Here is a 57,671-nt window from a genome sequence, read left to right as displayed (position 1 = left end):
GCGCCGCTGCGCGGGACCGGTACGCCGGACAAGCCGTTCGGCTATTTCGACGCCACCGTCGATGGCGGCTGGCAGGTCGAGGGCGAACCCTATACGATGACTGAGGGCAGCGACTTCCGCTGGTGGCGCCCGCGGATGCTGGGCGGGCGCACCAACCATTGGGGGCGGCACGTGCCGCGGTTCGGCGCCTATGACTTCAAGCCGTTCTCGCGCGACGGGCTCGGGGTGGACTGGCCGATCGGCTATGACGATGTCGCGCCTTTCTACGACCGCGTCGAGCGGATGATCGGCGTCAACGGCGGACCGATCGGGCTCGAGAACCATCCCGACTCCCCGGCCGGTTGCCTGATGCCGCCGCCCAAGCCGCGCGTGCCCGAAATGCTCATCACCGCGGCGGCCGAAAGCCTCGGGATCCCGGTGCGCGCGGCGCATACCGCGGTGCTGACGCGCGACATGCCCGACAAGGTCGCGCCGCGCAGCGCCTGCTTCAACGCGACGCCGTGCACGCGCGGTTGCACGATCGGCGCGATGTTCCAGACCACCACGTCGTTGCTGCCGATGGCCAAGGCGACCGGCAAGTTGCGCGTCGTCACCGACGCCATGGTGTCGCGCGTCGTGATGGGCGCGCGCGGTCGCGCCGCGGGGGTCGAATATGTCGACCGCAAGACCGGACAGCGTCACCAGGTCACGGCGCGCGCGGTGGTGCTGGCGGCGGGGACCGGCGAGACGACGCGGCTGTTGCTCAATTCGGGCGAGCAGGGACGCGGGCTCGCCAATTCGTCGGGCGAGCTGGGGCGCAACCTGACCGATTCGACCGGTGCGTCGTTCAGTGCCTTCATCCCCGGCCTCGCCGGGCGGCCGCGCTACAACGAGGACGGGATCGGCGGGCAGCATATCTACATTCCGTTCTGGCTGTACGAACAGCAGAAGCGCGGCGAGCTGGACTTCGCGCGCGGCTATCATTTCGAGATCGGCGGGCGGTTCGGCCTGCCGTCGTCGGCGGCATTGCCCCGCGTCTGGGGCAAGGATCTGAAGCAGGCGGTGCGCAACGCCTCCGGCGCGACGATCGGCCTGACGCTGCGCGGCGAGATGATCCCCAACAAGGACACGTTCTGCGAAATCGATCCGACCGTGAAGGACCGGTTCGGCATCCCGGTGCTGCGCTTCGCGTTCCGCTGGTCCAAGCACGAGGTCAATCAGGTCGCGCACGGCCGGCGTGCCGCGCATTCGGTGTTCAAGCGGCTGAACGGCACGATCCTCGACCCCGATCTGCCGCCCGAGCAGATCATGACCGCGGGCGGCGAGATCATCCACGAACTCGGCACCGCGCGGATGGGCGCCGACCCGAAGTCCTCGGTGGTCGACAGCTATGGCCAGACGTGGGATGTCGACAATGTCGTGCTGATGGACGGTGCGACCTTCGCCTCCGGCCCGCACAAGAACCCGACGCTCACCATCCTCGCGCTGGCGCTGCGCGCGTCGGAGCGGCTCGCCACCCGTCTGTCGTCAGGAGCGCTGGCATGACCTTCACCCGCCGTACGACGCTGCAATGGCTCGCCACCGCCACCGCGCTGTCGCTCGCCAATCGGGGCGCGGCTGCTGCCGCCGCGCCGCAGGCAACCGGCGCGCCGCCGCCGTTCAAGGTGGTGGACTGGCCGGCGAGCATCGCACCGATGCCGGCCACCAAGGGCTATGGCCGCGATCCCGACCTGACCGCGCCCAAGGTGCCGTGGCCGCTGACGCTGACCAAGCCGCAACGCGCCACCGTCGACATGCTGGGCGACATGATCCTGCCCGCCGATGCCGCCTCGCCGGGGGCAGGGACGCTGGGCGTCGGCGCGTTCATCGACGAATGGATCAGCGCGCCCTATCCGCAGCAGCAAGCCGATCGCGCGAAGGTGATCGCCGGGCTGACGTGGCTCGATGCGCAGAGCCGGGTGTTGCACGGCGACGCGTTCACCGCGGCGACGGCGGCACAGCGCGCGACGCTGCTCGACGTGCTGACCGTCGAGGTGCCAAGCCCGGCGATGGCGCAACCGGTCGCGTTCATGGACCGGCTGCGCAACCTTTTCGTGCTCGGCTTCTACAGCCTGCCCGAGGGCAAGGCCGACATGGGCTATATCGGCGACCAGCCGACCGAGGGGCCGTATCCGGGGCCCACACCCGAGGCGCAGGCGCATTTCGCGACGCTGCTGGCGTCGTTGAAGTTGTCCATGCCTTCGTCGTCCCGGGCCTAACCCGGCGATCGTCATTGCGAGCGTAGCGAAGCAATCCAGGGTCGGATCAGGACGCCCTGGATTGCTTCGCTACGCTCGAAATGACGGATACGCGTCCGGCCGCGCCGCCCAGGATCAGTCCGGGGACGAGGGCGTTAGCCTTACCGCGCGACGCCGATCACCGCCGTCGCGGTGAAGCCGGTCGACGGGCTGCCGGTGATCGTCGGCGTCATCTGCGCGAGCTGGGCCGTCGTATTGTCGCCGAAGACGTTGTCGCTCGACAAGGCGACGCGCGCGAAGTTCGACTGGCTCGACGGATAGGTCGTCGTGTCGGCATAGGCGGTCGTACAGGTGCCGGCAGGCATCGCGAACTGGCTGGTCAGGATCGCATAGCGTCCGCCGAGCGCGTTCGAGAGCGTCGAGAACACCTCGAAATGCATGTGTGGCCAGCGTCCGTCGTAACAGGCCGGGAAGATCGTGGTGAAAGTGACCTGCCCGTTCGCGTCGGTGACCTGCACGCCGCGCAAATAGCTCTCGCCCGCCGCGCTGCCGTACAGCGAGTAATTGCCGCTGCGATCGCAATGCCACAGATACACCGCATAGCCGGCGAGCGGGGCGCAGGTGGCATTGACGTTCACGACGGTGATCGTGAAGGTCATCGCGATCCCGGTCGCGACGGTGGTGGTCGTGAGGAAGCTGGCGCGGATGTCCGAGCGGACGATGCCGGTGCTGGTCAGCACGTTGCTGGTCGAGCCCGCCGACGTGTTGGTGCCGTCGGCCGGATAGGGGCCGCCGGTTTCCTGCGGATCGGCGATGCAGGTGCCGGTCGCGGTGGTGCTGGTCGGCGTAGGGGTGGGCGTCGGGGTCGGGGTCGGGGTCGGGGTCGGCGTCGCGGTAATGGACGTCGTGGTGTCGGTGCTGGCGGCGTCGCTGCCGCCGCAGCCGGTGAGGAACGCGACCGTGCCGGCCCCCGCGAACCATTTGAGCGCGCGGCGGCGCGCCATCAGCGCGTCGATCCGCTGCAGGTCTTCGGCCAGGCTGTGGCCGTGCGAATGGTCGTGATCGGTCATGGTGGAGTGGCTCCCGCTTTGCTGCTGAGCCGTGTGGAGGCGCTTGCTCACGCCGATATGTCGGGGCGCTGCAAGCTTGTTGCAGCGTGTTGCAATGCCCTCAGTCTCCTATTTTCATCCCGCTCTAAGGAGGGGGGGAAGGGGGGATTTATGCCGACAGGGGCAGCACCACGCGCGCCTGCGCGCCCGTCGCGCCGTTGCCGAGCGTGACCGCGCCGCCGTGCGCGGTGGCGATTGTGCGGACGATCGCGAGCCCGAGCCCGGTGCCGCCGGTCATGCGGTTGCGCGACGGATCGCCGCGCACGAACGGCTGGAACAAGCGCTCGGCGAGCGCCGGATCGATGCCGGGCCCGACATCGTCGATCGTGATCGTCACCCGCCCGTCGTCGACCGTCCAGCCGACCGCCGCGCGCTCGCCGTAGCGCATCGCATTCTCGACCAGATTGGCGAACAGCCGGCGCAGCGCGCCGCTGTCGCCGCGCACGATCGCGCGCGGGCCGCCGGTCGATTCGACCGCGGCGCCGATGTCCTTGAGATCGTAGACGAGGCTGTCGATCAGACTGGCGAGATCGAGCCGCACCATCATCGTGGCGGCGGCGTCATCGCGCGCGAAGACGAGCGTCGCGCCGATCATCGCGCGCATCTCCTCGATGTCGGCGGCGGCCTTGGCGCGCGCCGCCTCGGGCAACCCCTCGACCCGGAAGGCGAGGCGGGCGAGCGGGGTGCCGAGGTCGTGCGCGATCCCGGCCAGCATCGCGGTGCGTGCCTCGGCATGGCTGGCGAGCCGGGCGTGCATCGTCGACACCGAACGCGCGAGGTCGCGGATTTCGCGCGAGCCGCCGGGCAGGTCGGGGAGCGGGGCACCGGTGCCAGCGCGATCGGCCGCCGCGGCGAGCAGGCGCAGCGGGCGGGTGATCGCGCGCGCCAGCCACCAGCCGGGGATCGACAGCAGCAGGATCGCCGCGAGCAGCGCCAGCAAGGTGCGGACGTGCCAGCGTGTCAGCCACGGCGGCTGCTGGCTGCGGACCACCCACCAGCCGCCGTCCTGCCGCCAGCCGAACGTCCAGTCGCCCGAGAACGCCTCGCCCTCGCTGCGTCCCGGCTGGGTGAAGGCGCGCACGTCGGCGACGGGGACGCGCAACGTGGCGGCGAGCCGTGCGGCGGCCTCGGCATTGGCGCGCTCATCCGGGCGTGGACGTGGGGGCGTCGCGAGTCGCTGACGTTGAAGTGGGGCCGGGCCGTGACGGAAGGCCCCGGGCGGCATCGGGCGATCGCCGCTGCCCGGTGGCATCCCGCCGAACCCGAACGGCGGGCGTTCGCCTTTCAGCGCGCGGGCGATGCCGGTCAGGCTGCGCGGCGGCTCGAACGGCGGCGGACCGGAAAAGGTGACCGCGAAGGAGATGACGGCGGTGACGAGCACCGACACCACCACCAGCACGAAGATCGGCCGGGCAAGCGGCCGGCGCCGCTCAACGCTGCGCGACATCGGCCGCGAACATATAGCCTTCGTTGCGGACGGTGCGGATCAGCTCGTCGCCGCCCCGCCCGTCGCTGCGCGCCAGCTTGCGGCGCAGGCGGCTGACCTGCACGTCGATCGCGCGATCGAAATGCTCGGCGAGCGGGCCGCGCGCGTGGTCGAGCAGGAAGTCGCGGGTCAGCACGCGGCGCGGATGGTCGACGAAGGTCATCAGCAGCCGGAACTCGCCGTCCGACAGGTTGATGATCACCTCGTCGGGATCGAGCAACTGTCGCCCGATCGGGTCGAGCCGCCAGCCTTGGAAATGCTGCCACGGGCGCACCACCGCACTCTGGCGGACGCCCGCCTCCGGCGCGGTCGCGGCGGCGCGGCGCAGGACCGAACGGATGCGGGCGAGCAGTTCGCGCGGGTTGGCGGGCTTGGCGATATAATCGTCGGCGCCCATCTCAAGCCCGACGATCCGGTCGACCTCCTCGCCGATCACCGACATGATGATGACCGCGGGCGGCGCGGACCGGTCGAGCCCGCGCAGCAGCGTCAGCCCGTCCTCGCCGGGCATCATGACGTCGAGCACCAGCAGCGCATAGTCGTTCGTCGCCATCGCGCGACGCATCGCCGCACCATCCTGGGCGACATCGACGACATAGCCGTGGCGCGTAAGGAAATCGGCGGTCAGCTCGCGGATGTCGGGGTCGTCGTCGACGATCAACAGGCGCGCGCTACGGTCCATCACGTCACCGGCGTCGAGGCAGGGGAGAAGCATGGATCGCGCATCGCCTGCCGACGTATCGTGCGCGTTTCATGGTTGCAACAAAGCGGGGCGGCGGAAGAAATCGCCGCCCCGTCAGGGGGATCAGAACGAGAAGCGGACGCCCGCGTCGTAACGGGGACCGAAGTTCTGGTAGGTCAGCAGCTGGTTGTCGAAGCGGCCTGTGGTGAAATACTTCGCGTTGAACAGGTTGGTGCCTTCGACGAACACCTGCACCGCCGGCGTGACGTTGACCGCGACGCTGCCGTCGAACTGGCCGTAATCGCGCACGAAGATCGGCTCGTTGCCCGAACCGCCCGCCAGCTGGCGCAGGAAGCGCTCGCGGCGGTTGTAGGCGATGCGCGCCGAGATGCCGTACTTTTCGTAGAACACCGTGCCGTTCTGCGAATTGCCGATGCCTTCCGCCGCGAACGACTGGTTGGTCTGGTTGACGTCGAAGTCGCGGTTGGTGCTGACGAAGGTCGCGTTCGCCTGCACGCCGAAGCCGCTCAGCACGCCGGGCAGCCAGTCGAACGTGTGGACCAGGTTCAGTTCGAGACCCTTGATCTCCAGCGACTCCGCGTTGCGCGGACGCCGCACGCTGAACTCGCCGAAGAATTGCCCACCGACCTGCGTGATCAGACCACCGGCCGGCAGCCGGACGCCCTGCGCGTTGCCGGCGTTGAGGATCGGCAGGCGTTCGATCGCGAAGCTCTGGACGATGAAGTCGCTGATCCTCTTGTAGAAGACCGCGGCGGACAACGTCGTCGTGCGCGTCGGATACCATTCGACCGACAGATCGGCGTTATTGGCGCGATACGGCTTCAGCTCGGTATTGCCGCCGCTGGCGCTCAGCGTCGCCGGGCGCAGCGTCTCGGTGTTGAAGGTCGGCGCCAGATCGCCGATCGCCGGGCGCGTCAGCGTTTGATAGGCCGCCACGCGCGCCTGCAACGTCGGAGTCAGGTTCAGGCGGACGTTCGCGTTGGGCAGGAAGTTGCTGTACGACGACTGACGCGACACCGGCAGACCTGACGTGCTGTTGAACACGCCGACATAGATCGTCGGGTCGGTCGGCGGGTTGCCGCCGGTCGGCGTCAGATCGACCAGCTGGCGCTGCTGCCCGAACGAACTAAGCTCGGTATATTCGTACCGCGCGCCGACGTTGACGAACAACGGCATGCTGCCGATGGTCGATTCAAAGTCCATGTCGGCATAGCTGGCGTAGACCGTTTCCTTGACCCGCGCCGACGGTTGCGGGGTCGCCGCATAGCCGTTGGCCCTTGCATAGCGCGCCGCGGTCGTGCCCGGCGCGAGCTTCTGCGCGGTGTCGAGCGCCGAGGTGGCGGCCGCGCTGGTCAGGAAGTTGAGGTAGGCGCGCGGATCGAAGGTCAGGAAGGTGAGCGGCACCGACCCGCTCTTCGCGCCGAGCGAGTTCATCGTGAACGACGACAGCAACGACGGATCGGCGAGCGTCGGATAGCCGCAATAGATGCAGCCGACGTCGTCCGCCGACGTGATGGGGACGTTGTTCTTGTCACGCGTGGTGCGCGCCAGACCGAAGCGGAACGCCTTGAGCACGCCATCCACCGGCTTGAACTCGTTGTTCCAGCGATATTCCGTCACCTTTTCGGTGATGTCGTTGCCGTTGACCCCCGCGATGTGCGTGCGGCCCAGCGCCGGGTTGGTCAGCACGCCCGCGCCATAGCCGGAGGTCGAGCCGATCCCGCCGTTCTCCGCCTCCTGGAAGCTATAGGTCGACGGCGAGCCGATCACGGCGAAATACGACTTGCCCCCACCGGCATTCTTCGCGCGCGACCACGTGGCGTCGAGCGTCATCTTGAACTGGTCGGACGGCTTCCATTCGACGTTGCCGCCGGCTTCCCATGTCGTCGTCTCGCGGATCGCGCCGGATGAGATGAAGTCGGCGTTGCCGTTCGTGGTGAGCGAGGTGATCGTGCGGTTCGAGTCGATTGTTGCCGCGGTGTAGCTCGACGGCTCGAACCAGCTGCCCAGCGCGCGCGTCGTCGAGTCGCTCTTGAACTTGTTGTACAGGCCGTCGACCGTGAAGGTCAGCGTGTCGCTGGCCTCATATTGCGCGACCAGCGTCGCGCCCAGGCGGGTGCGGGCATCGCGTGCATTGCCGACGTCCTGATTGCGGGGTGCGTAGACGTTGGTGAAGAGCGGGTTGCTGGTCGGTCCGACCGTCGTATTGGGCAAGTAGCCGCCGTTGCTGACCGAATCCACCGAGGCGATACGCTTCTGGTACGAGATCGAGCCGAGCAGGCCGAGCCGGCCGTCCGCGAACGTGTCGCTCAACAGCCCGAACAGCTGCGGCGTGAACTTCTCGCTGTTCTTCTCGTACAGCGCCTTGGCGGTGAAGATCCCCTTGAAGCCTCGCAGGTCGAGCGGGCGCGGCGTCTGGATGTTGATCGTCGCGCCGATACCGCCGCTCTGCAACGGCGCCTGGGCGCTCTTGTAGACCTGCGCGCCGCTGATGAGCTCGGCCGGGATCAGGTCGAACGAGAAGGAGCGGTTAAAGTTGTCCGAGGCAAAGCTGCGGCCGTTGAACAGCACGGTGTTGAACTGCGGACCCAGCCCGCGGACGGTGACCGACTGCCCTTCGCCGTTGTTCCGGTCGATCGCGACGCCGGGAATGCGCTGCAACGATTCGGCGACGTTGGCGTCGGGGAACTTGCCGAGGTCTTCGGACGAGATCGCGTCGAGGATACCCGACGAGTCGCGCTTCTGCGCGGCCGACGATGCGATGCTGGCGCGGATGCCGGTGACCACGATGTCGTCTGCGGCCGGATCGCTCAACGTCGCGATGCCGGTTCCCTGAGGGGGTACGCTTTCCTGCGCCAAGGCCGGCGTCGCGACGATCAACGCGCCGATGGCGCAGCCCATCCCTGTCGTGATATGCCGCAAGCCGCGCACATGCCGGTGCCGTGACATCATCCTCATCCTCCCATCGCCCCGCCTTGCATCTGCGGGTTTCCGGGGAAAATTCTAATAATATTATCAGATACTTGCAACATAGATAACAAACGATTACACGCCTGCGGCGTGAGGGACACGGGCACCATCGTCGTCGGCGCCGAGCGCTTGGTTCAACGAATCATAGTCGTCGGGGGCGGCTCGGCCGGGTGGATCTCGGCCTGTCGGCTGGCGGCGGCGGCACGGCGGAGCGGGAGCGGCGTCAGCGTGACGCTCGTCGAATCAGCGCAGGTGCCGACCGTCGGCGTCGGTGAGGGTACCTGGCCGACGATGCGCAACACGCTCGCCAAGATCGGGCTGTCGGAAACCGCGTTCGTGCGCGGCTGCGATGCCGCGTTCAAACAGGGCGCGCGTTTCGTCGGCTGGGCCGACGGCGGTCCGGACGACGCCTATTACCACCCGCTCAACCCGCCGGCGGGCGCGACCGAGATCGACCTGGCACCTTATTGGCAGCGGCAGCCAGGCGGCGCCGACTTCGCCGAGTGGGTCGATTTCCAGGCGACACTGTGCGACGCCGGGCGCGCGCCCAAGGCGATCACCATGCCCGAATATGCCGGGCAGGCGAATTACGCCTACCACCTCGATGCCGGCAAGTTCGCCACCCTGTTGCACGACCATGCCACCACCGCGCTGGGCGTCACGCATGTCGTCGGCGATATCGTGCGCGCCGAGATGGCGGACAATGGCGACATCGCGGGCGTGGTGCTGGCCGACGGGCGGACGATCGCGGGCGATCTATTCGTCGACTGCTCCGGTTTCGCCGCCTTGCTGATCGGGGGCGTCTATGACGTGCCGTTCCGCTCCTGCCGCGACGTGATGTTCGCCGATCGTGCGGTGGCGATGCAGGTGCCGTATGACGATCCCGACGATCCCGTCACCTGCCACACCGTCGCCACGGCACAGTCCGCAGGCTGGATCTGGGATATCGGATTGTGGACGCGCCGCGGGATCGGCCATGTCTATAGCAGCGCGCACCAGAGCGACGATGCCGCGGAGGCGACGTTGCGTCGCTACATCGGGCCGGCGGCGGAGAAATTGTCGGCGCGCGTATTGCGGATCGAGGCGGGGCATCGCGAACGTTTCTGGCAGAACAATTGCGTCGCGGTCGGGCTGTCGGCGGGGTTCGTCGAGCCGCTGGAGGCGTCGGCATTGATGCTGATCGAGGCGTCGATGGACGCGATCGCCGATCGCCTGCCGCGCACGCGCGGCGCGATCGACACTGCCGCGCGCCAGTTCAACGCCGCCTTCACGCATCATTGGGCGCGGATCGTCGAATTCCTGAAGCTGCATTATGCGATCACGCGGCGCACCGACGGCGCGTTCTGGCGTGACCATGCCGATCCGGCGACCTGGCCCGACGGGCTGGCGGAGCGGCTGGCGCTGTGGCGCGATCATCCGCCCGCGCCGCAGGATTTCGATCATGCGCGTGAGGTGTTCGGCTGGCCGAGCTACCAATATGTGCTGCACGGGATGAATTATCCGACCCGCTATGCGCGCCCGGACGCGGCTCCCGAGACGGCGCTGGTGCAACGCTGGATCTCGCGCAACGAGCGATTGCGCGCCGATGCGATGCAACGGCTGCCCCAGCATCGCGACTTGTTGCGGGCGGTGCGCGAACACGGGATGCAGGCAGTATGATGCGCTTGCGGGCGCTCGACCCTGCGCGCCACGGCGCGTTGCGGCTCGACCGGCGGCGCGGCGCGGCGCAGCGGCGGTTGGTGCCGGTCGGTCGCGGGGAGATCGCGCTGCTGGCGGCGGACATGCCGCTGCTGTTCGCCAAGGACGCACAGACCGGGCGCTTCGAGCTGGTCGCGCTGGTCGGGCTGATCGAGCCCGTCAACCTCTTCGTCTCGACCGCCGGCTATCACGCCACGAGTCAGCCGCGGGCGGCCGGGCTGACCGCGCTGCGGCTCGACGCAGCGGGTGCGGAGGGGCTGGCGGTCGACGAGGCGGACGGGTCGCTGGGCGATGTCGGCGAGCCGCTGTTCGCGGGCGATGGCGCCGCGGCGTGGCGCAGCGCGCTGGAGACGACGCTCGCCGACATCGCCGCAGGGCGAGCGCTGGCGGAAAGCTATGCACGTCGTGCGCTGCTCCGGCCGTTGTCGGTGACGCTGGCGCTGGTGGATGAGCAGGACCATGCGCTGGATGGTCTGTACGGGATCGCGGAGGAGCCGCTGTCCGAGCTGGCAGATGCCGAGGTGGTGGCGATGCACCGCGCCGACGAGCTTGCGCCGGCCGCGGTGATGACCGCTTCCCTCGCGCAGATGGAACGGTTGCGGCAATTGCACAACGCGCGCTTCACGTCGCAGATCGCGGCGATCCGGATGGCGATCATCGACTGAGCGGCTTCGATTGCGACGCGCTGTCCGGTCCCGGCCAGGTGCGAGGTCCTGAAGCCGACGATCTATGCTAGGGCAAGGTCGATGACGCAGGACGATCCGATGACAGCGCCGCGGCGCATTCGACAGGTCGTCATCCTGGGCGGAGGCACCGCCGGATGGATGACCGCCGCCGGGCTGAACGCGGCGTTCGGCGATACGCTGTCGATCCGGCTGCTCGAGTCCGATGCGATCGGGACCGTCGGCGTCGGCGAAGCGACGATCCCGACGATTCATTGGTTCAACCAGTTGATCGGGCTGGACGAAGCAGCGTTCGTCGCCGCGACGCAGGCGAGCTATAAACTCGGGATTGAGTTCGTCGACTGGGCGCGGCCGGGTTCGCGCTATTTCCACCCGTTCGGGCGGTTCGGGGTCGATCTGGGAGCCGTACCCTTCCATCAGCATTGGCTGCGCGCGCGCGCCGAGGGGCTGACGACCCCCTTGTCGGCCTTTTCGCTGGCCGCGCAACTGGCGGCGGCGGGGCGGTTCGCCAAGCCGGTCGACGATGCGCGCTCGATCCTTTCGACGCTCGGGTACGCCTATCATTTCGACGCGTCGCTGTACGCGCGGCATCTGCGGACGATCGCGGAAGCGCGTGGGGTGGTGCGACACGAAGGGATCGCGCGTGATGTCGAGCGCGACGCGGCCACGGGCTTCGTGACCGCCATCGCCACCGATCGCGGCGAGCGGCTGGAGGGGGAGCTGTTCATCGACTGCTCGGGCTTCCGCGCGCTGCTGATCGGCGGCGCGATGGGCGCTCCCTTCGAGGATTGGTCGCACTGGCTGCCATGCGACCGGGCGGTGGCGGTGCCATGCACGCGGGCGGCGACGACGACGCCGTTCACCCGCTCGACGTTGCGCGCCGCCGGATGGCAATGGCGCATCCCGCTCCAGCATCGCACCGGCAACGGCTATGTCTACGCCAGCGCGCATCTGGGCGACGACGAGGCGGCGGCGACGTTGCTCGCTAATCTGGATGGCGACGCACTCGGCGAGCCGCGTTTCCTGCGCTTCACCGCCGGGTTCCGGCGCGAGGCGTGGCGCGGCAACGTGGTCGGCATCGGGCTGGCGGCGGGGTTTCTCGAGCCACTCGAGTCCACCAGCATCCACCTGATCCAGAGCGGGATCGCCAAGCTCATCACGCTGTTTCCCGATGCGGAGTGCGATCCGGCGCTGGCTGCGCGCTTCAATATGTTGTTCGGGCGCGACATGGACGGGATCCGCGACTTCCTGATCCTGCATTATCACGCCACCGCCGGGCATGACGCGCCGCTGTGGCGCGCGGCACGGGCGATGACGCTGCCCGACACGCTGGTCCAGAAAGAAGCGCAGTATCGACGCAGCGGCCGGTTGATGCTGGATGCCGACGAGCTGTTCCGCGAAGCGAGCTGGCTGGCGGTGCTGGAGGGGCAGGGCGTGCACGCGATCGCGCATGCGCCGCTTGCCGACACACTCGACGCCGCGACCAACCGCCGGCAGCTCGATCAGATCGCGGGGGTGATCGCGCGCGCGGTGCCGACGCTGCCGCTCCACGATGCGGTACTGGCGACGCGATGACGCGCCGCGTCAGCGTCCACCGTGTCGGATCGGAGGGCGAGCCGGTCGCGATCATCGACGGGTTCGCGGACGATCCAGCCGCGTGGCGCCGCGATGCGGGTCGGCAGGATTTCGCGCCGGCCGGGCGGCACTATCCGGGCATCGCCGCCGCCGTGCCCGACGACTATCTCCGGCAGCACGGCGCGTTGATCGCGCGGGTGGCGCGGGAGGTGTTCGGTGCCGCGCGCCTGTCGGTGCTGGAGGCGCGGTTCTCGATCGTGACCACGCCGCCGGCCGCGCTGACCATCGAGCAGCGGGTGCCGCACGTCGACGCCTTCGAGCCGGACCGGCTGGCGTTGATCCACTATCTCGTCCCGGAAGGAACCGATGGCACCGGCTTCTACCGCCATCGCACGACCGGGTTCGAGACGGTCGGCCCGGCCCGCCGCGAGGCCTATTTCGCCGCCTTGCGCCGCGACATCGCCACCGCCCCGCCGCCGGCGGCCTATGTCGCGGGCGACACGCCGCTGTTCGAGCAGCTCGCCTGCTGGCCCGGCGGCTACAATCGCGCCTTGCTCTATCGCAGCCGGCTGCTCCATTCCGGCGCGATCCCGGCGGGGGCGGTGCTGCCGGCGGACCCGGCCACCGGACGACTGACGGTTACCGGCTTCTTCGCGGCGGAATGAGGATCGTCGGGGCGCTCTACCGCGCCTTCGGCGGCTGGACCGCGAGATAGACGGTGCTCCACAATTGCGCGGCGTTCGACTCGTCGACGTCGGACTTGCCGGCGCCGAACGCGACGATCCGGTATCCGCCATCCCGGTACGCCCACGACCAAAGCTCGGAACCGCGGATCGTCTTGCCTGCGCCGATCGCGCGCCACAGCGCCGCTTGCGCGTTCCGCAGCCGCGTGCGCGTCGATGGCGGCAGGTCGTCGCGCGCGAGCTGTCGCGCCAGACCGGCCGCCAGCAACGCCTGCTGCCACGACCAGACCACCGCACCATGATAGGCGGCGGGGGTGAAGCGCGCCTGCGCTGCGGCATCGGCAAAGGCCGGGTTGGCGACGAGCAGCCCGATATCGGTCATCAACCCGGCCGGGAACGGTCGCATGATCGCCCCGACATAGGTATCGAGGTCCTCGGCGCCCGGGCGTCCGAACAACAGAGCGAATCCTTCGTCCGAGTTGACGATCTTCACCGGCGTGCCGTCGCGGTCGAGCGACAATGCGTGAAAGACGACCGGCGCGTCCCCGATCGCGGCCAGCGCCGGTGCGGCAGGTACGCCCAGCGTCCCGGCATAGCGGCGCACGTCGTCGATCGCGGTGGCGGCGGGAACGGTGACGCGGAACAGCGGCGGTGCGCGCTTCTGCCACACCTGCGCGATCGTGCCCGCCGCACCGAAGGCACGCCGGTCCGCGGCGGTGAGATACGGATCGAGCAATCCGGCGCGCAGCAAGCGGTCGGTGGCGGCGACCGCGGCGGGGACCAGCGCGGCGTTGACGTCATAGGCGTAGACGCCACGCCCCAGCCCTTCTTCGCTGTCGCGCCACTCGCCGGTCATGCGCCCCGGCTTGATCGCGACGAGATGGCGTGGCGATGGCGCGTCCGCGAAGGGTTTGGCTTGCGAGAGCACGAACCGCAGGTTGCGGACCAGCGCGGCACCGGTCGCCTCCCGCTGCCTGGGAACACTCTCGCTGACGATCGGGGTCGCGAGATAGGCGGTCGCCCGCGGTGCGCCTGCACCGAGCAGATAATCGGCGGCGACCGGCGCGAGCATGTAATCGTCGTCGACCATGCCGTAGTCGAGTTCGGCGGCGTCACCGTCGCGCCCGGCCTTGCGGTTGGCGACGATCGCATATTCGCCGATCCCTTCCTCATGGGCCACCTCGCCCCCCGGCGAGAGGCGCGCGATGACCGCATCGAGACCGGCTTCGATCGCGACCGGACGCAATGCCGGCATCAGCAATCGCACCGACATCAACGTATCGCGCCCGAAATAGGTGTCGAAGCGCCACGAGCCGGCAAGGAACTTCTCGCGATAGCTGAGGAAGGCGAGGGCCTGTCGCGCTGCGGGATCGGCGGCGGCACGATCGTTGAGCAGCTGACCGACCGGGATCGGGGTCAGCGCCCGCTCGCCGGTCAGCGCGGTGATCGCGAGCCGGATGCGTCCGGCGCGATCCGCGACGATCGCCCCGCGCTCGATCCGCCCGGCAAGGACGCGCAACGACAATTCGTACCCCGGCGCACCGTCGAGGCGCTGGCGTCGCCATGTCATCGTGTCGCCGCTGACGATCGGATCGGTCGCCAGCTCGCGCGGGAACGTGCCGACCGCCTGATAGTCGCGGAGGAACCGGATATTCGACAGCACTGCCTGCCGCGGCTCCAGCCGCAGTGCGGTGACGCTCGCGATCGCGGTGACGCCGTTGAACGCGCCGCGCGTCAGCGGCTGCGGCGGCTGGTCGAGCCGCCACGTCACCGCGGTGGCCGTCTGTCCGAACCACAGGCCGACGCCGCTGTTACCGGCGGGGAAGCCGACCAGGATGCGCGGCTGCGTACCGTTGCGCAGCAGCAGGTGCGCGGCGACCGGCCCCGCCCGCACGAAGGCGTTGAGGTTCTCGCCTTCGGTCAGCCGATAGGCGAGTTCGGGGCGCGTGCTCGCCGGGCCTGCCGCGCCGACCAGCAGCGCGGAAGCCACGATCAGTGCCGTACGCGTGCGCTTGTTCATCCTGACTCTCCGTCACGCAAGAGGGGGGCGGGTACCGCTACGCCCGCCGCCCCTGACACCGGTATAGCAGCGGTCAGAACCGGACCGTCAGCGATCCCCCATAGGTCGTGCCCGGAATCCCGCGAGCGTAGAAATAGCCATCGGTGATCGCCTGCGTCTGGCCCTGCCGCGGATTGCCTTCGGTCAGGCCGATGACGTTGAAGATGTTGTCGGCATTGAAATTGGCCTGGATATGGTCGTTGACGTTCACGGTGATGCCCGCGCTGGTCACGCCATAGCTGGGCAGCGCGACGCCGTTGCCCGCATCGGCAAAGATGCGACCGATGTACTTGTAGCGACCGTAGATCTCGCCGAGCCCGTTGGGCAGCTTGATCGCCGGGGTAACGGTGAACAGCCGTGCGGGGGTACGCTCGGGGCGGTTGCCTTCGTAGCCAGCGCCCTGGCTGACACCGTCGAGCTGCAGGTCGAGCAATTTGGGCTGCTGCAGCACGCCCTGCAGATCGACCGAGAACCAGGTGATCGGCCGGATAGCGAGATCCAGCTCGATCCCGCGCGTGCGCAGGTCGGCGTTGATGTTCTGCTGCTGTGACGGATTTTGCGGATTGGCGAAATTGTAGTTCTGATTGCGGAAGTTGGTCTGGAACACCGTCGCCGAGCCGCTGATGACATTGCCCTGTTGGTAGCGGATGCCGGCCTCGTACAGCTCGATCGTCGTGATCGGATCGATGTTGTTGGTCTGGAAGCCGTCGGCGTAGCGCGCATAGACCGCGAAATGCGGCGTGAATTGATAGTTCGCGCCGACCGTATAGGCCGCCTTCGACTGCGTACGCCGCCCGAAGCGATCGGTCCGGCTGGGGTTGGCGGGCGCATAGAGGCCGTTGAACGACGAGCCGACGTCACGCACGACGCCGACGACGCCTGGCTGCACCGCCTGATTGACGGCGAGCGACTGCCCGTCGAGCGCGGTCGCGGTGTCGCTTTCCCAGCGGATGCCGCCGTCGATGCGCAGGTCGCCGATCGCCAGCTCATCGTTGAGGTAGAGCGAGACCGCAGAATCCTTGCGCTTGCGGATTCCCGCGCCCCAATCGCCATAAGAGACGAGGCCGTTGTCCGTCAGCGTGCCGATCACCCCGTTGGCGCTATCGAGCGCGACGATATCGTAGATGTCGCTGTTGCTGCGGACGTCGTTGACGACGCTGGCGGTCGCCGACTGGTCCTGGTTGCGCGTGACGTCGTAATACATCGCACCGACGGTCAGCGAGTTCTTGAACCCCCCGCCCTCGTAATCCCACGTGCCGCCGACGTTGATGCCGTAATCCTTGCCGTCGACGCGGTCGTGGTTGAGCGTCGTGCGTTGCAGGAAGCCGTTGCCGTTGAGCGCGTTGAGTTCGGCGGTCTGGTTGGCGCCCAGTACCGTGCCCGTGCGCAGGTTGCGGATGCCGAAGCGCGCCGCGGTCGGGAAGGCCGCGCTGCCGAGCGTCAGCAGCCCGTTGATCGGTGAATTGTTGCCCGGCGTAAGGTAGTTGACCGCGCTGGTCAGCCCGGCGTTGCCCGTCCCCGAGCCGGGGAACAGGCCGTTGAAGTCGTACGAATATTTGATGTAGCGGCTGTGCAGGAACAGGCGCACGCTGTCACTGACCGGCGCCTCCATGTCGATGCGCGCCTCGGCATTCTTCGAGGTGATGCCGTCCTCGTAGCGGAACGGGCGGAAGCCGCGCGGGTGGGCGAAGGTCGAAACCGGCACCTGGATGTTACGGAACGCATCGCCACCGACGTTGCCGAACTGCGTGTCGAGGCTCGGAACGCCGCCGGGCTTGCCGTTCGAATAGCGATATGGCTGGTCGGCATAATAAGCATTCTCCAGATTGCCGTATTTGGCCGACAAGCGGATGTAGCCCCCGGCGTCCGGCCGATATTCCAGCATCCCCTTCACACGTCCGCCCTTATAGTCGAACGGATTGTCGCGAATGCCGGGGCTGGACTGATAATAGCCGCCGACGCTGAAAGCGAGCCTGTCGGTGAGCGGGGCGGACAGATAGAGATCGCCGCGCTTCATGCCGTAGTTATAATAGGTCGCGCGGCCGATCGCTTCGATGCGGTCAAAGTTCGGCTTCTTCGACACGAAGTTGATCGTCGCGCCGGCACCGTTTACGGTCAGCACGCCCGACGAACCGCCCTTCACCGCCTCCAGTCGATCGATGGTCAGATCCTGGTCGAAGAAGAAGTCCGCGCCGCCGCCGCCGTACAGGATCGGCATCCCGTCTTCCTGCAACTGCACGAAGCGCTGACCGCCGCCCTGCAAGCCGCGCACCGAGTAATTGTTCGAGACCGCGCCGGCAGTGCCTTCGACGAAGATGCCGGGCACCAGTTCGAGCATTTCGGCGGTCGACCGCGGCGCCTTGCGGTCGATCAGGTCGCGCGAGGCGAGCGTGATGTCGGCGGAGGCGGTAATCAGCGGACGGTTGCGGGTGGTCTGCCCGGTGACGATGATATCGGGGCCGGGTTCGTCGCCGGTGACGCCGTTGCCTTGCTGCGGATCGCCCTGTTGCTGCTCGGGGGCAGTGGCGGTTTGTGCATAGGCGGGTAGTGACAGGGTTGCGCAACCAGCCAACAGCAAAGCGCGGAGCGCGCGGCGATCAGACATAATACTCTCCCCAGTCACGCCGCCCGTTGCAAGGACGACATGGGGGTAGTTACTATAGATTGTCCGCGTCGGGGCCAATGGGCCGACGCTGTCGTCCTTCAAATTGAACGGCAGAGTGATAAAATGGCAACTGCTCACGCGGCCTGAAAGAGACAGGGTCGATGACGTATGGGCTTATGTCGATGAATCGTAAGCTGTTTTTATCGGCTTGGCCGACGATATCGAGGAAACGCGGGCGTGCTGCTTGTAACGATCTGCCGCCATGGCCACTGCTTCTTCGGCCAGTATTCGGTGTGAGCGTTATGATGGACGTTTGTTCTGCCGAGGCGCGCTTCGCGCCCTTATCACTCGAGACTCCATGACGGTCGTAGCGGCCTGATTGTCAGAGCGACCGGCAGCGAGGATCGGTTGCGCGCCTTGAGGGCGGGGTGCCGTCTTCCGCGTTATTTTCATGCCCCGGATGCAAGTATCCGCGCCGATCCAGGCAGGGTGCGACGGTGCGCGGTGCGTTCGATCGGCTCTCCATGAACAAAGCGCCCGCACGCGACGTTTCTGCCCGATGCCGTCTCTATCAAGGGACGATATTCGCGTGAAAGGATGTCGCTGGTCGGATCAAATGCTCAAGGAACACCGTCGAACGTCCACCAAGCCGATGATGCTGGCGGATGATTCTTGGCGGCATGTTCGAGCGGGCGGTGCGCGTGTCGCAGGCTGGGAGGTGTTGGCAGCCAGTTATCGGCGGTGCGGCTTCGCGGGGCGCTCGCGTGTTGGATCACTCCGCTCTTGACTCAGCGCGGGCAGCGCACGACCCAAGCGGCGGCTGGGCGCTCGCACAGGAAAGTTGCCGATGGGCTTGTTACGAATATTCTGTCTGATGTCGGTGGCCGCAACAATAGTCGTTGGCGTTTCGGCGTATATCAACGACTTGCCGATTGCTGCGCTTGTCCCGATGTGCTTCGGCGTGCTGGCGCTGATCGTGGTCTTGCCGTTCCCGGCACTCGAGCGCGTCAGAAGAAGCCGGGTCATGGTCGCCTGTATCTTCTACACCGCGGCGACGGCGCTTTCGTGTGTGATCGCCAACATGATGGAGCTGAGCGTCGGCAATCTCCTGCTGTCGATCGCTCCGTTGAGCGGGATCGTCCTGTCGATCTGGGCGCTCAGGACGTGGAACCGGCGCCGGAAAATCGGCTTTTCCGATTATTATGACACCTGAGCGGCTGCTCGTCGGGGCTCGGTATTACCACTGACGTCGCAGGGCGCGGATCGCCGCCACGCTGTCGCGCCTGGTTTGCGCCGCCTGCAATGTCGCGCCCTCGTCCTCGATCGCGGCCGGTGCGATGACGGCGTCGGCGCGCACGGGGGGAAGCGTCGGCGCAACGGCCTGCGCGAGGTCCGTCACTCGCTCGCCATCGCTTTTCCTTCTGGCTTCGAGAACGACCGGGGGCATCACCAACGTGTCCGCCTCGAAGGGCGCGATGGCTCGTGACGACGGGGATGAGGATCGAGACTTTCCGCGTTTGGCGGGACGGCTGGCATAGACCGCGGGCGTTTGCGGGCGCGGCGTCACAATGCGTGCAGCCTCGGGTGGCGCTTCGGGCGCCGCGACTTCGGCAACGGAGGGAGCGGGCGCGGTTTCGTGCGCGATCATCGCGGGCGAGCGCGGTGCCTCGATCGTCGTCGGACTGCGCGGGGTATACATCAGATAGGCGGTGGTTCCCAGCATCGCGAGGAAGAAGGACACGCCGAGCGTCGCCGATGCGGCTGGCGATCCGAGCATCCTCGCCAGACCAACGCGCCGCCCGGTGTCCGGCCGCGTTTCCCTGTCGTCTCGCCACCGCAATATCGCCGCGAGATCGGCGTTCAGCCGCTCGTCGGCAAAGGCATGGAGCGGATCCATCATCGTTCACCAGGAGCGGTAAAGGTCGACAGCGGCATGGCATTCTCGTGTTCGGCTGTATCCATAAACCAGACATGGCCGTTCTCGATCCCTATCGCGGTCAGGCGGTCGGTGCGAAATGCCCCGGTGTCGATCCCGATGCGGTTCGCGCGCACGTCCGGTCCGTCCTCCACGACGGAATGACCGTGCACGACCGTCAGGCCGTGATCCGCGTCGGACATGAGGAAGTCATCGGTGATCCAGAGCAGGTCGCCGGGATCCTGCTGCCCGAGCGGAACCGCGGGCCGGATGCCGGCATGGACGAAGAGGAAGTCGTCGTACCGATGATGCAGCGGCAATCGATCGAGCCACATCAGCACCTCCGGGCCGACGGTCTGGGCGGCGTGGCGCAGGTCCGATCGTGTCGCGTCGGCGGTGACGGCCGCCGGATCGACGCCCCAGCCGAGCAGCGTCTCGCGCCCACCGAATGCCAGCCAGGCGCGATAGGTCTTCAGGTCGCCATCCAGCGCCTGCACCATCATCTCCTCGTGATTGCCCTTCAGGACCACGAAGCGGTCACTCGCGGCGGTGAGCTTCATGCAGCCGCGCACCATGCCGGCTCCATCGCCGCCGCGATCGACGATATCGCCGAGCAGGATGATCTTCGTTGCGGCCGGCGGCCGGGCTTCCTGATCGCGCCCGATGCGCGCGATCAGCTCGCCGAACAGGTCGAGGCGACCGTGGACGTCGCCGATCGCGTAGATCCGCTCGGGCCCGTCGTCGTAAGGGTCTGCATGCATGGCCGTCTACCGCGCTCCCGGGTCCCGCCCGCGCGCTACATGCCGGCGCGCGGGCCGAGCCCGACCGACAGCGCCGCCCCGGCCGAAAGCGCGGCGGCCCCGCGCGACAGGCCGGTGGTGACGAAGCCGGTAAGGCGCAGCGGCGTTCCCGCCAGCCGTTGCGACGCGCCCGCGAACAGCTCGTGCGCGGCGGCCACCTGCCGGGTGGCGGCGCTCGAATAATGATAGGAGGCGACGAGGAACGCCTCGCGCCCCAAAGCGATCGACGCGCCCGCCGAAGCGGCCGGGCCGTCGCGCAGCACATAGGCGCTCGTGTCGCCAAGGAAGCGGTACGTGACCGAGGCGAAAGGCGTCACCGTGCCCAAGGGGACGGAAACGTCGGCACCGACCGCATAATCGTTCGCGCCGCTGGAAAGGCCGCTCCTGCGGCTTGCGGTGTTGATCTTGGCGCGTGCGGACAGTTCGACCTCTACCGGCGACCCCGCGGGCGCGATCGTATAGGCCGCCCCGAGCGTCAGGTCGCCGAACCCGTCGACCGTCCGCTTCGTCGCCGACGTATCGGCCGCGACCAGCACCGGCGTCGCATCGATGCCGGTGAAGATCGTCGAGCGGCTGCGAATCTGCATCCACGGCAAGGAGGCCGAGAGCGTCAGATTCTTGATATGCGCGCGTGCGCTGGCCGCCGAACTCCAGATGGTCGTCGTCGAACTCGTGCCGAACTTGCCGGCACCGTATAGCGTCCCCAGCGAGAGGTCGACGCGCGTGTCGTCACCGGCAAGCCGTTCCATTGCCTGCGGAACGCTGCTCGCCGAGACGGTCGCGGTGGCGCTCGACGGTGAGATCGCACTTCCTTCGAAGCTCGCGCGTTGCAGCGCGGGGCGATCGTCCGGGGCACGATCCTGCGCAAACGCCGGGACCGCGGTAAGGGTGGTCAGGGCCGCTGCCCCGAGTAACGTCGTGTTCCTCATGCCACCTCCACGTTGCTACGGCAGCATGACCATCGCGACAGCCCGCGTGCCTCGTCGCAGCAGGATACACCTAAACGTCCGTTTTCGCTTGCGTATCCGTGACAGCGTCGGCGAGCGCGAGGCACGATCCGCCGTTCTGGATGCTGCGCCGGCGCCGATGCGGCGATCTCCCGCCCTCCTGCCCCAATATTGGACAGCCAGCGAGGAGAGGCGCAAAATGCTGCGAAATCAGCATGGTAAACGCTATTCTACGACATGGGCCGTTCATCTAGCCAGGAACGATGAAGGTGACATATTGCCAGGATTGGCCGAAGAAGTTCCTGTGTGAACGCGACGAGCATCAGATGCCGACCGAGGGAGGGTATATCGAGTTGCAGGGCGGACGATATCTCGTCCGCCGTATCGAGCGCATCGCGCAGGAGGCGCTGGCCTTCGTCAGCCCGGACTGACGTGCTACGCGCGGGGTTTCCACGCGATGACATGGTCGATCCACAAAGCTTGCGGATAGTCGATTACGCCGGTCTTCGGCAACGCGGTGGTGAGATTGACCAGATAATAGAAAGGGGTGGTGAAGTAATCGGCACTGGCCACCAGCCGGTCGACTTCCTTGCCGTCCATGTAGATCACGATCGCGGGCTTGCCGTCGATCTTCGCCATGCCGCGCAGGTCGATGCCATAGGTGTGCCAGTCGCCGTTGCCGATCTCGTCCGACAGGCTGTAGCCGTTGTTACCGGTCGACTTGCCCCCTGACCAGCGATGGGTGGCGTGGTGGTGGCCGCGCTTGTTGCCGAGGCTGTAATATTCGATGCCATCGACCTCCAAGTGTCCGCGGTTCTTGGGATCGTCCGGGCTGAGCAGCCAGAAACCTGCCCAGGTCCCGTAAGCGACCGGCATCTTCATCCGGGCTTCCCAATAGCAGCCCGCACAGGTGTAGCCGGTCTGGTTGGGCTGAATGGCGACGCCGTTATAGGCCTGCCCCGGGCTCACCGACTGGATCAACCCGCCGTGCGCACCGGCTGCGTCCTTATAGGCCTTGAGCACCAGATTGCCGTTGTAGAATTTGTAGGCGGCGCCACCGGCTGCGTCGAAGCTCGCGAGGCCGAAATTTTCGCGTCCGCGTGCGTAAAGCATTGGTCCGACGAGGCTGACGTTCGCGTCGAAGGTCTGGCAATGATCGACGCTGGCGTTGAGCAGGCTGAGCGGGCGGCCCTTGTAGCGCTCGTCCCAGCCGTTGATCCCGCCGCTTTTGACGGTGATCTCGGGTAGCGCGGCGGTGCTGATCTGCGCGTAATTGCCGGTGCAAGGCGAGGCCGGGCTGACGACGGTGGTCGCCGCGACCGCGAGGCTGCCGGAAAGCGCGCCGGTGCGGCTCGTCGGTGCGGCGATGGACGGCGCCTGGCTTGAGGCTTTTCCGTTGTTCGTCAGCGGGCTGGCGACGACAGTCACCGGCGTGACGGTCGTGGCGGGCGCATCGCTCGACCGGCTGGCAGCCAAGGCAGCCAGGCTGGTGAGCATCAACGAGGAGAGCGCAGCATGACGGTAATTCATGCTCCGGCTTCTCGCACCGGGCGCTTGACCGCGGATTAATGGATACGGTGTCTGTCGGTTAACCCGATTGATTTTCAAGGCCAATTCCGGCGCCCATCGCCCCGCCTGCCGGTGCGTGGGTGCGTGAGCTTCTCCAGCGATGACGAGGCGCGCACGAGATCGAAAAATCCGGAACGATCGCAGGACCTTCGGGCGCGACGTCGTCAGAAAATGGTGCTGCCGGTGAGGATTGAACTCACGACCTCAGCCTTACCAAGAGCCAGCGGACTTCTCCCATACAATCCGAGCACATCCGAAAACCCTAGCTTTTCCGCCGCCTCCAGCTAAATCCGGTTCCGAGAGATCACTATTTGTTCTCACCCAAACCGGACCGCTCTGCTACCCCGGAGCTACCCCGGGTAGCGAGGAGGATTGGCATGGCGACGGCAGCGGGGACGGTCAAGGTTGGGCATCAGTCGGCCCGGGAACGGCTGACGGACAAGCGGGTCGAGAAGCTCACCGCCCCGGCGGGCAAGCGCGTCGAGATAGGTGACACCATCGTCCGCGAGCTCCGTATCCGGGTCAGCGACAAGGGCGCGAAGAGCTGGTCGCTGCTCTACCGCGTCGCCGGGGCGGGCGACGGCGAGACCCGGGGGGCCATGAAGCGCATGACGCTCGGCGCCTACCCACTGGTGAGCCTTGAGAAGGCACGGGAGAAGGCCCGCGCGGCACTCGACGCGGCGGACCGGGGCGTCGACCCGGCTGCGCAGCGCGGCGAGGAGCTCGCCCAGCGCAAGGTGCGGACGTTCGCGGCCGTCTTCGAGCGGTTCGTCGACCTACACGTCAAGCAGAACACGAAGGAGGGGCGCTTCGCGAAGGACCGGGCGGCCGCGCTCGCCGCCGCCCATGAAGGCAAGGCGAAGCCGAAGGGACCCAACGGCAAGCTCGGACGGGTCGCGGCCGAGCGCATCATCGCCGACAACGCGCTGCCGCTGTGGCGAGACCGGCTGATCGAGACGATCACTCGCGCCGAGGTTCACGATCTGCTCGACGACCTCGTCACCGACAAGGGCGAGGCGCTCGTCTTCCTCCACGTCGACGTCGACCCGCGCAAGGGCGAGGACGTGGCGAGCGAACAGGCCCGCATCCTCAAGTCGCTGAACGACTTCTCGCCCTCGCCGTCGGTCGTGGTGTTCTCGGGCGGCGGTTATCAGGCGCTATGGCGGCTCGACGAGCCGCTCTACATCGGCGGGACGGCCGAGCGCTGGACCGACGTCGAGGCGCATCCCCCTCAGCGCCGAGCGCAAGGCGGCCTTCATCGCCGAGCTCGCCCGCCACGGCATAGCGAACCGCGCCGCCCGCGCGGCATCGCCGCACACCGACAGCCCGACGGGTTGCCTTTCGACCTTCGCCGACGAGCGCCAGCGCGACCCCGAGTTCGCCTTGGCGTGGGGCGCGGCCGTCGAGACCGCGCGGGCCGAGGTCGAGTACGAGATTTACCGCCGGTCGACCGAGGGCGTCGACGAGCCCGTGTTCGGAGGCCGTTACAAAGAGCAGATCGTCGGCACCGTCCGCCGGTACAGCGACCGCCTCCTCGAATTGCGCGCCCGCGCCCTGCTGCCCGCTTACCGCGACGCCGCCGCTCTCAACGTCAACAAGCGCGTCACCCACGACGTTGACGTCGGCCTGCTAGGCGATGCCGTCACGTCCGTCGCCATGCGGCTGGTCGGCACCTTCCGCCCGCCCGAGCTCAAGATAGTCGAGGGGACCCCGGCTGATGACGCCTGACGCCGCCCTCGACCACTTCGCCTTCCTCGTCGGGCTCCGCCTGATGGGCGCCGACGCCCGCCGCCGGTTGCGGCTCGCGCTGCTGCGCCACCCGGACCTCGACACCCGCAACCGCGCCGACGGTACCGCCGAGCGCCTTGAGCGCCTCGACGCGCTGCTCGACGGCGGCCGCGAGCCCGAGACGATGCAGGACCGGCTCGACGTCGCCCGCGCCGAGCGGGAGCGCATCGCCGCACCATTCGACCCCGCCTTCTGGCTCGCCCGCACCGCCGAGCTGATGGGCGCGGGCTTCGACCCGCAACAGGCCGCCCGGCTGGTGCAGGAGGTCCGCGACCGCGTGGATCCATCGCACGGCGCCGCGCCGCAATTCGAGGAGGAGTCAGCATGATCGGTTCATTGAAGCGCCGCCGGACCGAGAGGGATCGCGTCGACGCCGTGCCGCAACGCGAGCGCGCCGCCCGCGACTTCGTCGCCGCCATCCGCGAGGCCGAGGCCGCGCTCGACGCACTCAAGGCCGCCAACGACCGATTCTACAAGTCGGACGTCCAGCACGAGCAGGCCGAGCTGAACGAGCTTCGCCGGTCGCGCGACCGCATGTTCCAGTTCACCGCGGCGAAGGAGGTCGCAGCCGAGGCGCCGCACCTCGCCCGCCTGCTGGGCGTGAAGGTCGCGCCGACGCAGGCCATGCCCTTCATTGACTTCGTGATCCACACCTCCGGGCTCGACCTGCACGCCGCGGCCTCGGGCAACGTCACCTCGATCAAGGAGGCCAGCCAATGACCATCCCGAAGAAGCGCCACCGCGTCCGCAACCTCAGCCTCAGGGAGATCAGCTCGGTCGACCGCCCGGCGCAAGTCGGCGCGGTCTCGGTCCTCATGAAGCGAGCAGGAGAAGAAGACGTGACCTACGAGACCATCCTCAAGAGCGCCTCGGCCGTGACCCGCGGCGAGCAGCCGACGCACAGCCGCGACGACTACGAGACCGCGCTGCTCAAGCGCGCCGACGCGCTGGCGAAGGAGCAGGGCGTGACGCCCGAGCAGGCCCTCGCCCGCAACCTCACGACCGACGCCGAGATGCGCGACCTGACCAACGGCTACGAGGCGGCGAACGCCGCGGCTTACGGCTCGTCGGTCCGCAAGCGGCACGGCGCCGCGGCGTGAGGCTCGACGCCGAGACGCTGACGGCTGGGTACGGCGCGCTGTTCGGGCCAGTTGAGCGCGCCGCGCACCGGGCCTGCCTCGAACACGCCCGGCTGACCCGCGACAACGGCTGGCCGACGGTCGAGACCTGCCTCGCCTTCGCCAGCCTGTACGGCCTCCCTGGCGCCGAGCTCGCCGCGTTCTTCGGCTTTCTCGGCGCCAGCGAGCGCGGCCGCACGGTGTGGGTCGACGCCCTGCGTGGGCCAGCGTCCAGTCACGCCGCCCGGCGGCGCGCGACCCGGGGGCAGGCGCTCGCGCTGGGCTTCGCGCAGGCCGTCGCGGAGCTGCCGCCCGCGGGCAGCGCGTGAGCGACGAGCGGGCGGAGCGCGAGGCGGCCGCGCAGGCCATCCTCGCCGATGCCCGCGCCCGGGCGGGGGCCCTCGCTCACCCGGGGGTGCGCGTGAACATGCTGAGCGCGGCCGAGCGCAGGGCCGAGCGCGTCCGCGCGGGGCTCGCCCCGGTCTCCTCGGGCTGCTGGGCCGGGGCCGCTCGGGCAGCCCGCCCGGGCAAGCGCTCGGCGCTGGTGTCGCGCGACCTCCGCGACACAGATGGGGCACCCCGGCCCACGACGCGGCGGTCCTGCATCCGCTGCCGCCGCGTCTTCGACAGTCACGGCCCCGGCAACCGCATGTGCGAGCCGTGCCGGGCGAGATCGGCGGACGCGAGCCCCTACGCCGTTTAGCTGCGGTGGGCTGTTCCACTTTAGTTCTGACGCTCGCTCGGCTAGACGCGGATCATTAAACATACCGGTCGCGGGCGAGTGAATGAATCTTGAAGCGTTGACATCAGCTTTGGGGAAGCCGGACCGAGCTGGTCCCGGTTGGGCCATTTATCAGGGCGACTGCGTCGACCTCCTATCCAGCCTGCCGCGGGGAACAGTCCCGCTGACCGTGACCTCGCCTCCTTACAATATCGGCAAGTCATACGAGCAGGTGCGGGCGGTCGACGAGTACCTCGACTGGTGCGAGAAGTGGGTGGAGCTGATCCACAACGCTACGGCGCCCGGTGGTGCGTTCTGGCTCAACCTCGGCTACCTCGCCCTTCCGGATCGCGCCAAGGCTATCCCAATCCCCTACCTGCTTTGGGACAGGGTCCCCTTCTTCCTCATCCAAGAGGTTATCTGGAATTACGGAGCCGGAGTCTCGGCCAAGCGCTCGTTCTCGCCTCGTAACGAGAAGTTCCTGTGGTACGTGAAGGACCCGGAGAACTACACCTTCAACCTAGACGACGTCCGTGACCCCGACGTCAAATACCCCAACCAGCGGAAGAACGGGAAGCTCCGGTGCAACCCACTCGGGAAGAATCCATCGGACGTATGGCAGATACCGAAGGTCACTTCCGGCCGCGACCGCTCCTCGAAGGAGCGAACGGCTCACCCGGCGCAATTCCCGACGGCGGTTGTCAACCGTATCATACGAGCGTCGAGCAACCCGGGTGACGTGGTGCTGGACCCGTTCCTCGGCTCCGGCTCCCTTGCGGAGGCAGCGGTCCGCGCGGGTCGGACGGCAGTCGGTTTCGAGCTCAACGGCGAGTACGTCGACATGGCCGCGGCGCGCCTCCACGCCGCGATGGCTCAGGCGGCATTGCTGTAGAGCCTGAGCAGCTTCGCGCGGTCGCTCTCCGGACGCACTCGCGCCTGTTGGCCCGTGGCCGCCGCTTGTCCGATCCAATCCGTGTGGTCGAGCCAACCGAACCTTATGAGCGTGAGGCGCGGCAAGCCCGAGGCACCGAACTTCTCGAAGTTGACCGTCAGGTAGTACCCATCTTTGCTCTTGCCCGCGCCGGTTTGCGGCTGAGCGTAGCTCCGGTTGCCGAATATCTGAGATGGGTGGGACGAGGTCTTCAGCTCGACGGAAAGTGAGGGGTCAGGCACGTAGACTAGGTCCTTGTCATCCTTCGCCTTCTCGGGCCTCCACTCGCCCGCGTGGCGCGACTGTAGCTCCAGCGGAATGAGCTCGTGGAGCAGAAAGCCCATGATCTGCGGCTTAGGCTCGATGTCGTGCCCGATGCGGAACTTGCCGCCCAGACGGGATTCGAAGATGTCGGCCCAGCAGGTCTGAACCACATCGACTATCTCGCCGGTGTCCAGCGGGTGAGCCGCGATTAAGTCGCGGGTTCGCTGTTCCCAAAGCTCCGGGGCGATCCCCGCGTACGGACTCGGCACTGTCGCGACCTCCACGTTTAGGGGAGGTGCATGGCACGTCGAGCGTGAAGTGTGAAGCTACCCGGGGCGCTACCCCGGGGAGAGCCGCCCGGCGTGGCGGCTCCACAAACTGACTGATCTTCTGGAAGAAAATGGTGCTGCCGGTGAGGATTGAACTCACGACCTCAGCCTTACCAAAAAAAGAAACAGCGTTTCTCTGCATGTCCCTATGTTACTTTGGTTGGGTTTTCCTGCGGTTTTCGGTCATTTAGATGGATGTCCTGTTTCCCTCGGTAGGTGCCGGTTTCGACCCGGCTGCTTGCCAGAAGATTGCCAGGACGAACCATGAAAACAGCGATACGCAGCCCGGCCGCCGGGCCGGTTGCAATCAGCAAGAGGCTGATCAACGAGCTTGATTTCCCTTCACCAAAGGAGGGGCGGCGGGTGCTCTGGGACCGCCAGTTGAAGGGGTTCGGGATCCGCGTCAACCCGAACGGCACAGTCGTCTTCGTTGTGCAGTACCGGATGAAGGTGGCGGGTGCGAAGACGCAGACCTACACCATCGGGAAGTACGGCTCGCCGTGGTCTCCGGACGCTGCCCGAGAGGAGGCGCGGACGCTTCTCGAGCGCGTCCATCGCGGCGAGGATCCGATCGCCGCCAAGCGGGAGGCGGCTGCCGCTGGGGAAAGGGCGGCGCTGGCGGAGAAGCACTACGAGTTCGATGTCTTCGTCGACCGCTACCTTGATCGGCACGTGAGGGCCAACGCTCTGCGAAGCCTCAAGGACATCGAAGGAACGTTCGACCGTGACCTGCGGCCGTTCTTCAAAGGACGGTCAATGCGCGAAATCACGAAGCAGGACTGCAAGGACATGCGCTCGGCGATCGGTCTGCGCAGCAAGGCCGCCGCCAACAAAGCGCACAAGTGGCTGAACGCCGCGATCATGTGGGGCATCGAGCATGACGGCCTGGACACCTCGCCCATGTTCGGTCTGAAGAAGCCGTTCAGGGAGGAGAGGCGCACACGTGTTCTCGCCGAGTGGGAGCTCGCGCTGCTCTGGTCGATCCTCCCTAGCCTCGCTTGGCAGTTTGCCATGCTGATGCGCATCCTGATCCTTACCGGGCAGCGGCTCCGCGAGGTCGCCGGCATACGTTGGGAGGAGGTTGACCTGGTCCGCAAGGAGTGGATCATTCCGGGCGGACGGACGAAGAACAAGCTCGAACACCTCGTGCCGATCGCACCCGTCCTGGAGGCGTTGCTCACGACCATCGAGCCTGATCCGAGTCGGCGGCATGGTCTGCTTCTCACCTCCAACGGGCGCACGCCGATTTCAGGGTTCAGCAAGTCGAAGGTTGAGACCGACACCCTGATCGCCACCGCATTACGCTCTGACGAGTGGCGTGAGTTCGGCGTGTTCTCTCCATGGGTGCGACACGACGCAAGGCGCACCTTCTCGACCATGTGCGGCGAGATGGAACTGCCCATAGCCTACGCAGAGGCCGTGCTGAATCACGTGTCCGGGACGCTCTCCGGGGTGGCTGGTACGTACTGGCTTTACAAATACGCCAAGGAGAAGCGTCAGGCGCTGACCAAATGGGAGAAGCGCCTCGATCGTATAATGAAGGCGCATGGCGTACCTTTTCCGTGACGATCAGAGCTACCACGAGGTCACTGGGCTTCATCTTCAGGTCTACGTGACATCAGCGAGCTGTGGCGCGATTGAACTCCGCCGAAACATGCACAGGGGCCGGATGGCGGATCGGCAACGACCTCGCCCAGGTCAAGACGATCACTCCCGACAAGGGCGCGACGTCATCGTCCCCAATCCCGAACGCATCTCGGCAAGGTGCTGGTCGTCACGGTCAACAGAAACTTCGAGATTCGAGGCAAGTTGATACCTTGCATCGCGCTCCCGAGGGGGTCAGGCAAGAGAGTGGAGCTGAAGTGGAATGAAAATTGAAGCTCCAACCCGCCGACGGCTGCCGATGGCCAAAGGCCTTTGGCACCATAGTCGGAACGACGCTGCGCATCTCACGACATCGTGTCTCGGGATGAGCGATCGACGTCCTTCTGATGTACGGGCGGCAAATGGCTCGTCGATGGCGATTAACGAGGTGCAACAACATGCCCGGAGACAAGGCAGTCGCGAGCGAAGCGGCGGAGATGTCGCCCCGACATCGGATCGGGGGCGGTATGACAGACGGTGAGACGTCAATGCGCAGGCAGGTAACCGCGTACATGCCCGAACAGGAGGCTCAGAACTTCCACACCTATGCCCGCGTCGCGGGGATCGACGCCTCGTCGCTCCTCGTTCTACTGTTGCTCAGAGCCGGCCGAGTCGGCCTGTCCGAGCAGCGGATCCAGGAGATATCCAGACGAACGACGAGCGGACCGGGAAAAATCACGGCACACTTCGTAAGCAATGACGTCTATGAGCGTGCGTCCGGAGTTCTGAGGGATGGGTCCGGCGGGCTCAATCCGTCGGGTTTTTGTCGCGTTCTGGTACGTCTGGAGCTGGAAGAGCGTTGGCTCGCGGGCGAAGTAGGCCTCGACTCACGTTGAGTCGGGAATGCGATTGGATTAGAATGTGGTTCTGGTGGATCGGGGAGAAGGCGCTGTGCAGACCAAGGGCGACGAGCCGCTTCTGACCAAGTTCGTGATCGGCGATCTCGCGCTGCGTTCGGCGCTGCAGCTCGAGAAGGCGCGCAAGAACGGCAGGTTCAGTCCCGAACCTCTGCGGCGTCTGGCAGTTGCGCTACGTCAGACCAGCTTCCCCGCGTCTGCAGAGCGCGCGGCGGCACTTCGTCCCGGTTACTATGAGTCGTTCACACGATTGAGCATCAACGGCGTCGTGACGCACCCGATGCAGGATGCCGAGATCGGAAACATGCTGGAATGGGCTGTCGGCAATCTGAACGACCTTGCCGACGGAAGCGGGGTCGGAGATCGAGCAAGCGCGCTTGTGGATTTCTGCGTCCAGTTGCATGAGGAGTTCGTAGGCCGACCGGCCGCGGAGGCGAGATTTGGACCCCCAGGAACAGTCGAGACTTCGGCTCTCGTCAGCTAAGCGCCGATTGGCGTCATTTCGGGAGCAGATCTCGGAGCTCCAGAACTACGGCTTCCCTCACGAAGACGGTGTCGAAGCCCTCAGCCTGATCGATCAGCATTTCAGAGGGCTGGCGGACGAGATCGAGGATACCGAGGCCGACATGTCCCCTGGCCTGATCGATGGCGTCTGCGTCCACGTCACCGCGCAGGTCGGCAAGGCAATCGTGATACTCGGACTGATCCTCCGCTCGACCAACGTCCGCAATCCCTTCGAACTTCACTATGCCCTCGCTCAGATGGTGAGAAGCGCCATTGGAAGGCACGTGCGCGTTCTGGTGTCCTCGGAGTGGACATACACACCCTTTACATGGCCGATGAACTTCGACCTGCTGCCGGATTTCGTGATCATCGGCACGCCGGCCTCGGAGTCTTCAAACGCTCTCGTCGCCCCGTTGGCCGGGCACGAGATCGGACACAGCGCGTGGCGGCATTTCAAAGAAATCTCAACCGCCGTCGCCAAGGCTCTCAACCCGACGATCGACGCTGCACTCGAGCGACAGCCGGACGTGCGCAGAAAACTCCTCGAGGAACTCAAGCTAGATGAGCTAGGTGGTCGAGTGATCACGGAGCGTTGCGCGGTTTCCACCATGAAGCAAGTCGAGGAGGTATTCTGCGATCTTTTCGGGCTCTACCTCTTCGGCACGGCCTACCTCCACGCCTACGACTATCTGGTTGCGCCGGGAGCGGCCGTCGCCACCCTGGACTATCCATCGGATGAGCGTCGCGTACGGATCCTCTGCGAAGCCGCCCACACATGGGACATCCCGCTGGAGAGGGATTTCACCGATCGATGGAGGAAAACTTCCGCTCATCCAGAACACCCCCGCATGTACGAGATTGTTTCTGAAGTCGTGGACGAACTCGCACCTCAGATCCGTAGCATGCTGTTCGAGAAGATGCAGGCTGACGGCGTGCAGCTTCCGAACGAGCCCATGGTCACCGCGGTCATGGAGGCGTTCAAGCGGAACGAGCCTTACGACGGGCGAGCTTCGGTCGCGGAGATCGTGATCGCGGGGTGGCGAAACCTGCTAAGTGCCGGCGGCTTGGCGAAGGCGGAGGACCGTGATCGGCTTAGGGTGCTCAACGACCTTATGCTGAAGTCGATCGAGGTGGCCGAGTACCGGGAACGGACCCAGACCGATGCTTAGTGCAGAGGAGATCCAGGCGAAGCTCCACTTGGAGCCGGGCAACAGCAATCGGCTGTCGATCGTGCCGAAACCTGATCTCGCCAGCCTGCGCGGACGGGCTGCCACGTCAGTCGACCTGCGGCTCGGCAGATGGTTCAAAAGTTTCAAGCAGAACCAGACGAACAACTTCTCGCTTTGGCATGAAGAAGAGGCGACAGCGCAGGATAGGGCCGGCATAGGCACGAAGCAGCATTTCGTACCCTTCGGACAGCCATTCGTCCTCCACCCGGGCCGTTTCGTACTCGGCGTGACGCTGGAGTGGCTCTCCCTGCCTCCGACGCTGTCCGGCTACGTGACCGGAAAATCCTCTCTAGGGCGGCATGGCCTCATCATAGAGACAGCTGCGGGCATCCACCCCAACTTCACCGGATGCCTAACGCTTGAGCTCGCGAACTGCGGAGAGGTCCCGCTTACCCTGTCGCCGGGCATGACCATCTGTCAGATCTTCCTACATGCCACGCAAGGGGGCGGCCAGCGCAACCTTGGCGACTTCTCCGGTCAACGGAAGCCTTCCATCAAACTTCCGTCCCGCGATCCGATATTCGAGAAGCTACGTGCCGAGTTCGACGGTGGCGGGCGGGACACACGCGAGGAGGATACGGCAGACCTTGCCGAAGCGGATCAAAAGCCCAAGGGTCTTCTGCCTTGAGAGGCAAGGCTTTAAGGGGCGTGCACGAGAGAAATTCAAGCCGCCAATCACGCAGCGCCTTCCACAATCGAGCATCGTAGGCACGGCAAGGTCAAACGCGCCGCCAGCGATCGTGTCTTCTCGCATCGGTGCTGAAAGTGGTGTCGTACATTTGTGACGCTTCGACGATCATAGAAGGATGACGTGCGAAGATCCCTCGGCCACAAGCAGCTCGTACCCCCAAACCTCCGGGGGACGGGAGGCGCGGAACGCATCCAACGATGGCGAAGCATGCGTCACGAGTATCTTCGGTCGACGACCCTGCTCCCTTGAGGCCTCCACCAGCCAAGTCAGGGTCGCCTCATCCGGATTGCCGTGCTTGCCGTTCGCCGAGATCACGTACACGTCGGCCGTGACCTTGTCGAAGAATGTCCGGTCGATGTTCCTGTCGCTGCCGTGATGAGGAAGCTTCAGGACATCGAGGTGTATCGCGCCCTCCGTCAACAGCCCGCCGGCGTCGAGACCCTGCAGAATGTGATCGCCACGCGCATCGCCGGTGAGCAGCATGCGTCTGGAACCCTCCTCGACGAGGAGCACGATGCTGCTCAGGTTCGGCACGCTCCTGTCGGCGTTTGCCAAAGCCTCCATGTCAGCAAGGCGGTCGCCATGCTTTGCGAGCCAAGCCAGCCAGGCCGTCCGAAGCTGATCCAGGTTCTTCGCGGTGGGACCGACGACAGTGACCCTCATCGATCCTACGTTGCGTACGGGGTCGTCGAGCGAACTCGGCGATATCACGGCGCCGCCGAAGGCGGCGTTGATTGGAATGCCGAGCCGTGTGGCACTTCGCCGCAGACGGGCACCTTCGGCGATGCCGAACAAGCTAATGGCCGATTCCGGCATGGAGAACTGCTGAGCCCCGGCGACGTCGAGGATCGCCTGAAGCCCCTTGCCGATGCTTCCGGTGGCATCGTCGACGGTCTCGGAAAATGAATTGTGCCAGAGATCGGCAATCCTCATTGATGCGGCACCGTCAGCGCGATCCCTTTCGACATCGGCCAGCAGATCCAAGATTCCAATGATGTGATCGGCATCTACGTGGCTGACCGCGACAACGTCCAGCGAACCGTCATGGCCGACGATTTCGCGGACGTAGGTTCCCGCAACTGCGTCCCAAGTGCCTGCGGGGCCTCCATCGATCAGCATCCAAACCGGCTCGGCTTCTCCGGACTCCAGCAGCAGGCAGTCACCCTCCTCTGCCTTGATCGCATGAAGTCTCATCGCAACGCCATGCGTGCGATCGGCCCGGTGGCGACGAGCGCGAATGTCTGAGGGGGAAAAAGGATGTTCGACGCGATCACGCTGACGACGTACTCACCGACGAGGAGGTCGGGAACGCGGATCACCTGAACGTTGTTCTTCGGATCGCGGGACACGATCACGCCGGATTTGATCAGTGTCGGGAACCTCACGGCTTGTGGCACGCGCTGGTTCGAGACCCACTTGCGCGGAGTTCCGATTTCGTCGAGGAACAGCAGAATGCCGTTCTGAAGGCCGCTGGCCGGGAAATCGGTCCAAGCGAGGCAGAGGCGGATCTCTCCGGGCTCAGCCATCTGCAACGTCCACGTTCGCCGCTCACCGGTCTCTCGGAAGTCGAGAGCGGACTCGGACAGGGTGTCCACATACTCGAGCCGTCGATGCGGATCGTCGTCGAGTGGAAGGGCTCGTGCCATGTCTAGTTTGCCGAACCCCTGATGGTAGTTCGGATCGCCGTCCGGCGCGGCGGTCGCATCGACATGGGTGAGCCTGGTCGTGCCGTTGATGAGCGTAGCTTTGACCAGAGCGGCCGAAGGTCGATGGTCTCTCCGCTGCTCGTAGTACTGGCGGACGAGTGCCGCCGCCCCTGCGACGAGCGGAGCAGCCATGCTGGTCCCGCCCATGAACGCATATGCGGCGTTGCTTGGATATGCGCCCCAGAAATTCCGAAGCGGCGCGGTCGACGACCGGGTCGAAGCCACGTCCGTCCCCGGCGCGACGAGATCGGGTTTGATCACGTCGTTATCGACCGGACCTCTGCTGCTGAAGCCAGCAAGCGCTTCCGAATTCCCGGACACCGTCTCGCTTCCAATCGGGTCATCCGGGAAATCGGTGCCCCACATCGCTCTCCAGGTCATCCGGGAGTAGCCGCCTTGCTCTCGATCGCTGCGGCTCGCGCCCACGGTGAGCCCGTTCTTCGCGGAGGCAGGTGTCGCAATGGACGGATATTCGACGAAGCCGGCAGTCGAGTTCTTGATTTCGGCATCTGCGCTCGCGCACCGCCCGCTGTTCCCCGCAGCGATCACGGCGAGGAAATCCTGATGTCCATGGATGAAGCGATCGACCTGAACGGCATTGGAGCCGTAGCGGGCCTCGAGGAATGCTCCCCAACTGTTGTTGTGGATGCGGACACCCTTGTCGTAGGCGGTCGAGAAGAGAGTGCCGATGTCCGGAGGAAGACCACCCAACCGACCATTCGCGTCAAGCAGGGACTGGAAGTATATCTTCGCTCCCGGTGCCGCACCGCGCAGTCTACCGCCCGAGGCCGAACCCGAACCAGCGATTGTGCCCGTCACATGCGTGCCGTGGCCGTTCGGATCACTGTGATCCATCCGGCGCCCCAGATCCTCGAAGCCCACCACCACGCCAATCAGGTCGGCGTGGGTTTCGTCCACTCCCGTATCGGCCACCCCGACGATCTGCCCTGCTCCATTCAGGCCCGGGAGCGGGGTAGATGCCGTGCCTGAACTCAAGCCAACGAGCGCCTGGGCCGCGTCGTTCAAAATCCTCGGAGATGACGTCTCCTGCAGTTGCGCCACGTCCGGCAGATCGGCGACCTTGTCCAAGTCAGCCGTTCCAAGCGCGAACCTGACTGAACGGTCGTCGGTCGAAGTGATCTTCGCACCGAGGCTCGCGATCGCCCCAACGACCGTACTCGTGTCCACATCCGCATGGGTCAAAGCTTCGAATTCCCTAAGAGGCTTGGGCAGCGGGCTTTCGAAGGCCGGTCCGACCATGGTCTCGCCGGCACCGTAGGTGCGCACGTCGCTCACGAAATCCAAGGCCTTCAACGTCGCACTAGACAAGGCCTTGATGACGTACGTGTCTCCCTGACGCCGCTCCACGATCTGCACGCCGGCGTCTCTGAGTCGATCCAGTCGGCTTGGGGTGAGGGCTCCGGCTACGCGGGCCAGGAGGTAGTTCTGCCTACCATCAGCACGTTCGATCTCGAAATCCTCAGTCATCGACCCGAAGGGGCCGATTCCTAGGGGGGACAAGGCCTTAGCGGCAAAGTTCCTGACCGTCTGGCCGATTCCGCCCCCACCCGCGATCTCTTCGACCGATAACGCGCTGAGACCGCGCTCCACCAGATAGGCGAGCCCTTTGTCGTTGGTCGTTCCCTGCGTGAAACCGCTAAGCCTCTCGGCGTCTCGGAGCATACCCGACGATACGGCGGCCCCGACCGTCCGCTCTTCGTCCTCGGTGAGCGTATAGACCTTCACGATGTACCGCATGCCATCCCCCGATATCTGCCGAGCGGCTCATCACCTGCGCATGCTCTCGAGTCGGACAAAACCTAGCCGGCTGCCAGTGAGATTAGAAGATTTGCGAGAGATTTTTCCGGTAAAATTGGGTCTTCTTTGCCTTCCATCTGGTCGGGCGTCCCGCATCTTTCAGGACGGATCTCCTGCCTTTGAACACATGGCTCGGCGAAAGGGTTTTCCGCGTGAAAGCACGAACCGCGATGGCGTCATCATCTTCGTCCATCTCGCCCTAGCATTCTTGAACAGGCCAACGCGACATATTCAACCGATAGCATTCGTCGGTCGCCCCGAAGCAAAGCGTCGCCCGCCAAAGTCGGCCTAGGCGCCATCGACGTCGGAAGGTCTACGGCAGACAAGCTCGGTTTCGCGAAGGAAGTCATGCGGTTGGTTCATCAAGCCATCGAGCTTCCGTTGAAAGGCAATTCGCTATCGGGAGTTCGCAGTCGGCCTTATCGCGCTGTTCGAGCAAGGCACGATGCCAAGGCGTATGGCTGCGAAACGGACAGCGACTGGCCATTCAGACGGCTGCGCCTCGGCAGTCGATCTCCGACTGGCGCTCATCGATCATCGGATGCTAACATCGGATTCACGAGGGGGCATGACGCCGCTCCGTCCGGATGCGCCGTGCCTGACAAATTCGAAGACCTGAGCACATATCTCGCCATACTCGACGCCGGCGGGATCAACGCGGCCGCCGTCCGGCTTGGCATAGCCAAATCCGCCGTGAGCCGTCGTCTCACCGATCTCGAGCGGCGCCTTGGGGCATCCCTAGTTGATCGGACGAACCGTCGACTTGAACCAACGATCGTGGGGCTGGAATACGCTCGACGCGCCCGCGTGTTGCTCGCTGCCCTCGACGAACTGGATGCATCGGTGAAGCCTGGAGAGGCCATTGAAAGCGTCACCGTACTCGCGGACCAAGCGGTCATCGCCTATAAACTGGTACCGGCGCTCAGTCGTCTCGGCTCAATCCCCGGAGTGCCTGCCATCCGCATGGTCGACGGTGGCTCTGCGGAGAGCCCGGAGAGGGCGGACATTCACATCGCGGCCATAGAGCAACAAGATGCCAGGGTCATCTTCCGAACGGCGACGGTTCTATGCGCATCGCCAGACTATCTGCGCGAACGTGCCGAGACGGAGAGGCTCGGTAACGTCGATCGACGGATCGTCATCGGGATCAAAGGGGCAGTGCCCGTTCCTACGTTAGAATTGCCAGACTTGAATGCGGTGGCCGTTGCGGCTGCCGCGGGTCTCGGCTTGGCCATGCTGCCCGACTACGTCGTTTCCTCGGCGTGCTATGAAGGAAGGTTGGTTAGAGTGCCGGCCGCCCGGGATCCGGAATACCATGACATGTTCGCCTGGTGCAGCAAGGACGCATCGCCCGCCGCTAGACGACTGCTGGATCTGCTGTTGAGCGTCGTCAATTGAGAACGTCAATTCGACCAAATTCGACTTGCAGGAGCGGCCGGCCGCCTCTGGCCGCTTGATGCATTCCTGCATGGGCCTATCAATCTGGAGCTATCCAGTAGGACGGTCTATGCGTTGATTCTCAGCACCAGTCTGGTGTTTAGCGCCTCGATGACGTTCAGGCCCGCCTGTGGATGCTTCGTCCCCGGACGTGAAGATCGCAGAGCGCCCGTTTCGGTCAAAACGGGCCAACGAGGATGCGCTGCCGTTGTCGTTTGGAGGTGCATATTCGCTGAGTTCGTCATAAAGTCCAAGAAAGTGGTATGCGTTCGGGGTGAACCGCACAGCTTTAAAAGCAGCTCTATCGTTGTCGCCCCTTAGCGGTCACCCGGAGGAATGGACCTCGGGCCCGAAAGCAGACATTCTGCTGACGCCAACTATCGGATGTACCGCCCGGCGGTCACTGGAAAGAACCTTCCGCCAGACTGCCCCTTGCCGCCGCTCCACAAAGCGCTCAATCGTTACCTAGTGCAAGCGACAAACCTTCCTCACTCACTCGCGCGGCTCCCGCCGTTGCTCGCTGGTTGGCAGCTCGTAACGATGGCAGTGCTGCCGGACGGATCTCTCGGCCTAATGGCCACCGATGTCGATCTCTCAGGCGCTTGGGCGCGGGTGCGGCGGCAGGAGACCGAACCGGTTGTGGCTGACTTGACGGAGCGGCCGCAAGCGGTGGCGGCCCGTGGTACCGCCCGCCTATGGCGGTTTGACGGCAAGGCGCTCCATGTCGGCCCGACTGTGCCGCTCGAAAGCCCCTCGCTCGCACTCGCCAGGTTTCCGGACGGTCGCTGGTTGATCGCCGCCACGAATGGGCACGACGAGCCCAACGGTCGGTTTTTCGCGCCTGATGGTACGTTGCTCGCACGCATCCATCTCGGCGACGCTATCGAGTACCTAGCCGTCGATCTTGCGGACCGTATTTGGGTTGGTTGGTTCGACGAGGGCATCCTCGGCAACATGGACCGCTTCCCAGAAACTATCGATCGGACGGCGATGGTTGCGGCCTGCTTTGCCGCAGATGGCGCGACGCTGCCGGTCGGGCCAGTGCCAGAGGATGTCGGGTTCCTGGCCGATGTTTATGCGATGACGGTAACTGAGGATGGGGCGTGGGTGTGCCCCTACACGGAATTTCCGCTCCTTTACCTACGTCCCGGCCAACCAGCCCGATGGTGGCGCAACGAACTGTCTGGAGTGAATGCAATTGCTACGGACGGCCGCTACGCATTGCTAGCGGGCGGTTACGGAGACGACGCCGCGCGGCTTGCGCTGGTTGAGTTGGGTGGCGACGGTCAAGGTGAAGAGGTGGGGATGCTTGCTTCTTGGCGGTTGCCACTCGTCGAGCGTATTTCAACAGGGCATGAGCACTCGACGCTTGTCGAGCATTTCATTTGGGAGCGACCGGCGCTGCTCACGGGTAGGGGCGATGTGCTGCATCTTGTGAGAGATGGCATTTGGTACCGTTGGCGGGTTGCAGATGCTGTCGGGGTTTTTGGCCGAACATAGCGACATGGCCGCTTTCGCCCAACCGCGGACATTCGTCGAGTATGTGATGCATTAACACGATGCGTGCCGCACCGACCGTTGGTTCCCTTGTTCTCTAGATGACCGTCGCTGCCTGATAACCAACGCTGCCCTGCTGCCGAACAACAATGTGGCAGCATCTCTGCAACTGCGCTGTGCAAGCGATCGTCGGTCCCTCAGCGTCGAGACCGTGCGGTCTTGCAGCTACCTGTGTCGTTCGACGACCCGGCCGCGTCCGTATAAAGATTTGGGATCGAGCGATAAAGAATTCGCCGCCGGTCACCCTCGATAATCGCACCGTCTTCGATGTAGTAAACCGATCCATCGTTGCGGAAGTTACGCAAAGGGACTAGTATCGTCTTGGTTCGGATTCCGAGTAATCGGTCGGCGATAAAGTTGCTGCAGTCTGGTGGCGCAGCGTTCGGTGGACGAAGGCCTCCACCGCAATTGAGATGCTCGACCGTTTCAATCCTGCAAATCAGCGTGATCGTTCGCTGGCTTGCTGTCGCATTCTCAGAAAAAGCCAAGCAGATCGTCACCGGCACCAGCGACAATGGGGTCAAGCGCATTATTGGCTCCTTTCCGTCTTCTTACAACACGTTGCCGTCGATGCGCGAGCTGGCTCGGCTGGAATCAGATCATCAAACAAGTTAGTTTTCATCGGCGGAACGACGCGCTTAACGAATGTCAGGCGCATGGATATCGATTTTCGATTAAGCTTATCTCGCAAAGTTCGTAAACGCACGATTTGCAACTGGCAGCTTTTCACCAATCTTGGACTTTTCGGACAGCCAGGCGGAGCAACCCTTCGTTTCTTTCGCCCGGCCTCGAAGTCGATTGAGGTAAACCTAACCCGCTAGGTGGTAGACACGCCGTGCCCTCGCATTGCGAGCTCTTCTGGCGCCATTTCCGCCAGGCGGTGGTCGAAGTCCGCCGCGATGTCCGCCAGGGTCACCTCGGACAGACGTCGGAATAGCAAGGCCTCAGCCTCGCGCAGTGCGCTCTCCAGAGAGCCGTTGACGGCCTGTTCTACTAGGCAGGTTGCGTTAGGATCGGCGGGACCCAGCGCGAAGATGCGGTTCTCGCCCAGCGCTTGATGCACGTCGAGCATGGTAAGATCGTCAAGAGCACGGGTCAGCGACCATCCGCCGCCATGCCCCCTGGTCGAGCTGACGATGCCGACCTCACGCAGCCCTGCCATGGTCCGGCGCACGACCACGGGGTTGGTCCCGAGCATCATTGCCGCAGCCTCCGACGTCAGCGGTCCCTCCATCCTGCCCATGTGGATGAGCAAGTGCAGCATTCTCGATAGGCGCGCGTCCATGACCGCTCATTCTCCGTCATAGCCAAGGTGTCATGTAACCTGCGATGTTGCAATATCGGATACGGGCTTTATGTAACACCCGAGATTACATGAGGATGGTTGATGTACGACGTTATCGTGGTTGGTGGCAGCTTCGCGGGCCTGTCAGCAGCGCTCCAACTCGCGCGTGCACGCCAGCATGTTTTGGTGATCGACGCCGCGTTGCCCCGCAATCGCTTCGCCGACGCAGCGCACGGCTTTCTAGGGCAGGACGGACGCGCTCCTTTTGCAATCATGCGGGATGCCAAGAGCCAGCTCCTCCGCTACCCCACAGTGGAGATCCTGACCGGCGAGGCTGGCAGCGCTTCGGCGATCAAGGATGGCTTTGCGGTCGGGCTTGGCACGGGCGGCGAGCGCCTCGCCCGACGCCTTGTTCTGGCGACCGGTGTGGCCGACGAATTGCCGACAATCGCCGGGATGAGGGAGCGGTGGGGCGCAACCGTGCTTCATTGCCCCTATTGCCACGGATACGAGATGAGCGATCATCCACTCGGCGTCATTGCGTCCCATCCCCTGTCGGCTCATCAAGCCATCCTCGTTCCCGATTGGGGGCCGACCACCTATTTCACGCAGGGCGAGTTCGAGCCGGAGGCAGCTGATCTCCAGGCCCTAACCGCGCGGGGCATCATCGTCGAGCGAACACCCGTCGTCGAGCTGCTTGGCGAGGCACCCGCATTGAGCGGCGTGCGGCTGGCCGATGGACGCTTCGTACAGTTGGCGGCTGTATTTACGGCACCGCACACCAGACCCGCGTCGCCGCTCGCGGACCTACTCGGGTGCGCGCACGAGGGTGGGCCTACCGGCCCCTACGTCAAGGTCGACCAATGGGGCGCCACCACGGTACCCGGCGTCTGGGCGGCGGGTGATGCGGCCATGCCAATGCACAATGCCACGCTTGCCTCTGCCGCTGGCGTCTTGGCCGGCGTCGGGGCACATCAGGCGGCCGTGCGCGCTGCGGCACCATAGGCGCTATCTGTCCAGCGACAGGGTTCCTGAATCTCAGGTCTTCTTGAGGAAGGGGGAAGCTGGTCGCGGCGGCACCAGCCGCCCTCCTTTCGGAGCCTTTGCTCCGCTTCCATCTATGCTGGACATTGAGGCGGAGACATCCTCCGCCCCGGTCCCCGCTCTGCCTCTGCGCCGATCGCCCCACATTCCCCATAATACTCGCGGTGTACCCGCAAGCGCGCGGATAGCTCGACGAGAGGACTATCGAAAGAACGGACACGAAAGCGCCACCTTGGCGCGTCAAGCGCGCGGCATGCGTACTTTCTTGGCCTTCTGCGCCGCCGCCGGCGCCCTTTCGCCCTCCCCCGCCTTTGCGTGGGGGAAAACCGGCCACCGCGTCGTCGGCCAGATCGCCGACGCGCATCTTAGCAGCAAGGCGCGCGCCGCGGTGAAGCGCATCCTCGGCACCGAAACGATGGCCGAGGCGTCGAACTGGCCCGACTTCATGAAGTCTGATCCCGCGCCGTTCTGGCAGAATACCGCCAGCGCATGGCATTACGTGACCATCCCAGCCGGCAAGATCTATGCCGAGGTCGGGGCGCCGGCGGAGGGCGACGCGGTCACCGCGCTGAAGCGGTTCAGCGCCACGCTGCGCGACCGCAAGGAGTCGGCCGAGAATAAGCGCATGGCGTTGCGCTTCATCATCCATATCTGCGGCGATCTCGCGCAGCCGCTCCACAGCGGCAACGGCACCGATCGCGGCGGCAACGGCCGCAAGGTGACGTGGTTCGGGAAGCCGACCAACCTGCACAGCGTCTGGGATTCGCTGCTGGTCGACGACGAGCAGCTGTCATTCTGGGAGCTGTCGACGTGGCTGAACGCGCGCATCACCCCCGCCGACTTGAAGGCGTGGTCGTCGGCCGATCCGGCGGTGTGGCTGGCCGACAATGTCGCGGTCCGCGATCAGATATACCCGCCGGCCGGCGACACGGCGCTCAGCTATCGCTACGTCTACGACAACACACCGCGGCTGGAGCTGCAGCTGGAGAAAGGCGGCGTGCGGCTGGCGACGTACCTTAACAATCTGCTGCGTTGATCGGCTTTCGCCCACAAGCCGACACTTGAGACGATCGATGTTGTTGCCCCCTAAATGCCTGACGGGGCGTCGCGAATTTGGTTGATGGACTCGCGGGGCGACCGGTAGCCCAGCGCCTTGTGCGGGTTGACCTCGTTGTAGTGATCCAGCCAGGCAGGCAGGTGCTCGATGACGGTTCGAGCGTCGGGCGCAGGTTTCCCCGGACATAGTCGCGCTTGAGGGGATGACCCTTTCCGATGCGATCAAGCACGTCGGCAAGCCACTCCTGCCGATTCACCGCGTTGAGCCGGCAGGTTTTCAGCAGCGTGTACATGGCCGCGGCGCGCTCACACCACAGTCGTCACTGGCAAAGGTCCAGTTTGGTCTGCCCAGAGCAAAGGCGCGCAGCGCGTTCATTGCCGACCACAATGCGACGATATGACAGAGCCTATCGACCTGATCGGCGATCTCTTCCTGTCTGTGTTCGTCGCAGCCGCTGGTGCGGTCGGTGCGTTCTTAGCCATAGTACGACTTTCCAAATGAGATCACCGCGCCTCGGCGTGTCTGCTCGCGCATGGGCCGATCGGCTGTTGCCCGGCAGGAGTGCCGCGAGCGACATTGTTAAAGTCTGGGCCAAATTGCAGACGTTAGCGACAGCGGGTTCTGGCACTCCATCGGGCGTTTGAGGTTAAATGACTGCGGAAGGGCTGCTTTTCGGCTGCGATGGCTTAGGCCGGACGCATACCATCATAGCCGATAAGCGCAGCCTCGACGAGCCTACCGAGCCTCTGAGCGAAGTAAACTGCGAGCATGTCCGGCTCAAAGGGATGTTTGCAACGCGTAGCCCAGTGTGCCGCCGCAAACTCCTTCGGTAGCATTTAATGTAGATTCCGCAGCAGCTTCGCGCCGGAGGCGCATCTATTGTCGAAACTCCCAGTCGTTCTTAGCGCCACTCTCACGATCGTAGCGCTAGGCGCAGCTCGTTGCGAAGTCTTCACCAGAGACATGATCATATACGATCGATTGGAATATCGAAGCTTTACCACCGAGCCGCACTGGAGCGATCCAGGAAGATCATGCGACTACGTCCCATCGGCCGGTTTATAAGCATGATGATCGCGTAATCGTTCGAGGTAATCGGTGACGAACGGCAGAAGTTCGATCTCCTGCAGCTCAGCCTCAACCCGGTCCCAGCCGAGCGAAGCTACGAGCTTCATGCCATGCCGTACGTGTTCGGGCCGTATGCGGTGTACCTCCGCGAGCTTCAACAAGAGCTCGCGAAGATTCGAGCCATCTTCAATGGCGACGAGCGCGACAAGAAGCGCTTCCCTGCGTCTCCGGATAGCAGGCATCGCTCCGGAAGATGCGCCAGCAGCATAGTAGATCAGTTGTAGGCGCGCTTCACCGTTAACCGAGTTCGCGATCTCCATCGCCAGTTCGTCCATCGCCTCACGGCCAGAGGAGCGCAATTCCTCCGCGAACAGCAGCCATTCGACCGCCTTGGCCACAAGCACCTCCTGCTCGACCCCCAACAGGCGATATCGGCGAAGGAGGTCGACAATCGCGTCCAATTCGCCATTAGCGAGCGGGCCTGGTGAAAATGGATTCAGAGCCGCTTCGTGCCGTCTCTGATCGTGCGATACGAACATGAAGCGCTCCAAGAGAGCCATTCGTCCCTCTCCAGCGACACGGAACGCTTCCCAGAATTGGGCAGGCGGTACGGCGTCCCAGCGACTGATGAGGTCGCATCTTAAATCGTCGTCCGCCCTCGCCGAAAGCCGCCCGATGAGGAGGATGACCCGCTCGTCATCCCTCCAGGGACCGTCAAGCAGGGCATCCAATGCCTTGACGATTACCGCAGGATCGACGCTGCCTGGTCGCTCCGTTGGCCTGCTGCCCATCGAGAGGAAGTAGGCCCACTCGGCAACATTCCTACGGTTCATGTCTCCGACTTCCTCAAAGGCGAGGAACTCGAGCGCCGGTCCCGGTATCGACATCATGATCTGCTTGAACATGACCGGGCCGAAGCTGCGCGAGTGCGCATATGAGGCGCGAAGCGTCTCCAAGGGTGCTAGCAAAGCGGCTTCGCGGAGGAGGAAAGTTGCCGCTTCGACTTGCAGAGTGCTATCCGACCGGGAACGTTCGAGCAGGAAGGGCAGGGCGGCTGTCGGCGAGCGCTTGACCATGCCCGTCAGGGCCCGCGTCACCGGTGTGATCAAGCGGCCAGGATACTTGGGTTCAAACCAATACAGGCTGCGCCAATCCTTAGCATCCTCACCATCAATGAGAATCCAGATTATCTCAAGGAGGTCGGCTACGGGGGCAGTGCTTTCGCCAAAGAAGTCTTCAATTTCGCATCCGTAAGTCAAATGGTTCGATCTTTTGAATTTTAATAATTCGGACTCCATTATGGATCGAACTGTGGAGAAGTTTCGGAGGTCGGTCGCCAACCTGAAAATTATGTTCAATCGCAAGTTTGTGGATTTTTGTGAATCAAGGATCTGCTTGATCACTGATCTCGCGCCGTCAAGGGAGGCCTCTTCAATGCCTGCCACCATGAGAGACATGGCTCCCATGAGGAGAGGATGCCGACGGCCGGCTGTCAGGTGCGAGATAGCCTTGGACACGTCGAGACCTTTGGCCATCATCGCCTCGATGACGTCGTCGGGCTCGAGACGGATGTCGCAAGCGGTTGTTGAGAGCGACGCCAGATTGCGGCGCAGGAGGTAATCTACTGCTGGCTGAAGGTTGCCGGGTTCGGCGATCAGTCTTTTGAGCTCGATCCATCCCTCACCCGTCTCCGCCAGCTGTTCCTGCAGTCGAGCGAGCAGCAGTGGCACCGCGGATTCGCCGACGTCTGCATCTTCCAGCTCGATTCTCAGCGCCGCCAGTTCCTTCTCCAGAATATCCGCTCGCGAGATGGTCTCGCCTTGCCGACCCGCTTGTAGGTGAGCGAGCTGCCGGATCAGCGATGGAGCGGTGAGTGCACGACCTGGTTGCCGGCTCGGCTCTATGCCGTACGCCTGATAGAGCCCGGCTCTCTCCTTTAAAGTGATCTGCCCCAGTCTGACGCTGACAGGAATAGGTTGCCCCTCACCCGAGTTTAAATAAATCTCTCCGAGCAGTTCGCTTGAGCGCCTGGCGAGCAGATTCCAGCTTTCCGGGCGAGAGGTAAGAACCAGTTTATTCGTCGTTCCCCTGAGCAAATTGATGGTGTTGTCGATCCATTCCGCCAGTTTCGGGCGGACTTTAGCTCCGGCGCGGTCGAGGCCATCGACAACGATGATGCGATTGTCTGCATCGAGCCAATCCAGCACTGACTGCCCGATATCGTAGGTGGGCACCGATCGCATTCGCTCGGCCATGAGCTGCCGGGCCAATGTGGAGCCCACGTGCTGATCGGTTTCAGCAATATCGGAGACGAGGATCACTTCCACTGCGTAGTGGGAGGGGGATCCGTCAGGACTTTGCATGCCCAACTGGACTTGCCTTGGCCGGAGGCACCGATCAGCGAGAAGCCGCGGCATTCAGATTGAAGGAAATCGTCGAACGCTTCCTGCAGGCCCTCTCGCGGCACGTAGGGATCGTTGTGCGCGGCCAACTTCCTCAGAACCCGCTCTCGCCGAGAGGTCAGCAAGGTCTCCACTTCTCTCGTGGTGGCCCGTTGAGGCCCGTCTTCGGGGCTACGGAAGTGAAGCCGACGTACATCCCCATGTCGCGAGAGGAGAAGGTTTATCTGTTCGGCACCTACGTGCACGGGACGAAGGAGGGCCGCCAATTTGAGTGCTTGCTGATTTTCAGCCTCATCGGTTGGCGGCGATCCGGAAGATGACAGCGCTACGTACTTGTTGCGTGTGGCATTTATCAGCGCGCGCCCTCCGCTGCTGAGGGCCTCATGCCATGCATGTTCGGATTCGAAGAGCTTTGCGGCCGCCTTGGAGATGCCTGTTGCAGTCCAAAAGCGGTATTCTGGTTTCTCGCCGATTGGGAAAATACTGCAGTCCCTTACTGCATGCAGGCCGAACTTAATTATCTCGCCGAGGATCTGATCCTTCGAGAGGTTCGTCGCCAACCGCTTGCATTGTACGATCGCGTGAGTGCCGTTCGGGCCCAGCAGCAGAATGTCTCGGCCCTTGTCTGATCCGGAAGGAAGCAGCATGACTTCGTCATAGAGATTGGTTTCCTCTGCCTGGACTTTGAGAAGGTCGCGGCAGAGAATTTCGAAGTGACGATCAGAAAGAAGTCGGAGAGGAAACTCACCCGATTGCGCCCAGATGTGCGGCTTGACGCCGCAGAGTCCGCGTTTTTGATCGATGTCGATAGATTTGGACGTGTCCATTTATTGAGCCTATGTCGGAAACATTGAAGGACATGGGTGGTCTGAGAAGTGAGATTTTGAACGTGATCACCCTACGTATCAGGGGCCCCAGCACGGAGTTCAGAGAGATAGGTGATTTACGATCGCCGTTTTCCTCTTTCGTCGCATCATTGCAGGCTCGGGACTGCGGCGGCGATATAGCTGGATCGCACTCCTAGCGACCAGCGAAACTCTCCTGCGAATCGACTTCCATCCTCAAAACCTCTTCACCTCTTGCACCTCAGAGAGCCCATTGTCGCCCTTGAGAAACGTGTCAGTCAGCAGGATCGCAGTCGAAAGTTTCCTCGACTTGCATCGCGGCTTATCTGCGGGTCGGATCAGTGTGACTGCTCTGGCGTCCACGCCTTCTGCCGTCGCGACGGTGAGCATATCGCGGCCCAACTGCAGCGCGGAGGCCACCATCTCGCGAGCCTGATCCGCGGCATGGCCGATGCTCTGAGCAGCTGCTATAGCGGCGTAGAAGTTGACGGCGAAAATCGTTGAAGCAGCATCGCCAATTGCGTCGCTCGTAGCGATCACTACAGGTGCGACCTCGAGCAGACGCTCGACCCCGCGCACCGTGTCGCAGGCGTTTAATACTACGAGCTTCGGTCTCTGATCCGTAGCCTCCAGCAGGTTTGCCACGGCTTCGTACCGCAGGAGCTGGTCGGCGGCTCCTTGGCAATCGGCCCGGTCGAATAGAAGGCCATCGCCGGCGTGACCGGAAAAGTGGACCACGTGCGGTCGCACGTCGTTGAGCCCATCGGTGAGATCCTGCACCGTGGCGGCGGGACGGTGCTGAAAGTCGATGAGCCTTGCGTGCTTGGCGGAACGCAAAGCTTTCAACACATGATTGACCTCCACATCGACGCGCAAGTGCTCAAGCCCATGGGTGACGGGACTAGCGGTCAGGTAAAGGATCCGGAGCAAATCCGGTTCGGGAGGACGAACGAGGATGTGACGGACGGTTTTGCTTGAAAGTCGACCTATCTCTCGAGCGTGCTCCAAGTCTGTTCGTCGCCTCCGGAGATTCTCGCGATCCTGTCTCCGCTGCAACGCCTTCTCATTGGCCTGTCGCGTTTTCTCGGCCCTTTCGCGAGCCATCTCCGCTGCCTTCTCCTTGCGGGCGAGTGCGTCCGCGTCGCGATCACGTATCTTCTGCTCCGTCCGCTCGGCAATCCGAAGGCTCTCTTCCTTTTGTCCCTGCTTGGTAAGCAATTCTGCGAGATTGGCTGTTAGCGTACCGATGACCCTCTCCACGGCGGCAGCTTTCTTGTCATCCGTATCGGCTTGCCGACGATAGCTGTCCTTGGTTGCCTTCGAGGACGTCCGCTGTTCGGACGCGCGAAGTCTCGCGACTCTGGAGCGAGCAGCGAGAACCTTCTCCTCATGCTTGGCGATCTCGGAACGGAGCTTGCCGATGTTCTTCGTCAGTGTGGCAAGTTCCCGTCGATACCGTTCCGATCCCACGTCATCCGATCCTCTTAGGTCTGACTAGCTGCTGCTCATGGAGCAGAGACGAGGCCTTGCCCGAAATCGATCTCCGCGTAGTCCTCTAGTTCGTCTCGAAGGGCCTTGTCGATAAGTGCCGCGCGAACGTTCGTGGGAGATGGCGTCCTTCCACCCCTTTGGATCGCCTCCCACCATAATGCAGCCACGCCAGCCACGTGGGGACACGCCATGCTCGTGCCGCTGAGCGCGATCAGGCCACCTCCTGCTCGAGCGGAGACGATGTCCACTCCAGGAGCGCTGACCAGCGCCCTGCTGTTGGAGAAGCTCGCCACCGAAAGACGGTCGCCATCCTGACCGACCGCCGCGACTGAGATTACGTCGTCCGCGGCTGCCGGAAGCGACGCTGCGATGCGCCAGTTGGGATGATCCTGGCGGCGGCTCTCATTTCCCGACGCGGCTACGATCAACGCCCCACCACCAAGCCCGCCGCGAGCCTTCGTCAAATTCATCACGGCGTCGAAAGCGCGCAGGTTTACTCTGAAGGCCTCAAGCGCATTGGAGGTGGCCAGTTCGGGAGGCCAGTCTTCCTTGAGCCAACTGGCGACCATTCCAGGAAAGTCAAAACCCAGCGACATCGATATGACGTTAGCTCCTCGCGACAGCGCCCAGTTGATCCCGTCCAAGATCATCTCCGCATCGCCGCCGCCGGTGTCACCAAGGACCTTTCCGATGAGCGCGCGTTGAATCCCGGGTGCAACTCCAATGCGAATTCCATCTACATCACGACCGAAGACCGTTCCCGCGCAGTGGGTGCCGTGGCCCTGCCTGTCACCGTCGCCATCGCCGCTGAAGTCCCGTTGTTCGAGCTCCATATCCTTGAAGGCCGGATGGGAGGCGTCGATCCCAGTGTCGAGGATCGCAACCGTGACTCCCTGTCCGGTGAATCCGGAAAGTCGGGCACCAACAGCATCCAAACCCCAAGCCTGGGTCGTCAGGGAACCGTCGGCGGCAAGTGGCCGGATCAGCTTGGTGGGCATGGCCGGAGCGACGGCTTCCACTTCGGGGTCCGCAGCAATCGAGGCGGCATCCCGCTCCGTAAGTCGCTCGTAGGCAATCGGGCTCGGCCGTTCCACTCCAAGCGTCTCGAGCCCCCGAGATCCTCCGCCGCCCCGCGTGGCGTCAGGTTTTCGAACGATGACGTACTTGCGCATGGCCTGTCTCCCTGATTCGTAAGAGCAGCTTCGCTTGGGTGAGCTTCTGGTAATGAGCGCCGATTGTCGTCAGTCGGCAAGACCTGAATTTTCCGGCTGCATGATACATGTAGTCGCATCCAACCGGGACCACGAGACCGTGGCGACTGCAAGCCTGCATCTGCTTGAAGATGCGGACATGCTCCGGGTCGGGCCCTGTCGACATGATCTCCGGCGGAACGTCGTCGTGAGCGGACTCAAAGGATGGATCGAGCCTGTATTTCGAAGTCTCTTCACGTATGCACTCTTGCTGGTGACACCTGCGAACGGCGACGTCGCGACGAATTGGCGCTAGATAGGAGATTTCACCGCCGGGATCACTGATCAAGCGGGTTATAGGAACTCGCCTTCGTCTATCCCTCCAGAAGAAGAGCCGAGCAACGTCGACTGTCAACTGCCAGCGCGAAGGTGGTTGCTAGCCTTCGTCGATCGCAAAATGTGCATCTACCCTGTGCGCCTGCAGCTCCCGCGCGGTGATCCGAAGAGTTTGAAGCAAGGATCGTATGCCACCGACGAGACGGACGGAGCCGCCTTGAGGCTTCCTAGATGGAAGCATCTCAGCATGGAGGAACCGGCCGCCGTCCGACCTGAATACCATAGCGATCATACCTGCCCAGCTCGCCTCGAGCAAATAGGGTCGGTAGGCTGATCTCGAGGCGCCAAGCACTTGGGTAGCCTTTCTGGAGATGGTCAAGACTTCGTCGGGAAGGGTGCCGCGAACCACGCCTCCGAACGCGGCAGCCCCTTGGCGGGGCACCATGGCAGTGGCCATCATCGCTTCCTCGCTCCCGATGACGAGAAAGTCCCATGCCACCAGCTCCGCCTTTTGCCATGTCACGCTGGCGGCGAAGGGCAGGGCGAGTCTAGGTATGCCGCTAGTTACCCCCAGCGGACCGCGCAGGTCTTGGATACTTCGCGCGAGCAGTCGCTTGCTGATCGCTGCCAATACCATATCCCTCAGACCGTCGGGGGTTTCGTGAGGAACGACCGGCAAGGTTATGGCCTCGGTTGCGTAAGTAGGGTGTGCATCCATTTGCCGGTTCCGCGATAGCGCGAACTGAACTCATCAATGGGAATTTGGCACTCACCAAACTTTGGATCTCTTACTAGAACTTCCCCGGATTTCTCATCGAAGTCGACTATAACATTGAAGTGTTGGTCACCGCTAGGCCAACGGATCACGCAGCAGAGTGGTCGTTTGGCGAGCACTTGATTCTTGACGGTGTCGAAGTCGGCCGGTCCTGTCACCTTCGCGATGTTCTTGCCTAGGGCTCTGCTAAGGTCGTACTGTCTGTTCTTGTTGTTCGGTGACGCATCCGCATCCGGCGGGCAGCACGGAAAACCGAGCCAAGCAGTGGCTATCTCGCACGGTTCGCCCGCATCCTTTTCACCGTAGAAGTCGCGAATGCACGATGTCGTCGCCGCCCAACACCAGTTTGAAAGTCGCTGCGGAGGCATGCGGGCCTGCAAAGGCCGACCCACGCGTACGTCGAGCAGGATGTTGGGCGGACCGGCGACCTCGATGATCGGACCGAGCCAATCGGGAATATGCGATCGATCTATTGGCACTGATCTGGCTGCGCACGGCACCGAGCCAATCGCTGCGATTGCACGATCAGGTCGGCCTGTCCCTTCAGCTCCGCCGCCTTGGTGGCCGCACTGTCAGGGGTGGCTGCGGTCGCCGCTGAGTTCAAGACGTTGAGCGCCCCCGGTGCGCCGCTGGTACTGGCATACTGCGCCTTCGTGACGACACCCGACTCGGCGACGTCCAGCACCATGCTCGTTTTCCCGAAAAGGGCCGCCTTTGGAATGGGCAGATCGTACCATTCCGCCGTTGGAACGAGGACGGCTCCGGCCCAGATCGCAGATCCATCTATCGTAACCTCCAAAAGGCCCGGCAGCACCTTCTGGAGCTTCAGAGGGATGAAGCCATCCTCCTTCTTGACCATTCCGATCGCCGGCAGGATCGGGTTCGTCTTGGCGGTCAGAATGACTTGAGGCGCGACGACGGTCCCCTTGGCGCCAAGCTCCTCGAGCAGCCGCTTTCCGTCGGAGCTGACGTTCAGGTTGATCGGCCCTGAGTCACGGTCCTTGGAGAAGTCGATCGCAGCACTGAACATCAGCGTGACCGGCTTTCCCTTGCCCCAGTTGGCGATGATGGCGCATTCCGGCAAATCGGCGTCTGGGGCTTCGCCGCCGGTGCCGCCGACGAGCGGAAGCACGGCACCGATCAGACTGATAGCGCCCTTGAGCAGCGCCTCCCCCTGACCGGTGGATACCGAGTTGACCCCCTTGAGACGCCCATCGTCGTAGAAGGAGATCGAAAAGTCGGTGTCATTGAGATCAGCTTGCGCCTTGCTGATCTCCACGGTCCAAGGACCGTTGTCGTGATCCGCGACATACTGCGTCGTCACCACCGGTGGAGTGGTGGCGACCACCAACCGCTTCTTGTCAGCCGAACAGTCATAGGACTGGATCACCGCGACGGCCGCCGATCCCTTGGCGGGGTAATAGCTGAAGTCGACCGGTGGTATGCGCGCGCAACCAGATACAGCCGCCGTTAGAGCAAGTAGAAAACCCTTCCTCATGCTTTCCCCCAACCGATTACGAAATCCAGCGCCCCCGCGATTCGAAATTTCGTACAAGGTGCATAAGTTCGCTGAGGTAGGCAAGATCGCCTTGCAAATCGCAGTGCGGCATTGGAGACAAAGAGCGCCGAACCCGGCAGCGTGGCGGACTGAAGCAATCAACATCGGCTGCAAGGCTGCGACGTTTGGGAGCTTTCGTCGATCTCACGTTGGTCAGACCGAAAGCCGGAGCCAATACGCGAAATAAGGAGTCATTGGGGTGCACGACATGAAGGCTACGGCCGTTCAGTCGCCGTGCGAGATAAGACCGCGGTTCGATAGGTCGATGCTGGCTCCGTCCGCTGCCAAGGACATCCGAAAGCGATTGATGCCTGCGAAGCGTGGCTCGGAGAAGCGATTGCCGACCGTGTCGAACGTGCGCACCTCGAAGGTTGCCGTACCCGGTTGACCGCGGGTCGATCGGAGGAGGAGTTGAAACTCCCGCCCAAGCCGCGCGCCTTCCAGCATGGCGAGGAGCGAGGACGCGTCTCCGCCCGAGATGCGGTCTGCCATGAACGCCTGCATGGCGGCGAACGCGATGAAGCGCGTGCGGGTGCGCGAGGGTAGGCCCGTCACCATGCGGCGAAGTTGCGAACCGAGGATCGTCAGCGCACTGGAATGCGCCGCATCGAAATCGACCAGGTCACGAACATCGACAGGCAGCACCCCGGTCTCGGTAAGCTGTTCTAGAACGGCGGTGGGGCTAGCTGCACAGGTCACCATAACAGTCCGTACGCGCCTCAAGTCGAGCCGAAAAAGGTCGGTCCTGTCCTGATCGGCCGGTCGTGTGGCCGTACCTGCGAAGAGGAGGTCGAACTCGGCGAGTCGCCCATGGACGGAGATCTGGGCCTCGGCACGTCGGAAGTCACGGTCGGTAACTCCCCACTGCTGTCGCGCCAAGAGCTGGGTCACAGCCTGCTTATGCCTGACGTCATATTTGGGAGAGCGCGGTTTGCTGTCGACCAGAAGTGCGAAGGTGTGCGGCATCGATCTGAGCGTCTCATCGATCAACCCTCCGTAGAGTGGCTCCAATTCCCCTAGAAGTGCTTCGGCGGCAGGGTCTTGACGATCAGCCTTCCCGATCCCGGGCATAATCCGCAGAGCGGACCAGGGAGCCAGTCCCATGCCGAAGGCTTTATCGTAGAGCGCCGCCCAAGTTTCTTTCGAGACGGTAGGTCTCGCCACGCGCGATCGCAGCAGTACGCGGGAGCCGAGAGAACGCCGTCCGCTGCGGCGCTGCTCGACCTCAACGGCGATCGCGAGACGGATCGCGTTGACGAGGCTGCGCTCGGAACCCGAGGCCCCGCGAATGCCGGTGATCGGGATGAGGGTCGTCCCTCGTCCCGCCTCACGGGTTCGTCCGGATGTGCATGCACGCGGACTTCCGACTGCTATCCCGTGCACATCTGAAATGGACCACTCCCGCCGGGCTTTCGGCACGGCATCGCCATTCTTTGCATCATGCACGACGAACAACGGGAGACCCTCGTTTTCCAGGGATCTTGCGAAGTCGTCCGGACTGCTTGAGAAAAGATCACTGGCGTCGTGATGCACGACCAGTTGCGGCGTCGGAGGCCAAGGTCCCCTCAGCCCGTCTCGATCTTCATTCCAGGTCGCGACGAGCAAGGCAGCGTCCCGTGGCGCTCGCGGGGCGGGGGTGAGAGGGCCATTGAGGACGACCCGCCAACCCGCTTCGGGTGCGGGGTAGAGGCGGGCGAGGCGCCCGACCACGGTCAGCGCTGCGTGCCGGAGAGCGTCCCTCGTGCCTCTGGACATCTGCTGTGGAAGACCAAGAAGCTCTATCCGACCGCTCCGAACCCGGGCCACGACAGCGCTCGCGGGCTTATCGCCGGCCGTCCCTTTCGACGCGAGTTCGCGCCTGACGTCGGTCGTGAGTACGCTGAGATCCCGCCAGCGGTTCGCCGCATCGGCGGAGGATCGTGCCATCGCAGAGTGGACTTCAGCTGCGAATTGCTCGCGGAGGTCTCCTCTTCCTAGCAGATCAGCCAGTTCCATGCCGAGCATCGGACGATCAGCAAACAGCGGATCTTCCATCCTGCCTGCTAGCTGGTCCAAACCGTGTCGACCGGAGACCAGCAGAACATCGTCGCGCCCGAAAGCAAACGCGAGAACGCCCGGATCGCCGATCGTCGCCTTCCAAGGTGGAGATGGCAATTTCGGCGCGTCCGGCACTTCGTACGGTTCGAAACCGAAGATCGCACCTTGTGGGTCCAGCATTTGAACGACGGGGGCGTTCCCGCCACCGCCGGCAAATATAGGCACGAGGAATCCTACGGAGATGCCGCTGGCATCGACAAGGCCGATCAACTCGCGGGAAGCGGCGGCGCTCATGCCATGACTCCCTGATCGACCAGGTAACGTCGAACGTGGTCGTATAGGAGAGCCGTATATGCGGAGGGCTGTTGTCGGCCAAACGTCTCATAGGTGATCTGCGTGACGGACGGCATTGACGCGAGCGTGCCGGTCACCTCGGGATCGGACAGCAACGATGGGGGGCCGACTACCGCGCGAAGGGCGGACGACAGCGGGATCGACCGATCTATCTGTACTTCTATCGTTGAGCGCCGATCATCGTCGTCGGCGAGTGCCGCATCGTTGGCGAGCCGAGCGAAGGCCCGGGCTTCGCCGTGCGACACGGGGATCGTCGTCGCACCCGCGGTCATGCGTTGACGGAAATAATTGCCGTTCGTTTCGAAAAAGGCTCTGACCAGACGCATCGGGGTGCCTTTGCCAGGCCCGAGCTCGAAGTCCGACCGGGTCAAAAGAGGGCCGATGTGAGCCGAATATCGGCCATAGCCGCCGCTATCGAAGGGCAGTATCCGGATCGCGTCCCCGAGCAGAGCAGGGTCGATGACCAGGCACATGGGCATCATCTCATCCATACCGTTGGCATGGAGACCAGGGAGCGGCTTAAAGGCCGGCCTGCCATAGAACAGATAAACGAGGTCGATGCCGTATTCAGTGCAGGCACGCGGTCGAAGACTACCCTCCACCAAGATGCGGGTTCCCAAGCCGACGGGCGTCGTGTGCATGAGGTCGAGGAGACCTTCTGCGGGTGCGAAGCCCTCGAGATACTGAGCGAACCTCATCCGTTGGCGTAGTAGCCCGGCCACGCGGCCCGCCGCAACGTCTCCCGCCGCGTGGCCCAGGTCACCATCTCCGTCGTTCGGCTCATCGCGCGCCCGGTTGTCGGGGGTAGCACCGCACCGACCGTCAGCCGTTCGACCGACGCTTCGCCGCGGCGGCGCAGCGCGCGCCGAGCCCTGGCGGCCTCCTACACCGTCTCGCAGATGGGTCGCCGCCAGTCTTTCGGCCGCGTCGGCTCGCGGTTCAGAATGATGCAGACGGCGCCGGCTTCCAACGCCACCAGCAGCGTCTTCGATCTACCCTCGACCAGCGACGAACACACCACGACGATTATCGGTTATTGCGTCGCCAGCTTGCGCAGGAACGTGATGCCGTCCATCCGCGGCTTCTCTACGTCGAGCGTGATTAAGTCGGGCACCTCGCTCTGGATGCGGCGCGTGGCCGCGAAAGGATCCGCCGCGGCGGCGATCACCTCGGTGCCCTGATCGGTGGACAGGATCGCGATCATCACTTGGCGGAGGCTGGGATTGTCGTCGATGATGAGGACACGGGTTCTCTCGCATGCGAGCATCGTTCAGGTCCGCTGGAAGACGGTGTTCGCCACCGTGAGGAGCGGAAGGTCAATCCCGGCGATCGATTCGGCATGGCCCAGAAACAGGTGCCCACCGTGCCGCAGCCGGGCGACGAGCTTGCGCACGACGCGCTCCTGCGTCTCGCGGTCGAAATAGATCAGCACGTTCCGACAGAAGATCAGGTCCATCGCGTCGCCGACCGGATAGACGGCGTCCATCAGGTTGAGCCGCGCGAACCCGATAGCGGCACGCAGATCAGGGACCATCCGCACCTCGTCACGCCCGCTCGCGCGGGCGAACGCGACGTATCGATCACGCAGCGCTGGCGGCACCACGTTGATCGCATCCGCGTGGAAGACGCCGCGTCGCGCCGCCGCCAGCACGTCCGTATCGATGTCGGTGGCCAGGATGCCATAGTTCGGCCCACGCCGGTCGCTGGCGAACGCGTCGAGAAGCATCGCGATGGTGTAGGGCTCTGCTCCGGTCGAACAGCCGGCGCTCCACACGCGAACATGGTCCCTGCCCGCCGCCTTCATTGAGGGCAGGATCGTGTCGCAAAGATAGTCGAAATGGTGCGACTCACGGAAGAAGTCGGTCTTGTTGGTCGTGATCGCGTTGATGAGGAACGTCGTTTCCTCCGCCAGATTGTCGTTGGCGAACAGCCAATCGCAATAGCCGGCGATCGTGGTGGTCCCGGTCGCGCGCACCCGGCGGCGAAGGCGGCTTTCCAGCATCGTGATCTTGTTAAGCGGCATTTTGATGCCTGCGGTATCAAAGATGAATTTGGCGAGACGGGTGAAGTCGTCGCGCCCGAGCGGATCGGGAGCGCCGGCCACCTGCACCGACGGGGTACGGGTCGGGGCACTCACAGGCTCCACTCCACGGAAAGCCAGCCACGTCGGAAATCGGTGGCGAAGCGATCCGCACGGTAATCCGCATAGCCCGCCATCACCGCTATCGCGCCGATCCGCGCCGAGGCCACCAAGTCGAGTTCGCTTCCATAATGACGGATCAGCCTGTCGCTTTCGAAGCGATGGCCAGTCAGGTCGATGCCGACCTTCTCGAATATCCCGTGCGTGTTCCAGGAGGGTGAGATCCCGGCGTAAAGATCGCGGACGCCGTCGGGCGGAGTGACCGCGAACCGGCCTGCCCAGCCTTGGAACCGGAGTGCCGAACCTTCTGGCGTCTGGAAGCTGGTGAAATCGCGTCCGTCGTCGGCGCCGCGCACTTCGTACCCGACCTTCCCGGTCAGCGCCCGGCGCGTCAGCGAGACCTCGCCGACGTAGTAATTCGCATTGTAACGATTCGGATTGCGATGATGGTTGCTCTGCCATGCATAGCTGGCGACG

Annotated in this window: 49 protein-coding genes and 2 pseudogenes (2 of these 51 only partly in view); 24 read left to right on the top strand and 27 right to left on the bottom strand. The window is 64.3% G+C overall.

What is annotated here, in order from left to right; translation table 11 throughout:
- Both PGN12_02015 and PGN12_02010 read left to right on the top strand, forming a co-directional pair.
- Positions 1 to 1,524: the 3' portion of a GMC family oxidoreductase gene (locus PGN12_02015; GenBank protein MEH3102667.1), read on the top strand. Its footprint begins 180 nt before the window's first position; the window shows 1,524 of its 1,704 coding nt (coding positions 181–1,704); the start codon falls outside the window, past its left edge; the stop codon is at positions 1,522 to 1,524.
- Positions 1,521 to 2,237, top strand: coding sequence for a gluconate 2-dehydrogenase subunit 3 family protein (locus tag PGN12_02010; protein MEH3102666.1), 717 nt, complete (start codon positions 1,521 to 1,523; stop codon positions 2,235 to 2,237). The genes PGN12_02015 and PGN12_02010 overlap by 4 nt, the downstream gene beginning before the upstream one ends.
- A gap of 140 nt (positions 2,238 to 2,377) precedes the next feature.
- Here the strand turns inward: PGN12_02010 and PGN12_02005 are convergent, their stop codons facing one another.
- From PGN12_02005 to PGN12_01990, 4 genes are all read right to left on the bottom strand, one after another.
- Positions 2,378 to 3,286, bottom strand: coding sequence for an intradiol ring-cleavage dioxygenase (locus tag PGN12_02005; GenBank protein MEH3102665.1), 909 nt, complete (start codon positions 3,284 to 3,286; stop codon positions 2,378 to 2,380).
- Between the two features lie 148 nt (positions 3,287 to 3,434).
- On the bottom strand, positions 3,435 to 4,772 hold the full coding sequence (locus tag PGN12_02000; protein MEH3102664.1) for an ATP-binding protein: 1,338 nt from the start codon (positions 4,770 to 4,772) through the stop codon (positions 3,435 to 3,437).
- Complete coding sequence (locus PGN12_01995; GenBank protein ID MEH3102663.1) at positions 4,756 to 5,526, bottom strand: response regulator; 771 nt, start codon at positions 5,524 to 5,526, stop codon at positions 4,756 to 4,758. Before PGN12_01995 ends, PGN12_02000 begins: the two co-directional genes overlap by 17 nt.
- 90 nt (positions 5,527 to 5,616) lie before the next feature.
- Positions 5,617 to 8,466, bottom strand: coding sequence for a TonB-dependent receptor (locus PGN12_01990; protein MEH3102662.1), 2,850 nt, complete (start codon positions 8,464 to 8,466; stop codon positions 5,617 to 5,619).
- 108 nt (positions 8,467 to 8,574) lie between these two features.
- Between PGN12_01990 and PGN12_01985 the strand changes: the two genes are divergently transcribed.
- From PGN12_01985 to PGN12_01970, 4 genes are all read left to right on the top strand, one after another.
- The gene (locus tag PGN12_01985; protein MEH3102661.1) at positions 8,575 to 10,143 is read left to right on the top strand and encodes a tryptophan 7-halogenase; all 1,569 of its coding nucleotides are present in this window, start codon (positions 8,575 to 8,577) and stop codon (positions 10,141 to 10,143) included.
- A complete protein-coding gene (locus PGN12_01980) occupies positions 10,140 to 10,847 on the top strand; it encodes a SapC family protein (GenBank protein MEH3102660.1) in 708 nt (235 codons plus the stop codon). Before PGN12_01985 ends, PGN12_01980 begins: the two co-directional genes overlap by 4 nt.
- An 81-nt stretch (positions 10,848 to 10,928) precedes the next feature.
- Positions 10,929 to 12,440: a tryptophan 7-halogenase gene (locus tag PGN12_01975; protein ID MEH3102659.1), complete on the top strand. Its 1,512-nt coding sequence runs from the start codon at positions 10,929 to 10,931 to the stop codon at positions 12,438 to 12,440.
- A complete protein-coding gene (locus tag PGN12_01970; GenBank protein MEH3102658.1) occupies positions 12,437 to 13,105 on the top strand; it encodes a DUF6445 family protein in 669 nt (222 codons plus the stop codon). The genes PGN12_01975 and PGN12_01970 overlap by 4 nt, the downstream gene beginning before the upstream one ends.
- Before the next feature lie 16 nt (positions 13,106 to 13,121).
- Here the strand turns inward: PGN12_01970 and PGN12_01965 are convergent, their stop codons facing one another.
- Together PGN12_01965 and PGN12_01960 are read right to left on the bottom strand one after the other, a co-directional pair.
- Positions 13,122 to 15,143: a hypothetical protein gene (locus tag PGN12_01965; protein MEH3102657.1), complete on the bottom strand. Its 2,022-nt coding sequence runs from the start codon at positions 15,141 to 15,143 to the stop codon at positions 13,122 to 13,124.
- 73 nt (positions 15,144 to 15,216) lie between these two features.
- Positions 15,217 to 17,787: a TonB-dependent receptor gene (locus tag PGN12_01960; protein ID MEH3102656.1), complete on the bottom strand. Its 2,571-nt coding sequence runs from the start codon at positions 17,785 to 17,787 to the stop codon at positions 15,217 to 15,219.
- An 874-nt stretch (positions 17,788 to 18,661) separates the two neighbouring features.
- Here PGN12_01960 and PGN12_01955 point away from each other — a divergent pair.
- On the top strand, positions 18,662 to 19,000 hold the full coding sequence (locus PGN12_01955) for a hypothetical protein (protein MEH3102655.1): 339 nt from the start codon (positions 18,662 to 18,664) through the stop codon (positions 18,998 to 19,000).
- A gap of 24 nt (positions 19,001 to 19,024) precedes the next feature.
- Here the strand turns inward: PGN12_01955 and PGN12_01950 are convergent, their stop codons facing one another.
- From PGN12_01950 to PGN12_01940, 3 genes are read right to left on the bottom strand one after another with little or no spacing between them, the layout of a single operon-like run.
- Entirely contained in the window at positions 19,025 to 19,684 is a 660-nt protein-coding gene (locus PGN12_01950; protein MEH3102654.1) for a hypothetical protein, read from the bottom strand.
- On the bottom strand, positions 19,684 to 20,463 hold the full coding sequence (locus tag PGN12_01945) for a metallophosphoesterase family protein (GenBank protein ID MEH3102653.1): 780 nt from the start codon (positions 20,461 to 20,463) through the stop codon (positions 19,684 to 19,686). The genes PGN12_01950 and PGN12_01945 overlap by 1 nt, the downstream gene beginning before the upstream one ends.
- Positions 20,464 to 20,498: 35 nt before the next feature.
- Complete coding sequence (locus PGN12_01940; protein MEH3102652.1) at positions 20,499 to 21,431, bottom strand: hypothetical protein; 933 nt, start codon at positions 21,429 to 21,431, stop codon at positions 20,499 to 20,501.
- A 281-nt stretch (positions 21,432 to 21,712) separates the two neighbouring features.
- Here PGN12_01940 and PGN12_01935 point away from each other — a divergent pair, with 281 nt between their 5' ends.
- A complete protein-coding gene (locus PGN12_01935) occupies positions 21,713 to 21,880 on the top strand; it encodes a hypothetical protein (GenBank protein ID MEH3102651.1) in 168 nt (55 codons plus the stop codon).
- Positions 21,881 to 21,884: 4 nt separating this feature from the next.
- Here the strand turns inward: PGN12_01935 and PGN12_01930 are convergent, their stop codons facing one another.
- Positions 21,885 to 22,979, bottom strand: coding sequence for a glycoside hydrolase family 16 protein (locus PGN12_01930; GenBank protein MEH3102650.1), 1,095 nt, complete (start codon positions 22,977 to 22,979; stop codon positions 21,885 to 21,887).
- A 416-nt stretch (positions 22,980 to 23,395) separates the two neighbouring features.
- Between PGN12_01930 and PGN12_01925 the strand changes: the two genes are divergently transcribed.
- The 6 genes from PGN12_01925 (at position 23,396) to PGN12_01900 (ending at position 27,537) form a co-directional block, all read left to right on the top strand.
- Positions 23,396 to 24,637, top strand: coding sequence for an Arm DNA-binding domain-containing protein (locus PGN12_01925; protein MEH3102649.1), 1,242 nt, complete (start codon positions 23,396 to 23,398; stop codon positions 24,635 to 24,637).
- A 98-nt stretch (positions 24,638 to 24,735) separates the two neighbouring features.
- Positions 24,736 to 25,134 carry a hypothetical protein gene (locus tag PGN12_01920; GenBank protein MEH3102648.1) on the top strand — a complete coding sequence of 133 codons (399 nt, stop codon included), beginning with the start codon at positions 24,736 to 24,738 and terminating at the stop codon, positions 25,132 to 25,134.
- Between the two features lie 8 nt (positions 25,135 to 25,142).
- Positions 25,143 to 25,526 (top strand): hypothetical protein, encoded by a 384-nt coding sequence (locus PGN12_01915; GenBank protein MEH3102647.1) that lies wholly within the window; start codon positions 25,143 to 25,145, stop codon positions 25,524 to 25,526.
- On the top strand, positions 25,523 to 25,906 hold the full coding sequence (locus tag PGN12_01910) for a hypothetical protein (protein MEH3102646.1): 384 nt from the start codon (positions 25,523 to 25,525) through the stop codon (positions 25,904 to 25,906). Before PGN12_01915 ends, PGN12_01910 begins: the two co-directional genes overlap by 4 nt.
- On the top strand, positions 25,903 to 26,253 hold the full coding sequence (locus PGN12_01905) for a hypothetical protein (GenBank protein MEH3102645.1): 351 nt from the start codon (positions 25,903 to 25,905) through the stop codon (positions 26,251 to 26,253). Before PGN12_01910 ends, PGN12_01905 begins: the two co-directional genes overlap by 4 nt.
- Before the next feature lie 456 nt (positions 26,254 to 26,709).
- Complete coding sequence (locus PGN12_01900; GenBank protein ID MEH3102644.1) at positions 26,710 to 27,537, top strand: site-specific DNA-methyltransferase; 828 nt, start codon at positions 26,710 to 26,712, stop codon at positions 27,535 to 27,537.
- On the opposite strand, the gene PGN12_01895 is transcribed toward PGN12_01900, so the two are convergent.
- Positions 27,519 to 28,109, bottom strand: coding sequence for a ScaI family restriction endonuclease (locus tag PGN12_01895; GenBank protein MEH3102643.1), 591 nt, complete (start codon positions 28,107 to 28,109; stop codon positions 27,519 to 27,521). The genes PGN12_01900 and PGN12_01895 overlap by 19 nt on opposite strands.
- Positions 28,110 to 28,433: 324 nt before the next feature.
- Between PGN12_01895 and PGN12_01890 the strand changes: the two genes are divergently transcribed.
- From PGN12_01890 to dcd, 5 genes are all read left to right on the top strand, one after another.
- A complete protein-coding gene (locus PGN12_01890; protein ID MEH3102642.1) occupies positions 28,434 to 29,735 on the top strand; it encodes an integrase arm-type DNA-binding domain-containing protein in 1,302 nt (433 codons plus the stop codon).
- Positions 29,736 to 30,211: 476 nt separating this feature from the next.
- Positions 30,212 to 30,649 (top strand): hypothetical protein, encoded by a 438-nt coding sequence (locus PGN12_01885; protein ID MEH3102641.1) that lies wholly within the window; start codon positions 30,212 to 30,214, stop codon positions 30,647 to 30,649.
- A 25-nt stretch (positions 30,650 to 30,674) separates the two neighbouring features.
- Complete coding sequence (locus PGN12_01880) at positions 30,675 to 31,154, top strand: hypothetical protein (GenBank protein ID MEH3102640.1); 480 nt, start codon at positions 30,675 to 30,677, stop codon at positions 31,152 to 31,154.
- A 7-nt stretch (positions 31,155 to 31,161) separates the two neighbouring features.
- Positions 31,162 to 32,343: a hypothetical protein gene (locus PGN12_01875; protein ID MEH3102639.1), complete on the top strand. Its 1,182-nt coding sequence runs from the start codon at positions 31,162 to 31,164 to the stop codon at positions 32,341 to 32,343.
- Positions 32,336 to 33,031 (top strand): dCTP deaminase, encoded by a 696-nt coding sequence (gene dcd / locus PGN12_01870; GenBank protein ID MEH3102638.1) that lies wholly within the window; start codon positions 32,336 to 32,338, stop codon positions 33,029 to 33,031. The genes PGN12_01875 and dcd overlap by 8 nt, the downstream gene beginning before the upstream one ends.
- Positions 33,032 to 33,199: 168 nt before the next feature.
- Here dcd and PGN12_01865 read toward each other — a convergent pair whose 3' ends face one another.
- Positions 33,200 to 34,288, bottom strand: coding sequence for a hypothetical protein (locus PGN12_01865; protein ID MEH3102637.1), 1,089 nt, complete (start codon positions 34,286 to 34,288; stop codon positions 33,200 to 33,202).
- Positions 34,285 to 36,558, bottom strand: a complete 2,274-nt coding sequence (locus tag PGN12_01860) for a S8 family serine peptidase (protein ID MEH3102636.1) — start codon at positions 36,556 to 36,558, stop codon at positions 34,285 to 34,287. The genes PGN12_01865 and PGN12_01860 overlap by 4 nt, the downstream gene beginning before the upstream one ends.
- Positions 36,559 to 37,212: 654 nt before the next feature.
- On the opposite strand from PGN12_01860, the gene PGN12_01855 reads away from it, so the two are divergent.
- The 3 genes from PGN12_01855 (at position 37,213) to PGN12_01845 (ending at position 40,227) form a co-directional block, all read left to right on the top strand.
- On the top strand, positions 37,213 to 38,016 hold the full coding sequence (locus PGN12_01855; GenBank protein MEH3102635.1) for a LysR family transcriptional regulator: 804 nt from the start codon (positions 37,213 to 37,215) through the stop codon (positions 38,014 to 38,016).
- 579 nt (positions 38,017 to 38,595) lie between these two features.
- Positions 38,596 to 39,555, top strand: coding sequence for a hypothetical protein (locus PGN12_01850; protein ID MEH3102634.1), 960 nt, complete (start codon positions 38,596 to 38,598; stop codon positions 39,553 to 39,555).
- A 501-nt stretch (positions 39,556 to 40,056) separates the two neighbouring features.
- Positions 40,057 to 40,227 carry a hypothetical protein gene (locus PGN12_01845; GenBank protein MEH3102633.1) on the top strand — a complete coding sequence of 57 codons (171 nt, stop codon included), beginning with the start codon at positions 40,057 to 40,059 and terminating at the stop codon, positions 40,225 to 40,227.
- A gap of 202 nt (positions 40,228 to 40,429) precedes the next feature.
- On the opposite strand, the gene PGN12_01840 is transcribed toward PGN12_01845, so the two are convergent.
- Entirely contained in the window at positions 40,430 to 40,897 is a 468-nt protein-coding gene (locus PGN12_01840) for an Rrf2 family transcriptional regulator (GenBank protein ID MEH3102632.1), read from the bottom strand.
- Between the two features lie 102 nt (positions 40,898 to 40,999).
- Here PGN12_01840 and PGN12_01835 point away from each other — a divergent pair, with 102 nt between their 5' ends.
- Positions 41,000 to 41,902, top strand: coding sequence for an NAD(P)/FAD-dependent oxidoreductase (locus tag PGN12_01835; GenBank protein ID MEH3102631.1), 903 nt, complete (start codon positions 41,000 to 41,002; stop codon positions 41,900 to 41,902).
- Positions 41,903 to 42,194: 292 nt separating this feature from the next.
- Positions 42,195 to 42,977: a S1/P1 nuclease gene (locus PGN12_01830; protein MEH3102630.1), complete on the top strand. Its 783-nt coding sequence runs from the start codon at positions 42,195 to 42,197 to the stop codon at positions 42,975 to 42,977.
- Positions 42,978 to 43,027: 50 nt separating this feature from the next.
- Here the strand turns inward: PGN12_01830 and PGN12_01825 are convergent.
- From PGN12_01825 to PGN12_01765, 13 genes and pseudogenes are all read right to left on the bottom strand, one after another.
- Positions 43,028 to 43,171: pseudogene (locus tag PGN12_01825) on the bottom strand (integrase core domain-containing protein).
- A 26-nt stretch (positions 43,172 to 43,197) separates the two neighbouring features.
- Positions 43,198 to 43,316 (bottom strand): annotated as a pseudogene (locus PGN12_01820) (transposase domain-containing protein).
- A 722-nt stretch (positions 43,317 to 44,038) separates the two neighbouring features.
- Positions 44,039 to 46,387, bottom strand: coding sequence for a hypothetical protein (locus tag PGN12_01815; protein MEH3102629.1), 2,349 nt, complete (start codon positions 46,385 to 46,387; stop codon positions 44,039 to 44,041).
- Positions 46,384 to 47,295: a hypothetical protein gene (locus PGN12_01810; protein MEH3102628.1), complete on the bottom strand. Its 912-nt coding sequence runs from the start codon at positions 47,293 to 47,295 to the stop codon at positions 46,384 to 46,386. Before PGN12_01810 ends, PGN12_01815 begins: the two co-directional genes overlap by 4 nt.
- Positions 47,296 to 47,529: 234 nt before the next feature.
- On the bottom strand, positions 47,530 to 48,783 hold the full coding sequence (locus tag PGN12_01805) for a CHAT domain-containing protein (protein ID MEH3102627.1): 1,254 nt from the start codon (positions 48,781 to 48,783) through the stop codon (positions 47,530 to 47,532).
- A 35-nt stretch (positions 48,784 to 48,818) separates the two neighbouring features.
- Positions 48,819 to 49,976, bottom strand: a complete 1,158-nt coding sequence (locus PGN12_01800; protein MEH3102626.1) for a S8 family serine peptidase — start codon at positions 49,974 to 49,976, stop codon at positions 48,819 to 48,821.
- A 454-nt stretch (positions 49,977 to 50,430) separates the two neighbouring features.
- Positions 50,431 to 50,961, bottom strand: a complete 531-nt coding sequence (locus PGN12_01795; protein MEH3102625.1) for a hypothetical protein — start codon at positions 50,959 to 50,961, stop codon at positions 50,431 to 50,433.
- A gap of 613 nt (positions 50,962 to 51,574) precedes the next feature.
- A complete protein-coding gene (locus PGN12_01790; protein MEH3102624.1) occupies positions 51,575 to 52,603 on the bottom strand; it encodes a hypothetical protein in 1,029 nt (342 codons plus the stop codon).
- Between the two features lie 285 nt (positions 52,604 to 52,888).
- Positions 52,889 to 54,994 carry a hypothetical protein gene (locus PGN12_01785; protein MEH3102623.1) on the bottom strand — a complete coding sequence of 702 codons (2,106 nt, stop codon included), beginning with the start codon at positions 54,992 to 54,994 and terminating at the stop codon, positions 52,889 to 52,891.
- Positions 54,991 to 55,752, bottom strand: a complete 762-nt coding sequence (locus tag PGN12_01780) for a hypothetical protein (GenBank protein MEH3102622.1) — start codon at positions 55,750 to 55,752, stop codon at positions 54,991 to 54,993. The genes PGN12_01785 and PGN12_01780 overlap by 4 nt, the downstream gene beginning before the upstream one ends.
- A gap of 335 nt (positions 55,753 to 56,087) precedes the next feature.
- Positions 56,088 to 56,321 (bottom strand): response regulator, encoded by a 234-nt coding sequence (locus PGN12_01775; GenBank protein ID MEH3102621.1) that lies wholly within the window; start codon positions 56,319 to 56,321, stop codon positions 56,088 to 56,090.
- A gap of 3 nt (positions 56,322 to 56,324) precedes the next feature.
- The gene (locus PGN12_01770) at positions 56,325 to 57,191 is read right to left on the bottom strand and encodes a chemotaxis protein CheR (GenBank protein MEH3102620.1); all 867 of its coding nucleotides are present in this window, start codon (positions 57,189 to 57,191) and stop codon (positions 56,325 to 56,327) included.
- Positions 57,188 to 57,671 carry the 3' portion of an alginate export family protein gene (locus tag PGN12_01765; protein MEH3102619.1) on the bottom strand. 755 nt of this gene lie beyond the right edge of the window, so 484 of the gene's 1,239 nt are visible here — the last part of the coding sequence; its start codon lies off the right edge, out of view; the stop codon is at positions 57,188 to 57,190. Before PGN12_01765 ends, PGN12_01770 begins: the two co-directional genes overlap by 4 nt.

The organism is Sphingomonas phyllosphaerae (assembly GCA_036946405.1).
Taxonomy (GTDB): Bacteria; Pseudomonadota; Alphaproteobacteria; order Sphingomonadales; family Sphingomonadaceae; genus Sphingomonas; species Sphingomonas phyllosphaerae_D.
Note: the sequence above shows the minus strand (reverse complement) of the source record. Positions and strands in the feature narration are given on the sequence as shown.

Excerpts from the sequence above, each read along its gene's own strand:
- PGN12_02010 (MEH3102666.1), top strand. The coding sequence starts at position 1,521 with ATGACCTTCACCCGCCGTACGACGCTGCAATGGCTCGCCACCGCCACC.
- PGN12_02005 (MEH3102665.1), bottom strand. The coding sequence starts at position 3,286 with ATGACCGATCACGACCATTCGCACGGCCACAGCCTGGCCGAAGACCTG.
- PGN12_02000 (MEH3102664.1), bottom strand. The coding sequence starts at position 4,772 with ATGTCGCGCAGCGTTGAGCGGCGCCGGCCGCTTGCCCGGCCGATCTTC.
- PGN12_01995 (MEH3102663.1), bottom strand. The coding sequence starts at position 5,526 with ATGCTTCTCCCCTGCCTCGACGCCGGTGACGTGATGGACCGTAGCGCG.
- PGN12_01990 (MEH3102662.1), bottom strand. The coding sequence starts at position 8,466 with ATGATGTCACGGCACCGGCATGTGCGCGGCTTGCGGCATATCACGACA.
- PGN12_01980 (MEH3102660.1), top strand. The coding sequence starts at position 10,140 with ATGATGCGCTTGCGGGCGCTCGACCCTGCGCGCCACGGCGCGTTGCGG.
- PGN12_01975 (MEH3102659.1), top strand. The coding sequence starts at position 10,929 with ATGACGCAGGACGATCCGATGACAGCGCCGCGGCGCATTCGACAGGTC.
- PGN12_01970 (MEH3102658.1), top strand. The coding sequence starts at position 12,437 with ATGACGCGCCGCGTCAGCGTCCACCGTGTCGGATCGGAGGGCGAGCCG.
- PGN12_01965 (MEH3102657.1), bottom strand. The coding sequence starts at position 15,143 with ATGAACAAGCGCACGCGTACGGCACTGATCGTGGCTTCCGCGCTGCTG.
- PGN12_01960 (MEH3102656.1), bottom strand. The coding sequence starts at position 17,787 with ATGTCTGATCGCCGCGCGCTCCGCGCTTTGCTGTTGGCTGGTTGCGCA.
- PGN12_01955 (MEH3102655.1), top strand. The coding sequence starts at position 18,662 with ATGTCGGTGGCCGCAACAATAGTCGTTGGCGTTTCGGCGTATATCAAC.
- PGN12_01950 (MEH3102654.1), bottom strand. The coding sequence starts at position 19,684 with ATGGATCCGCTCCATGCCTTTGCCGACGAGCGGCTGAACGCCGATCTC.
- PGN12_01945 (MEH3102653.1), bottom strand. The coding sequence starts at position 20,463 with ATGCATGCAGACCCTTACGACGACGGGCCCGAGCGGATCTACGCGATC.
- PGN12_01940 (MEH3102652.1), bottom strand. The coding sequence starts at position 21,431 with ATGAGGAACACGACGTTACTCGGGGCAGCGGCCCTGACCACCCTTACC.
- PGN12_01935 (MEH3102651.1), top strand. The coding sequence starts at position 21,713 with ATGAAGGTGACATATTGCCAGGATTGGCCGAAGAAGTTCCTGTGTGAA.
- PGN12_01930 (MEH3102650.1), bottom strand. The coding sequence starts at position 22,979 with ATGAATTACCGTCATGCTGCGCTCTCCTCGTTGATGCTCACCAGCCTG.
- PGN12_01925 (MEH3102649.1), top strand. The coding sequence starts at position 23,396 with ATGGCGACGGCAGCGGGGACGGTCAAGGTTGGGCATCAGTCGGCCCGG.
- PGN12_01920 (MEH3102648.1), top strand. The coding sequence starts at position 24,736 with ATGACGCCTGACGCCGCCCTCGACCACTTCGCCTTCCTCGTCGGGCTC.
- PGN12_01910 (MEH3102646.1), top strand. The coding sequence starts at position 25,523 with ATGACCATCCCGAAGAAGCGCCACCGCGTCCGCAACCTCAGCCTCAGG.
- PGN12_01900 (MEH3102644.1), top strand. The coding sequence starts at position 26,710 with ATGAATCTTGAAGCGTTGACATCAGCTTTGGGGAAGCCGGACCGAGCT.
- PGN12_01890 (MEH3102642.1), top strand. The coding sequence starts at position 28,434 with ATGAAAACAGCGATACGCAGCCCGGCCGCCGGGCCGGTTGCAATCAGC.
- PGN12_01885 (MEH3102641.1), top strand. The coding sequence starts at position 30,212 with ATGCCCGGAGACAAGGCAGTCGCGAGCGAAGCGGCGGAGATGTCGCCC.
- dcd (MEH3102638.1), top strand. The coding sequence starts at position 32,336 with ATGCTTAGTGCAGAGGAGATCCAGGCGAAGCTCCACTTGGAGCCGGGC.
- PGN12_01865 (MEH3102637.1), bottom strand. The coding sequence starts at position 34,288 with ATGAGACTTCATGCGATCAAGGCAGAGGAGGGTGACTGCCTGCTGCTG.
- PGN12_01860 (MEH3102636.1), bottom strand. The coding sequence starts at position 36,558 with ATGCGGTACATCGTGAAGGTCTATACGCTCACCGAGGACGAAGAGCGG.
- PGN12_01850 (MEH3102634.1), top strand. The coding sequence starts at position 38,596 with ATGGCAGTGCTGCCGGACGGATCTCTCGGCCTAATGGCCACCGATGTC.
- PGN12_01840 (MEH3102632.1), bottom strand. The coding sequence starts at position 40,897 with ATGGACGCGCGCCTATCGAGAATGCTGCACTTGCTCATCCACATGGGC.
- PGN12_01835 (MEH3102631.1), top strand. The coding sequence starts at position 41,000 with ATGTACGACGTTATCGTGGTTGGTGGCAGCTTCGCGGGCCTGTCAGCA.
- PGN12_01830 (MEH3102630.1), top strand. The coding sequence starts at position 42,195 with ATGCGTACTTTCTTGGCCTTCTGCGCCGCCGCCGGCGCCCTTTCGCCC.
- PGN12_01810 (MEH3102628.1), bottom strand. The coding sequence starts at position 47,295 with ATGGACACGTCCAAATCTATCGACATCGATCAAAAACGCGGACTCTGC.
- PGN12_01800 (MEH3102626.1), bottom strand. The coding sequence starts at position 49,976 with ATGCGCAAGTACGTCATCGTTCGAAAACCTGACGCCACGCGGGGCGGC.
- PGN12_01790 (MEH3102624.1), bottom strand. The coding sequence starts at position 52,603 with ATGAGGAAGGGTTTTCTACTTGCTCTAACGGCGGCTGTATCTGGTTGC.
- PGN12_01785 (MEH3102623.1), bottom strand. The coding sequence starts at position 54,994 with ATGAGCGCCGCCGCTTCCCGCGAGTTGATCGGCCTTGTCGATGCCAGC.
- PGN12_01780 (MEH3102622.1), bottom strand. The coding sequence starts at position 55,752 with ATGAGGTTCGCTCAGTATCTCGAGGGCTTCGCACCCGCAGAAGGTCTC.
- PGN12_01775 (MEH3102621.1), bottom strand. The coding sequence starts at position 56,321 with ATGCTCGCATGCGAGAGAACCCGTGTCCTCATCATCGACGACAATCCC.